The organism is Bartonella sp. TT119HLJHH (assembly GCF_042193385.1).
GTDB lineage: Bacteria > Pseudomonadota > Alphaproteobacteria > Rhizobiales > Rhizobiaceae > Bartonella.
The window spans coordinates 64099-109570 of sequence record NZ_JBHILS010000004.1; the positions used below are offsets into that span (position 1 = coordinate 64099).

A 45472-nucleotide genomic window follows, 5' to 3' on the forward strand; every position below is an offset into this window, starting at 1 on the left:
CGATGTGGAACAGGGAATGTATCGTGGACGTTCTGTTTTAGTGGTTAAAACTTTAGCGTTTTCTTTCTTTTCCAGAGATCAACTTCTTTTATTTCATTAGTGAATGCATTGGGTAAGATGCGTTTTTCACTTTTTCTTGAGAACATGTGTGGGATAAAGTTTTGCTGTAAAGAAATGATTCTATTGTGGGAGATGATTTTCTTGTTTTCTTGAGAGGCTATAAAGGGCTACTTGTATCAGTGTCTTTTATGATGACTTCGTTAAGAGCTTGGGTATTGATATAAGTTAGCTCAGTAATAGAATCATTTTGTATCGCACTTAATCTTTATTGATTATAGAGAGAATCCTATTAGACCGTAAAATATCGTCGTTTAAGGTGGTTGATCCATGTAAGGCTTTAAGCATACCGGTGTTTTTTATGAGAATATTTAAGGCAATGGTTTGTCTATAGGCTTATATTGTGACATGTGATTCTCCTTAAAAAAATAGAGATCGACATCACATTGATTTATAAAGATCATTTGTTGTTTTGCGCCTTGAATGGAAGGTCTATCGTAGGATTTTCTCATTTCAAATTTCTCTCATGTTGAATCAATGACAATCACTTGCTTTTCGGTCACACGTGGGGCTGGCATGTGGGTGAAAACTCTATAAAAAAGGAAAAATGTTTATAATGAATATTTTCAAATGTAAGAATTGTTGTAACATTGGGGTTAAATGTATGCTGATGCCAGCGCGCTTTCTTATGAGCAGAAAAGAGAAAACCGTTACAAGACAGAAGGTGTACACATTCAATGATCTTTAGTGCTTTTTATGATAAAGGTGCATGAGACTTTTCTATGAATATCACGCTGTCTTTTCATATTTTTGAACTAAGAATTGTCCATATATTTTTCTTATTTTTGTGAATATAAGGGATTTGTTGCGAACAGCTTGTAAAAATAAGTAAACTTAAAACCAAATGTGTTGTGTATGGGGATGAGCAAAGTATTTTATCAAAGTCGGTATGACTTTCCAGTTCATAGCTGGTTTATGAATGATTTTATGGTGGTGCTTATCTAAGTTTATGATTTTTTTTGTTATCTGCTCATCACTAGATAACATATTGATTTATACATATAATTTACTTTTTTCATATTGAATTAGAACCCCGAATAACGTAAGATTCACTCATTTCAAATCTCTCTATCTAAAATTAATCAACACCACTCGTTTGCACGTCACAAGCGGGATGAGTGTGTGGATAAAGTTTGTATAAGAAAGGACTAGAAATGGCTCTTATGAATTGTCTCAAGAGCCAAGGGCTGTCGCACAACACCCACGAGCTGACAAATATAACGATGGTGCCGGCTTGCTTCTTCATCAGCGTAAAAATGGGGGTGCTTAATGGACTTAACGTTATACCATTCCGGGGGCTGCGAAATGGGCTTGGGTGCCTTGAGAGATGTTTCTTTAAAACAAACTCCGTGAATTGGCAACTGGGTGGTGGGCTGTTTTACGTGAGGGGCGTGATCCCATTAAAGAACGTGAGAAACAAAAGCGTGAGGCAATGCGCAATCTCCATTATTTAAAAGATATTGCTTTAGATAGCGTAAAACTGAATTAAAAAGAGATGGTAAAACTTGTGATTGGTTTTCACCCTTACGCCTTTATATTCTCCCCAAATTAGGTTGTCTGCCCGTTTCAGAGATTACGCAAACAGAGATACGCAATACCCTTGCCTCTATTTGGCATGCAAAAGCTGCAACAGCAGATAAAGCACTGAAGCGTCTTAATCTTTGTCTCAAACATGCGGTTGCTTTGGGTTTGGATGTTGATTTACAAGCAACGATAAAAGCATGCGCGCTCTTAAGGCAAACAACGTCATAAAACCACTCATAGACCAGCCATGGATTGGAAAGATGTTCCTGCTTTTTATCAGTTACTCTGTAAAATACAAAACATAACACAACTGGCTTTGCGTTTGCTTATCCTGACAGGCGTTCGTACTAATCCTTTGCGTCATATTCGTGAAGATCAGATTGAAGATGATATATGGACAATTCCTGCTGAGAATATCCAATCTTTAGCGGTTTGTTTGAAACAGAGATTGAGACTTTTAAGAGTTCTATGAATCATTCTAGATTTTTTGTGTCCGATTAGAGTAAGAATATTGCGTATATCTCGTAATCTCTGAAATGAGAAACCTCATTTGGGAAAAATATGAAATTGAAAGGGGCAATGCTAACGTTCATTTTTATTGTTATTTTTTAAGTTAGCTTTACTGCTTTCAAAAGTATTTGGCATGCCTTTTACAGAATGGAGATGATGGTTTTAGTTCATGCTTTTTTTATCGCGTTCTTTAATGGGGGAATGCTTCTCATGCAAAATAGAGCGCCCACGACAAAATATGCTTATGTTGTACCGTCACGCGTTTTTTTAAAAGGAATATTTTTCAATATTTGTGGCATCCATTTTATGACGGTATTTTTGAATGTTACGATGGTTTTGTAGAAGGGTAAATGGTAAAGTCTCGGGTGTAGTGTATAAACGGCACTATGATCTTTACGCTTAATGAAAAAGCAAGCCAGCAGCCTTACACATTTTGCCAGATTCCAATGTTGGTATATCCTTTGGTGCTTGAGATGGTTCTACTAGCTCTTTTTGTACAGTTTTTACCCACAGATCAGCTCCGCTTGTGATTAACAAACAAGTAATTTGATTAATTTCAACATGAGAGCAATTTGAAATGAGAAATCTTACCATATTCAAGATTCTAATTTAATATGAATATGCTAGATTATGATGATTAATCAGTTTGTTATTTATGAAGAAAGAAAATGAGGAGGAGGAATTTGTCGAAAAGTTAGATTGTTTATAGATTGGCGTTGGTTAAGAAATTTTGTCCTTAAGGGCAGAGAGGATGTTAAAAAATAAAACCAGCAAAAAGCTGGTTTTACCGAAATATTATTATGATGATGAAAGAGTGTATTATGCAGCGTAGACAGCTTTGCTGTTTTCATCTGTTTCTTCTCTCTCAGTTTTAAACTCGCGTTCCGGCTTGTTGGAGAGATGCATCTCTATGAGATTGATAGCTTCTGTTTCAGAAAGACTATTAATAACTGCAATTTCGCGGGCCATTCTTTCAAGAGCAGCTGTATAAAGTTGGCGCTCAGAGTAAGATTGTTCAGGTTGTAGATTAGAGCGGAAAAGATCACGGACCACTTCGGCGATACAAATAAGATCTCCTGAGTTGATTTTAGCATCATATTCTTGTGCACGACGTGACCACATGGTCCGTTTAACGCGTGCTTTTCCGCGTAAAACTTTTAAGGCACGTTCGACAGAGTCACTAGCAGATAATTTACGCATTCCAACGGAAAGGGCTTTTGCAATGGGGACTTTGACATCCATCTTATCTTTTGCGAAATGAATGACAAAAAGTTTTAATTTATGTCCTGCAACCTCTTGATCTTCAATCGCTATAATTTGTCCTACTCCATGCGTAGGGTAGACGATATATTCAGAGGTTGCGAATTCTTTGGTCTTGGAAGACGTTCCATGTTGGGATGCCATATTTTAGTTTACTCCCTTATGATCAACAAATGTATCGGAAAACAGGTTATAAACCTGAGGGTTGAGTTTTCTTTAACCAAGTATATTGTACCAATTAAGTGAGCATAAAAGTCGAGTACTTTTAAATCCAAAAAAAAATACATCGCTTTACTATAACAAGCAAAGAAAAATACTTAGAAAGATGATCATGTTAAAATAACACTAACATCAAACTTCCAAAGAATCAATCATTTCGCTTAAGGATTTTTTATTTTTACAAGAGAAGTCTTTCAATCGTTGAAGGAGGAGGGTGGGCACTGTATCATTACTCTTCGCCACTTCCTGGATTTTCTGAAAAATACTTTTCTAATTTATTTGGAATGCCATCCATTTCTTCTGCTTGAGGAAGAGGATCTTTTCGAGTGGTTAGATTAGGCCATTTGTTTGCATAATGAAGATTAAGTTCTAACCACTTTTCTAATCCTGGTTCTGTATCAGGTAAAATCGCTTCTGCTGGGCATTCTGGCACACAAACACCACAATCGATGCATTCATCGGGGTGAATAACAAGCATATTTTCCCCTTCATAAAAACAATCAACTGGGCAGACTTCAACGCAATCCGTATATTTGCAGTGAATGCAGTTGTCGGTTACTACGTGGGTCAAGATCAAACTCCATTTGTTACTTTAATTCTCTTTAGAGGAAAGTGGGTGCGTGTTTTTATGATTGGTGAGTTGATCGCGTAGTACAGCTAGTTTCGCAAAAGGTGAATCAGGATTAAGGCGCTTTTCTTTTTGAAAAGGCTTATGATTTGCATGTTTTCCTTGGGATTTGTGGAACTTATGAGAGCGTTTTGCTTGTGATAGTGCTTCTTGAGGGGAATTTTCATTTGTGTGTTCCGCTTTTTTTACAGCGTTCTTCGATTTATTTTGCCACTTATTTCCTAATTTATCACGTTTTTTTTGTGCTTGGTGGTGAAATTGGTGCCTATAATGCCATAATAAAATAACTTTATCTTCTTCTGTAGAGCGAGGGGATTTGGCAAAATTCCCAACAGGTTCAGCTGCTGGTAAACGATTGGTTTTATGGAGATGTTTTTCAATACCAGAGGATAAAGTGTTTGGGTATGAGGTAGTTTTTTCTTCTCGTGTTGTTTCTAAATCGCTTATTGTTTGCCATTGACTTCCAACGCATTCTGCTGCAGGAACATCTTGCATTGCCCCATTGACAGGGGAAGAGGCTTGGTGTGCAAAGAGATTTTGTTCAAAAACACTATTGCTTATGCTGTACGATTGATAACCAAGTCCTTTGAGGATTTCTTCCATATCGTTTCCATTGGCCCCAAGAATGGACATCATGGCTGGTGTAACAAAAAAACTTTTGCCATCATAGGCTCCATCGGGCTTAGGATCACTTCCTTGTTTCCAATGAAGTGCGGGGCGGATGAGATTGGCAAGACGTTCTAAAATATCAATCCGTACAGCACGTTGTCCTAAGATTCGGTAGCCGGCTAATTGATAAAATTGGCGGTTATAGGTAGGGTCAACAATCAAAGAGGTTCGACCAGCAGATAATGCTGAAAAAATTTCACCAAAACCAGTTTGATCTTGTCCCGCATTTTGAAGAGTCCACAGGAGAGTAATGGCTTGAACTGGAGCTGGTTTAAGCATTCCGGCAACATAGATGTGAAAAGCGCCAAAACGCACACCTAGACGCCGAAGCACGGCACGCGATTCTTGCGCAAGACCTTTGACAATGTCTAAGACTTCGCGGCGGGGTAAAATCCCTAAAGAGTTAAAAAGTTGTAAAGCAAGACTGTTTGTTGAATCCGTTAAATTATCAGCATTGCGCAAATCAAACAGGGGTTTTAAAGTCGTTTCAAAATGAAAGGTGACAAAGCGTTCTAATCGCTTCACAACGTTATTGCGGGATTCTCCCGTGAGTTGTTCATCTGCTAAAACAATCAGTTTGGGTTTGAAAAAATCTTCTGTTGCTACAAGTTGTCCTACAGGTTGACCAATCCAGCGCACAAGTCCATCAGAACTGAGGGTAAAATCTCCATTTGCACAAGAACAAAAACGGGTCGCGCGTTTGGAAAAAGCAAGAATCAAATTCTCATTATCTGTTGAAATTTGCTTCTCAGCTATTTGATCGGTACTGTTTTTGTTGGCATAAAAACGAAAACCTTCAAATTTACCCCTTCCGTGTTTTTCAATGAGAATATCATCTTGAAGAATCTCATTCTGTTGAACAATCTTGCTATCCATGATCATTTTCTTTCTCAGTGTGACACTGGTCAAAAGCTTTTTGCGACAATTTCATAATGGTGCTCTTTCTTTAACACGTTTGTTACATTTGCTTCAATCACTCTTGTCATTTTTTGCTGTTTCTTTGCGCCTTAAAAACTTGAATGCTTCTTTTTTTATTCAGTTTTCATTCAGTTTGGATGCTTTATATTTGCAAGTTACACTTATTAGTTGTATTGTAAAGCTGAAAGCATAAATAAATTCTTCAATTTAAAAGGAAACGGAATTGGTTATCAAAAAACAGCATTTGTTTTGCGTGATCACTTTATTTTTTTTGCTGTTTTGTCATGAAAAGTGGAGAGAAAGTTTTTTCAAATATTTCATAGGCTAAAAGGCATATTGTAAAGGCATTTTGCAGGTGAAATTGTGTCTTATGACAAGAAGTTTTACCATGACAGTAAAAAAAACAATTGCGATTATAAAATTACACGTTAAAGTAGTGGGTACAGAAGTTAACAACTTTTGCGTTCTTTTTAAGCAAAGAACAATGATGTCGTTGCCAAATCAATTTTGATAATTTTAATCGCAAGGGGTTATTATGGGTAATCTTTCAAATGCTGTTTATAAAAGCAGCAAAAATTATAGCGATGCAGACAAAAGCTTAGGACGTAATATGATGCGTTCTGCTATGCAAGCACCTTATCTTGAACGACAAAAAGAGCATGATTTGGCTCTGCGGTGGAAAGACAAACGTGATGATGATGCCATGCATCAAATTGCAGCGGCTCATATGCGTTTAGTGATTGCTATTGCTAATCGCTTTAAACGTTTCAAAATGCCATTGGGGGATTTGGTACAAGAAGGGTATGTGGGACTATTGGAAGCTGCTGCACGTTTTGAACCTGATCGGGAAGTGCGTTTCTCAACGTATGCAACGTGGTGGATACGCGCTTCTATTCAAGATTATATTTTGCGAAATTGGTCAATTGTTCGAGGGGGAACCAGTTCTTCGCAAAAAGCACTTTTCTTTAATCTGCGGCGTTTGCGAGCAAAACTAGTGCAAGATGATAGTGCTTTGTCAAAACAGGATATTTTTCGCACAATTGCTGAAAAACTCGGTGTTTCTGTGCGTGATGTTGAAACAATGGATTTTCGTTTTTCCAGTTCTGATAATTCCTTGAGCGTTTCTGTTTCTGAAAACAGCGATAATCCCATTGCTAAAATGGATGTGTTGGTGGATGATAGTCCTCTTCCTGATGCTTTAATTGAGCAAGTGATTGATGGTCAACGGCGTACACAATGGCTTTACGATGCGTTGCAAATTCTCAACGAACGGGAATTGGAAATTATTCGCTTTCGTCGCTTAAATGAAGAGGGGGCGACTCTCGAAGTTTTAGGTGAAAAGTTAGGAATCTCGAAAGAGCGCGTGCGTCAAATTGAAGCTAGGGCTTTGCAAAAATTGCGTTCTGCTCTCCTTACGATTCATTCAGAAGATGCTTACGATATATAAGCAGTGAAAGGCTTTTTTGGGGGAAGAGAATATATTAAGTGGGGGCATATGAGAATATGATAAAGTCAGTTTTAGGGGATGTTCATATTTGTTTAGGAATATGCCTCCTTGGGAGCGCTACTGATAAACAGAGGAAGATAGGGGGCTGTTAGTTGGAGGAAATATATATATATCAAACGGAGGACTATAAAGGCATGATGAAGTTGGATTTTAAAGTGTTCCTCTTTATTTTCGAATATGCTTTAAGGGGGAGGGCGTGATACAGGCAGAAAAGAATCAAAACTGTAACGGATGAGAAGAAAGGCTTATTCTGTAATAATTTTCACTTTTGTACCTGCGGGTAAAGTTTGCGTTGGTGAGAGGGCGTTGAGGATGCGAAAGAGTTTTTCTTTATATGGTGTGTATTGCATTTTATCTGCAAGATTGGCAACGGTTTCTCCTTGTTTAACACGGACAACACGGATTTTTAAGGGCTGCAATTTTTTTAACTGTGAAGATGAAAGAGAATGAAAGCTTTGTAGCGTTTTTTGGGCAACCTCTGCAAAATTTCGAGAATTATATGGAGCGGCCGTCAAAAAACGAAAGATGTGGTTGTTGAATGGAATGACAACCACATCAAATTGCCATTGATCATTGGTAGCATAGGCCCGCGCTCCAAGTAAACTTTGGCTTTGGGATTCTTGGCGCATAAATTCTTGATTGGGGAGCCCTTGAATTGTGATGGGGCGGATAGATGATTGATCTAGACCGATAATCCAGCCGCTTTTCAAATAATCACTCGCAGATATTTCAGCAGGATGTGGAATAGCATCAAAACGAATCGCAATTTTATCTGGTCCACTGGCCCAAACAGTGTGTGCTGAATGTTCTATTGTAAAATTGTTTGGAACAGAAAAAGCTATGCGCAATTGTGGGTGAATAAATTGGTTGCCTCGTACAAAACCTGTATAAAAGCCTCCTCCAAAAATTATGCCATCAATGCTTTTGAGAAAAGAATCATGATCGGATATTTTACTATTCCCTTTACTGATTTTACGCGCTTTTTCTATCGCAAGCCGAATGCGTTGAGGGGTAGTTGGGTGGGAGGCTAAAAAATCTAGAGAGGCATTTTGGGTGCCAGAGATATTACGAAAAGCACTATAGGCTTCCATTGTTTGAAGAAAGCGTGGTGAAGCAAAAGGATCATATCCTGATTGTTGGAGCATTTCGAGCGCAAGGGAGTCAGCTTCCAGCTCTTGATTGCGGGAAAATTGCGCGAGTTGTTGCTTGTTTTGCATAGGGTTATGAAGTTTTTTGCCAATAGAAGAAAGAAGACGTGAAGACATGTGATTGGTCATCTTTAATTGGGCTTCTTTTTGCAGGCGTAAAATGCCATGATTGGCTCTGATATGTGCTATCTCATGGGCTAAAATGGCTGCAACTTCTGAAGAATCATTGGCTAATGCCAGCATACCACGAGTGATGTAGATCGAGCCGTTGGGGAGCGCAAAAGCATTGATAGTTTCTGAGTTTAAAATTGTTACAGAATAGCTTTGATGAGAACTATGGGATGCAACTGCTAGTTTACGGACAATCTTTGCTAAAAGGTGTTCAAGTTTTGCATCATGATAAGCGCCACCATACATTTGCAAAATACGTGGGTGTTGCAGAGCGCTTAATGTGACATAGATATTGTGGTTGTTGGTACGTTTGATCGTTTTAGAAGAAGTGGAAGAAAGCCTATCATTTTGAGAAAGTGGTGTATGACAAGCCGAAAGGAGAAACGTTAGACTTATGAAAGTTGCTTTATACAGGCAAGAGCGAAAAAGAAAATTGCGGTGAAAAATGGGGTGCGTTGGACCATGGTGCACATTATTTCTGCGGAGTAATTTGGCAAATTGCATTTGTATCTTTGTATCGTATGTTTCTTTAAGAAAGGCATTAGGGATAAGGATTCGTTTGGCTATATCATGCTTTTTGTTTATAAAAAATGACTCTCACTTATAAAAAGATGCACTGTAAAGAAAATTTTGTGAAAGGCAAAGTATGGCATGACAACATTTACGATATTATTAAATGGGGATGTTCATATCACTGATCGTTTGCTTAATCAAATTCAAAACAGTCGGGTGATTGCTGCGGATGGTGGTATGCGTCATGCGGCAACGCTTAATGTAACGCCTGAGTTGTGGTTAGGAGATTTTGATTCATCAGATGAGAATTTAATCCGCCAATATAATCATGTTCCGCGTGAAGTTTTTCCCTCTGATAAAGATATGACAGATAGTGCTCTGGCATGTGAAAGAGCGCTGCAAAAGGGTGCTAAAAAGCTTATTTTATGCGGTGCTTTGGGAGGGGAGCGAAGTGATCATAGCCTTTCTCATATGACGCAAGCGTTGATGATGGCTGAAAGGGGTATTTCAGTGTTGTTGACAAGCGGTTTGGAAGAAGGTTGGCCGGTTTTGCCAAAGCCTTGTTCATATGATTTGCCTAAAGGGTGTTTGTTTAGTCTTATCGGTTTTTCTGATTTAAAAGGTTTAACGCTTAAGGGAGTAAAATGGCCAATTTGTGACAAAAATGTGTCATTTGGCTCTTCTTTAACACTTTCTAACCGTATTTGTGGAACCTTTTCTTGCCATTTAGGTTCTGGAAAAGCTATATTGCTAGTGTCTGTACCTATTCCATAAAGCTCTTCCAATATATTTTGAATAAGGCAGGGGGGGGCCTAGTGATGAAGTGCCGACATAAACGATATATGTATTGATCTTGAGAAGGAAAGGTTTTGATATGTTAAAATCAATTTTTAAAGTGGCCGTTGTTTCAGCCATTGGTTTCAGTTCAGTCGCTTGTACTACAAACGATGAACGCGTTGCACGTTACGGCGTAGGAGGAGCAGCAATCGGTGCTTTGGCTGGAACTGCTATTGCTGGAAGTACGCCTGGAGCAGCACTTACCGGTGCAGCATTTGGTGCTTTGGCTGGAACAGTAACAGGTGCAGCTGCAAATCAAAGAAAACAACAAAGACAGGCATCACAATTGTGCACGTATCGTGGTCGTAGAGGGCATGTTTACCAAGCACCTTGTGGACAGAGAGTCCCTGTACGGCAATTGTGTGCTTACCGTGATGCAAGAGGGGTGATGTATAAAGCACCTTGTCCGCGCCGCGTTCGTTAATGGCGGTGCCGCTTTTGCGGCTTGACCGCATTTTCTTAAATTTTGGAAAAACGCCTTTGCTCAATCAAGCTTCTTTATCGGTTGAGCAGGGGGCGCGTATTGCGTTGGTTGGCCGTAATGGTTGTGGAAAGTCGACCTTATTAAAAATTGCCGCAGGAATATTAGAACCTCATGGTGGCGAAATTTTTCGCCACCCGCGAGTAACGCTCCGTTATGTCTCACAAAATCCGGATTGTTCAGGATTTGAAGATATTAATGCTTATATGGAAGCGGGGCTGGATGATATATCTGATGTTCAGTGGATTAATACGCTTCGCACAAATTTAGGGTTTTCTGGGACGGAAAAATTGGAAACGCTTTCGGGAGGCGAAAAGCGGCGTGTTTCATTGTTACGGGCCATTGCTGCAAAACCCGATATTTTGTTCTTAGATGAACCAACCAATCATCTTGATTTACCAACTATTGAATGGCTGGAAGCTGTTTTGGCTTCTTTGCGTTCAGCGATTGTGGTGATTTCCCATGATCGACGATTTTTAGAAAATGTTACACGGTCAACGGTATGGCTTGATCGTGGCACAACCAAAAGACTGGAAAAGCGTTTTTCTGAGTTTGAAAATTGGCGTGATAAAGCACTGGAAGAAGAAGCCATCGAACAGCATAAATTGGGGCGCCAAATTGCTCGTGAAGAGCAATGGTTGCGTTATGGCGTGAGCGCACGGCGTAAGCGTAATGTACGGCGCTTAGGCGAATTAAAAGACTTAAGACAGCGTCATCAAACCTATAAAGGGCAGCCAGGAAATGCACTTTTGACAGCAGCAAAAAGTCATGATTCTGGGCAATTGGTGCTTGAAGCAAAGAAAATTTCAAAATCCTATGGTGATCGCATTATCGTGAAAGATTTCTCTTTGCGCATTCAGCGGGGTGATCGAATCGGTTTGGTAGGACCCAATGGAATCGGAAAGACAACGCTCCTTTCTGCATTAATTGGGCAAGAAGCCGTGGATAGTGGAACGGTGAGGCATGGCTATAACCTCTCTATGGCATTGCTTGATCAGCAACGTATTTTAAATGAAGAAGAAACTTTAGCGCATTATTTAACGGGGGGAAGAGGTGATACTCTTGTGATCAATGGGCTGGAGCGGCATGTCGTTTCTTATATGAAAGACTTTTTATTTTCACCGGAACAAGCACGCACTCCCCTTAAAGAATTTTCTGGGGGAGAAAGAGCACGCCTCATGCTTGCACGACTTCTTTCTCGTCCTGCAAACTTTTTGATTCTTGATGAACCGACCAATGATTTGGATATGGAAACTTTGGATTTGTTGCAAGAATTTATTGCTGATTTTGCGGGGACAGTATTGTTGGTCAGCCATGACAGAGACTTTTTAGATCGTACTGTAACGCATATGTTGGCACCTCAAGGTGATGGTCATTGGGTTTTGTATGCGGGCGGCTATAGTGATATGATGGCGCAAAACCAGCATGCTCTTCGCTTACAACGCAAAAGAACAGAATTATCGCAACGTAAAGCACCTTCAAAATCTCATGCGGGAGAGCTTTCAAAGCAGGACACATCAACAGATGATCGCTTGATAGGGCGGGAGAAAAAAACACGAAGTAAATTGTCTTATAAGCAGGTTTATGCATTGGAAAAATTGCCTGAAGAAATTGCTGTTTTACAGGACGAAATCAAAAAAATTGAGCAAGAACTCTCTGATCCAGCCCTTTATCGCAGTGATAAAGAGCGTTTTGAGCGTTTATCAACAACGTTGGAAAAAAAGAAAAATACTTGCACACAAAAAGAAGAAGAATGGTTAGAACTTGAAATTTTACGCGAAGAAATGGAAGCGTGTTCACGGTAATGTTTCAGATATTAATATCTAAACATTTTAATTCGTATTGCATCATCGCTTTTCTTTAATTTGTTACAAGAGTTTGTGGCTGATTTAGCGGGAACAGTGTTGTTGACGAGTTATGGCAGAGACTTTTTAGATTGCACTGTAACATATAGCATCTCAAGGCGATGGTCATTGGGATTTGTATATGGGGGGACAGTGATATGATAGCGCAAAACAAACATGCTCTGAGCTTACAAGGCAAAGAAACAAAACTACCTTTGCCGTGAGTTTTTTCAAAATTTCGTATATGGAAATATGCCAGTTCCATTGCATATTTTGCTCGCTCTTAGTGTTGCTATAGCGCCCCTTGGAATTTGAGAGCATTCATAAGAAACATGCCCTTGTCTTTACCTTATGCTTTAAACATACCACCCCCGCTTATGATGGAAAAGCAAATGATCCTCATTAATTCTAACGTAAGAAGTGTTGTGATGAGGAAAGCTTACTGTATTTGATGTTATAATTTAAGTTTAAAAATGATGATTTTATAGGATAAATCAACGTGTTATTGTAACATTGTCTAGGAGGAGGAAATGATGGCAATTAAAACAAAGCGAACAATTTCCACATTGATCAGTTTAGAAGATGTAGCTGAACTGTCTTCTTATTTCCTCCGTAATGCGAATCATCTGCGTCCTTTTGAACCTGTTAGATCTGATGGTTACCACAGCCTAACAGCTTGGGAAACACGAGCCAATGCATTTGCTTATGAAAGCGCACAGGGACAAGCATACCGATATGCTGTACGATTAAAAAATGAAAACACAGTCATCGGTGTTGTGAATTTTACAAATGTGGTTCGGGGTGTTTTTCAAGCCTGTCATCTTGGTTTTTCTCTTGATGAAAAACAACAAGGCAAAGGTCTCATGTTTGAGAGTTTATCGGCTCTAATACGCCATATCTTTCATGTTTATCATCTGCATAGAGTGATGGCAAATTATAGACCTGAGAACATAAAAAGCGAACGTTTATTAAAACGCCTTCATTTTGAAAAAGAAGGCTATGCCAAAGACTATTTGATGATTTCTGGAAAATGGAGAGATCACATTCTAACCTCTCGAATCAATGATCTTTATGAGTCCGTTAATAGATTCGAATAAAGTTTTGTTAAGGGTCTTTTTATCAAATGTGTAAATATGCTGCACTTTTCCCTATCCTAAAAGACGAAGATCCTTAACCACCTCTTCTTTTGTAAACAGTTCAGACTCTCGTTTAGCGGATTTCAACGGCTGACTATTTTCATATGTTTCTTTTCGTAGATAAGAAATTGATTTATCATCATAACTCATTTTTTTAATTTTAAGAGAGTCCTCAATATCGGAAGACTTTCTCACTTCAAATTTATTGATGTTTAATCATAAAAACACCTCTCTTGCACATCACAAACTGAGTTGGCATAGATTGGCATACAAGTGAGGGTTTATGTGGATAAACAATGATTGAAGAATAAGAATAAAAATTCTCTGTATAAATCCTTTTAAATGTGAGGGCTGTTGCAATATTGTGTATTCTGTGACCGATAGTCTCGTTACAAGTTACACAAACTGCTTATTATTGGGTAAAATTTTATACATTCATTTGTTTTTTGCCATTTGTTTTTTGCATTTTCTTTTCTTAAAAAAATTTCCAACGTTATCAATGGTTTTAATTCATACCAAGCGCATTTTTATAAAGCTCAATGATTGCTTCTTCTTCCATTCGTTCATGTTCTTCTTTTTTACGCAGCCGTATAATGCTTCGAACAGCTTTACTATCGAAACCAGAGCCTTTAAGTTCAGTGTAAACGTCTTTAATATCATCAGAAATGGTTTTTTTCTCTTCTTCTAGCCGTTCAATACGTTCGATAAAAGAGCGTAATTGGTTTACGGATATAGCGTGTGTTTGATCGGTTACTGTATCGTTCATTGTATTTTTCTCCAGGTTATATATTTTAAGTTGTTTTTCGACGACGAATTTGTGTTAAAAAAGCTTGAAAATAAAAAGTAAATCAAGCTACACAGCTTTTTTACAAATTGACTTTAAATATTTTGTAAAATTTTTAAGATATATGCATTGATAAAAGGGCTATAAAAAGAAAAATATAAAAATATACGTTTTAGATTTGAAAAGCTTTAAAAAAAAGAAATGTGTAATTTGTTTTGAGAATTTGGCATTATAGAGGAAGTTTTGTGATTTTAAAAAAGCGATATTGGGTGTTTCAGAAAGGATTAAAAGTTTTTCTCTTGAGCATTTTGCTCTTGTTTCCCTTTGTTGTTTTTGCAAAAGCTGACTTTAGAGTTTGTAATACAACCCAGCAGTCTGTAGGGGTTGCTCTTGGATATCGTACATTTTCAGGATGGGTGAGCGAAGGCTGGTGGACGGTACCAGTGACGGAGTGTAAAACTTTAATTGAGGGGCCTCTTGCTTCACGGTTTTATTATTTTTATGCGGAAGGGGCACAAAAAAAAGGGAACTGGGCAGGCTCTGTGACCATGTGTGTGCAAGATAGCCAATTTACTATTCAAGGGGTTCATGATTGTTTCCCTCGAGGATATCAAAAGGCTGAATTTAAAGAGATCGATACCGGAAATCAAACCAGTTGGATGGTACAGTTGACGGATGAGTCTTTGTTAAACAATTCAGTTATACCTTCTCTTTCAGGAAATTCTCCACCGTGAAACGTGCACGTAAAGTAAAAATTATTGCGACTCTTGGTCCTTCTTCTTTTTCTCGTTTGATGATTGAGAAGCTTTTTAGGGCAGGAGCAGACGTTTTTCGTCTTAATATGAGCCATACTGATCGTGATATGCTGGGTGATTTGGTCGAGTCTATACGAGAAGTTGAAAAAACAGTTCGACGCCCCATTGGTATTTTGGTGGATCTTCAGGGGCCAAAACTGCGTGTGGGGCGTTTTGCTAAGGGGCAAGAAGATTTGCGTGTTGGGCAAAGCTTTACATTAGATAATCGCGATGTTCTTGGCGATGCGCAGCGTGTTTTTTTCCCTCATGAGGATGTATTTTCGGCTGTTAAACCAGGGGACCGGTTGTTGATTGATGATGGAAGGGTGGAACTGCGTGCGCAAGTTTGTGATGATCACTTTGTACAGTGTCGCGTGGTTGCTGGTAGCCGTATTTCTGATCGAAAGGGTGTCAGTTTTCCCGATACAATTTTGCCTTTTGATTCGATGACGTCAAAAGATAAGGAGGATCTTCAGGCTCTTTTACAGCAGCCTGTTGATTGGGTTGCGCTTTCTTTTATTCAATGTCCAGAAGATATTATAGCGGTGCGTCAGTTGACGAAAAACAAGGTGTCTTTGATGGCTAAAATCGAAAAGCCTCAAGCCTTGGAGCATATAGAGAAGATTATTGAAATTTCCGATGGGATTATGATTGCACGGGGTGATCTCGGTGTGGAAATGCCTCTGGAAAGGATTCCTGCACTTCAGATGGAGTTGATAAAAGCTTGTCGTTTAGCTGGAAAACCGGTTGTGGTGGCAACACAAATGCTCGAATCAATGATCACATCTCCTGTTCCCACACGCGCAGAAGTCTCAGATGTTGCTACAGCCGTTTATGCAGGAGCGGATTCGGTGATGTTGTCTGCTGAATCTGCTTCTGGTCGTTATCCTGAAGAAGCTGTGCTTATGATGGACCGAATCGCGCGGCAAATTGAGCAAGATCACACTTATGCCGCTCAGGTTGGGGCACAACATCCTGCACCAGAATCAACTGGAACGGATGCGATTTCTCTTGCTGCGCGTCAGATTGCTGAAACACTTGCGCTATCCGCTATCGTTGCTTATACGGCTTCAGGAACAACGGGGGTGCGCGCCTCTCGTGAACGCCCTAATAGACCAATTATTGCTTTATCGCCCATTGTGGAAACAGCACGGCGTTTGGCTTTAGTTTGGGGGCTTCATTGTGTGGTCACGCAAGATGCACGGAGTTTAGAGGATATGGTTGATCGAGCAGCAGCCATTGCATTTCAGGAAGGCTTTTGCCAAGGAGGGGATCGTTTCCTTGTGACAGCTGGTGTTCCCCTTGGAACGCCTGGTGCGACAAATCTCTTGCGTATTGCTTCTGTCTCCCAAGATGGAACGAAAGGGATTTGAGCCGTTTACGCATGGTGTTTTTTCATGCGCCTTTGAACAGGCTTTAAAAACAACGGGTGTGCGCCTCTTGTGAATGCCTCCATAGACCCATTATTCTTTTATCTCCTATCCTAAGATAGAAAGGTATTGCGTTAGGTCGTCCAGTTTGGGGATGGAAGCAGATGCGGTGATGTTGTCTGTTGATTTTGTTTTAGTTCTGAGGAAGCTGCTTTTACGGTAGGGCATTTAATGGGAGCCCCCCTTTTATTTCATTGAGACAGATTGGGGATGCTTTATTGATGTTTATACGAGCGAGATGTTTATTGATAATGAGAGTTCATTCTTTCGCTTTTTGGATAAGAGCCTTGAAATTTTTCCCATTTTAAACTTTTGCAAACAGAATTGAATAAAGTTAAAATTATGTGCCTAAAAAATCGTACTGGTATGTTATGAGAAAAAGTGATGGGTGAATGTGTTTTTAAAATATGCTTTGTCGAAGCATTTGCAACATATTGATTTATAATGATAATATAGCATTGTTCAATTTGAATTAGAACCCCAATATCGTAAGATTCTCTCATTTGAAACTTGTTCATGTTGAGTCAATGATAACTCTTCACTTGCACGTCATAAATGGGTGGGCAATAGCGGGTGTGCCTTGCGGGTAAAACTGTACCAATTATGAATCGTTTTAGTGCCAAGGACTGTCGCAACAATGAGGGCTGGTAAAGTGTATGATGGTGCTGGTTTCCACTTTCATAGGTGTGGAGGTTTTGAGGGGGAGGAGAGGGGTAGAGTGTTGTGTTATCAGGATAAAGATGGCGGTCGAGAATGTTTGCAAAAACTATTACTGTTGTTTGTGATGTTTGAAGTTGTATGAGATTAACATAATCTTTTGGTCTGGCTTTTTTTCTACTCTCAAGGATGAAAATTCTAAAACCCACGCTGATTTGTACACAATATGGTTCTTCTTGGGGGGCTCGTCTGTTGGATATTTCAGGGCAGAGACTGCATAGTACTTATTATAAAATAGCGGTGTTTTACAGTATAATAGATAAGGTTATATTTTAATATATATTGAATCTGCTTGATATTATCTAGGGGCAAGGATTTTGGGGTATGCATTCATAGGGAACATGAATATAGCTCTTTTTCTTTGAGGATGCTTTATTTGTTTGTTGCTGTTGTCATTTATATGATTTTTTTTACAATGATGTTGATTTTGTTATCTTATTGCGCGGTTAAAAGACATCTCATTTGAAATGTGGTGATATAAGGCAGTCTCCTTGATATAGGAAGCGTTTGTGCGGAGGTGAAATATTCAGGGTAGGGCTTTCTTGTTGAGGTTTAAGTTAATCCCATAAGTCGTGAGTAGCTGGAATCCTTCCTATAAAAAACCAGACTGTTTACACACTGGTGTGGGTTTAAGATTTTTATCCTGTGAGATGTGGCGGACAAGTCAAATCTCTGGTTTATTATGCGCTGATGTACTTTTTAGAAATCTTCCTGTTCCTGTTCTTGTTCTTGAAGGTTTGTGCAGTTTTGATCATCTTTGAGCAATTGGTTGGTGAGATTTTCAATGCGTTGTGTGGTGTCACGCATAATTTTCCCCATGGTGCGGTCTCTTTCGTTGTGGAGTCGTAAAAGAGCATTGTAGTCTTCTTGTAATTTTTTATTTTCTCGTTTTATCTCTTCCATTTCATCGATAATCATTATGCCGGCCATAACCGATAAACGATGGTCGCCAATTTCACCAAAATTGTTCTTTAAATGTGTGATATATTGATCCAATTGAGCAGCAAGCGCAATAAGACGACGTTCTTGTCCTTTGTCACAAGCCATGCGATAAACTTTACCATCAATGGTAACGGAAACAGTTTCCATACATTCAAACCTTTATCTATCAATGACAACACGAATTGTTTCCATTGCTTTAATAAGACGTTTGGAAACTTCTTTGTTTACGGACTCTAAGCGTTCAATTTGGGCTTCAGCTTTGTCAAGCGCTTGGGCAAGATGGCTGCGGTCAGCATTCATTCGTTGGATTTCTTCTTCCCATTCGTTATTTTTATCAATAACGGCATTGCGGTTTATTATGGTGATCTCTAAAGTTCTAAGTGCCTTTTCTAGGTGCTCTAAAGCATCTTGTAGAACTGTAGTCTCTTGGTTCATTGCTTTTATCCTTTGGGTAATTGTATCCTTTATCAATGTGTTATGCAAAAACGAATCACTTTCACTCTTGTGTTGTGTGCATTTTATTTTTAAGTATGTAGGATATTTTAGCAAGCAAAGCAGGGGATAGATATAAATTAAAAGCTGGATTTTTTGCGCGTATTGGCATAAATGACATGGATATACAGAACGCGTGAGGGGAATGTTATTAATATTATTGAAGTGGTGGCAAAAAGTCTCACGCTAATGGTTAGAAAATAGTATTTCTTGAGAATTTTAAGAGAATACGGAAAAAGCAACAGAATAACGTATTTAACGAAATGGTCGATTATTCATGACAAACACCCACCAACAGAATCAGATGGCCAATGCTATCCGTTTTCTTGCTATTGATGCGATTGAAAAAGCAAATTCTGGTCATCCGGGCTTGCCAATGGGAGCAGCCGATATTGCTACGGTTCTTTATACAAAATTCCTTGCTCATGACCCCACGAAACCTCGTTGGCCTAACCGTGATCGTTTTGTGTTATCAGCAGGACATGGGTCTATGTTGCTTTATGCTCTCTTGTATCTTTCTGGTTATGAAGATATTGGCATTGAAGATCTCAAAAATTTTCGCCAATTAGGAGCAAAGCTTGCTGGGCATCCAGAATATGGGCATGTGGCAGGAATCGAAACAACGACTGGTCCTCTCGGACAAGGGTTGGCGAATGCCGTGGGGATGGCTCTTGGAGAGCGTTTGCAAAATGCCCGTTTTGGTGATCTTATCAACCATTACACCTATGCGTTGGTGGGCGATGGATGCCTTATGGAAGGGATATCTCAAGAAGCACTTTCCCTTGCCGGTCATTTGAAACTCAATAAGCTTATTGTGTTGTGGGACGATAATAATATTTCTATCGATGGAGAGATTTCCCTTGCTGACAGTACAGATCAGATTGCGCGTTTTAAGGCATCTGGGTGGGAGACACATAAAGTCAATGGGCATGATCAAGCAGCAATTGCGCGGGCTATTGAGGCGGCACAAAATTCCGATAAACCAACTTTGATCGCTTGTAAAACAACAATTGGCTTTGGAGCACCAAATAAAGCGGGTACCAACAAAGTTCATGGAGCCCCTTTAGGAGCACGAGAAATTGCTGAAACCCGTATTGCTTTAGGGTGGGATGCTGAGCCTTTCGTTATTCCAGCCGATATTCTCGATAATTGGCGCTTGGCTAGTCTCAATGCTGCTAAAAAACGCCAAAAGTGGGAAGCAAAATTTGCTGATCTTCCTGTTTCAGAGCGTGTGGAATTTGAACGATTGATGCGGGGCGATCTCGTGGGCGGATTTGATAGCGCTGTCGATGCTTATAAACAGAAATTGGTTGAAGAGCGCCCCGTTGTTGCTACGCGTAAAGCTTCGGAAATGGCTCTTGAAGTGATCAATGAGGTCGTTGTTGAGACTATTGGTGGTTCGGCTGATTTAACCGGATCTAATAATACAAAAAGCAGCCAGATGAAAAGTATCTCTGCTGAAGATTTTTCAGGGCGCTATCTGCATTATGGAATTCGCGAACATGCAATGGGAGCTGTGATGAATGGTCTTGCCCTTTATGGCGGCTTTATTCCTTATGGGGGAACCTTTTTATGCTTTTCTGACTATATGCGTCCTGCTATGCGTTTGTCTTCTCTCATGGGGTTGCGGGTGATTTATGTCATGACTCATGATTCTATTGGTCTTGGTGAGGATGGTCCGACCCATCAACCCGTGGAGCATTTGGCTTGCCTGCGTGCAATGCCTAATCATTTTGTGTTTCGTCCTGCCGATGCTATGGAGACAGTTGAGTGTTGGCAATTGGCTTTGAAAGCACGCGGGATGCCTTCTACCTTGGCTTTGAGCCGACAAAATCTACCGCTTTTGCGTCAAGAGTATGAAGAAGAAAATCTCTGTATGCTTGGTGCTTATGAATTCCTAACAGCTAGCGATGATGCACAAGTGACGCTGTTTGCTTCTGGTTCAGAATTGCAAATTGCAGTGGAGGCACATGCGGTGTTAGAAGAAAAAGGCATCCCAACGCGTGTTGTGTCAGTGCCTTGTTTTGAACTTTTTTCTCAACAATCTCTCTCTTATCAGCGTGCTCTTATTGGAGAGGCGCCGATTAAAGTTGCCATTGAGGCCGCTGTTCGGCAAGGATGGGACCGTTTTATTGGCTGTGATGGTATCTTTATTGGCATGGATGGCTTTGGAGCAAGTGGAACGATTGATGCTCTTTATGCGCATTTTAATATTACTTGGGAAAATGTCGTTGCCACCGTTGAAAAAGAGCTGGAAAAGATCAAAGAGCAAAGTACAAAATGACAGCTTTATGTTGTCATGAGTGGGGTTGGTCGTAGGCATCTATTTTGTACAGTGTTGTGGATGATCTTGTGCATTACTGTGGATAAGTGAGTGAGTGATCAAGATATTGACGTTATAGGAATTAATGATTTTGGATTGGTGAAATACCCATTTATTGTGTTTTAAATGTTGTGCTTAAAAAATTGATGAGGAAACATGTGAAATGACAGTTCGTGTTGCAATTAATGGGTTTGGTCGTATTGGTCGCAATATTTTACGTGCACTTGTGGAAAGTGGACGACAAGATATTGAAGTGGTTGCAATTAATGATTTGGGATCGGTGGAAACAAATGCCCATTTATTACGCTATGATTCAGTTCATGGGCGTTTCCCTGGGATCGTTAAGGTGGTAGGGGATGCTATTGATGTAGGGGGTGGTTTAATAAAGGTATGCGCAGAGCGTGATCCTGCTCAATTGCCTTGGAAAGATTTGGATATCGATATTGCTTTGGAATGTACGGGTATTTTTACGGCACGTGATAAAGCAAGTGCTCATTTAGATGCGGGGGCAAAGCGTGTTCTTATTTCTGCGCCTTCTGAAGGAGCAGATCTTACGGTTGTCTATGGGGTTAATCATCAATCTTTAAGCAGCGAGCATCGCGTTGTTTCAAATGCTTCTTGTACAACCAATTGTTTGGCGCCTGTTGCACAAGTTTTGCATAACACAGTGGGTATTGAAAAGGGCTTTATGACAACAATCCATTCTTATACGGGGGATCAACCTGTATTGGATACAATGCATCGGGATCTTTATCGTGCACGTGCGGCAGCTCTTTCTATGATTCCTACTTCAACAGGAGCGGCAAAAGCTGTGGGATTGGTCTTGCCAGAATTAAAGGGATTGCTTGATGGTGTATCGATTCGTGTTCCGACCCCTAATGTTTCTGTCGTTGATTTGACATTTATCGCTAAGCGTTCCACAACAATCGAAGAAATTAATACAGCTATTGCTACTGCTGCACAAGGGCATCTGAAGGGCGTTTTGGACACGACAGAAGAAAAGCTCGTGAGTTGTGATTTTAATCATAATCCTCATTCAGCTATTTTCCACAATGATCAAACCAAAGTGATTGATGGTAAGTTCTGTCGCGTTCTGGTTTGGTATGATAATGAGTGGGGCTTTTCTAATCGTATGAGTGATACTGCTGTAGCTTTTGCTCAGACAATATAAGAGGACCTCAGGGTCCTCTTTTTATAGGGAAAAGTCTCATTTTTGTGCAATTTTGAGAAAAACAGTTAGAGGCTGTTGTTCTCATGCGCTAGAGAGAAGAGGCTATTGAAACATTGATGATGTGTTTTGTTTTAATACTGTGTCAATACGTGCTTTTAAAAGCTGTATGAAAGAGTAAACTTTTAAAAAGTAAGATCTGAACGAGATACCTTTTGAGAAAACGTTAGAAAACAGGAGATGTAAACTCTTTTTCCTAGAAGTAAAAGGAAGCTTTAATAGAGATCAAGTTGAGCCAATGCATTTGTTTGCCACAATGGAATATGAAGATTAAGAGTGATGGTGGGCTTTTGTACATTTGACGATAAAAGCTTTGGATTTTTATTAAGCAAAGGGTGAGAGATAGGCTGTCGTGGATCTCTTGTAAAAGCAAAGAGGGAGATAAGTGGAAAGAAAAGTAGGCAGGGTTATTGGATGCGTTTTTATTTGAAACAATGGAAAGTGAAGAGGAAGCAGTGATGGGGTTTCGTACACTTGATGATGTTGATGTTTTGGGTAAACGTGTTCTGGTGCGCGTAGATTTTAATGTTCCTATGGCGCAAGGTAAGGTATGCGATGAGACGCGTCTTGTGCGACATAAAGAGACACTCGTTGAGCTACAAAAGTGTGGTGCTAAACTTATTCTGCTTTCTCATTGTGGTCGCCCCAAAGGAAAGGTAGAGCAAGAGTTTTCACTCCGTCCTGTTGTGCAAGTGCTGGAAAAGATCATTAATCAGCCGGTTGCTTTTGCTCCGGACTGTATCGGTTCGGCGGTGCAGGTTGCAGTTGAGTCATTACAAAATGGTGGTGTTTTACTGCTTGAAAATGTTCGTTTTCATGCTGGTGAAGAAAAGAATGATTGTTCTTTTGCTGAGGCTTTAGCCCATCATGGCGATCTTTATGTTAATGATGCTTTTTCAGTTTCTCATCGTGCTCATGCTTCGGTAGAGGGAATAACGCATTTGTTGCCTTCTTATGCAGGACGCTCTTTGCAATATGAGTTGCAGGCATTAGAAAAAGGACTTGGCAATCCAGCACGTCCTGTGGTTGCCCTTGTGGGAGGAGCAAAGGTTTCTAGTAAGCTTTTTGTGCTCAATCATTTGGTGGAAAAAGTTGACTCTTTGATTATTGGTGGGGGGATGGCTAACAGTTTTTTAGCTGCGCAAGGTGTCCATGTAGGAAAGTCTCTGTGTGAACATGCATTGATGGAAACAATAAAAAAAATTATTAAAAAAGCACAAGAGTGTCACTGTACGCTTCTGCTCCCTCAGGATGCTGTCGTGGGATTTCGTTTTGAAAAAGATGCACCGCATCGTCTTTATGACATTGAAGATATTCCACAAGATGGCATGATATTGGATATTGGGACGCGCTCTATTGCGCATATCAATGCTGCGATAGAGGAAGCTGCTACTCTTGTGTGGAATGGACCCCTTGGTGTTTTTGAGATGCCTCCTTTTGATAAGGGAACCATTGCCGTTGCACGCCATGCAGCAGAACGTAGTTTGACGGGAAAGTTGGTTTCAATTGCGGGTGGAGGCGATACGGTTTTTGCTCTTAATCATGCCGGTGTTGCCAATGATTTTACTTATCTCTCAACTGCTGGAGGAGCTTTTTTGGAATGGATGGAAGGAAAGACCCTTCCTGGTATTCTTGCCCTCATGCAGGCTTAAAGGGCTTCTTTGAAGGGGAAGGTTAAAGAAAAACTATACGGTCGTGTAGAGTGTTTTGATAGTGTTGCGCATTTTTAGAAATTAAGACAAAGTAAAGAGGAATTTTTTATGAATGAACGGCTTGAAGATATTGCACTTGCTTTGGTGCATGCGGGTAAAGGTATTTTGGCGGCAGATGAAAGTACGGCGACCATTGGAAAGCGTTTTGAAAGCATTGGTGTTGAATCCAATGAAGATAAGCGCCGTGCTTATCGTGAAATGCTTTTTAGTACAAAAGAAGCGATGGAAAACGCCATCTCTGGGGTTATTTTATTTGATGAAACCATTCGGCAAAAAGCATCAACTGGGAAAATGTTGACGGATCTTATTCGGGATTCAGGCGCTTTGCCAGGGATTAAAGTTGATACCGGTGCAAAAGCCTTGGCTGCTTTTCCCCAAGAAACAATTACCGAAGGGTTGGATGGTCTTCGTGAGCGGCTAAAAGACTATTATGCTTTGGGAGCACGTTTTGCTAAATGGCGTGCGGTAATTGCTATTGATGAACACACTTTGCCAACAAGAGGCGCCATAAGACAAAATGCACAAGCTCTTGCACGCTATGCTGCCTTATGTCAGGAGTTCGATATTGTGCCCATTGTTGAACCGGAAGTGTTGATGGATGGACCATCGTGTGGGCATTCAATTACACGCTGCTTTGAGGTGACACGCACTGTTTTGCAGGCTGTCTTTAAAGAATTGTTTGAAGCTCGTGTTCTTTTGGAGGGGATGATTTTAAAACCCAATATGGTGATTGATGGAAAGGATGCTCGCAAGGCTTCTGTTGAAGAAGTTGCTGAAAAGACTGTCCAAGTGCTTAAACAGACTGTTCCTGCTGCTGTTCCTGGAATTGCTTTTCTTTCTGGAGGACAGTCTGATCAGGAAGCAACGGCGCATTTATCTGCTATGAATTCTTTGGGCGCATTGCCTTGGAAATTGACCTTTTCCTATGGACGCGCATTGCAAGCAGCTGCCTTAAAAGCATGGGCTGGAAAAGATGAGAATATTGCTGTTGCACAGAAGGCATTTCGTCATCGGGCTCGGATGAATCATCTTGCGGCTTTGGGACAATGGACAAAAGAACAAGAAAAAGCGTGCGATTGAAGCACAAGCCCTGTTTTTAAATGCGGAGAGATTTTTCATATTTCTGCGTGATTTTTTGTGCCCTCATCATGATAAAAATGGCGGGGGCATTTTAGGCTTGAAAGCTTTCTCAGAGAGTTTTTTCCTTGGACCTTTTAAAAGTCTTTAATGGGTGCTATCGAGAGATAAAATTGCGGGAGAGGTGCAATTTCGAGAAGGGGAGATAATGCTAGGAAATTTGTGAATGCACAGCACTTTAGTATGGTGTCGTTCATGAGGTGGTACTTACTTTTTGCGTGAAAATCATAAAGCTCATACTGTATTGAAGAGTTTGATATTGTGATATTTTTTCTTTTTCATGTTATCATTGCTTGTCATCGGCAGAATTCATTTGATTGCAGTTTCAAAGGTGGATTAAGCGGGTAGATTAGAGAGTTGCGATTTCTGAGCGGATTGGAATACAGCTTATGAAGCTTTTCTGCGTCAAGATAGCTTCCTCTTCAATGGGGGTAGTTTTTCTATTGACGAACGAATTGAATAACTCTTGCGAAAGAAAATAGATTTGCACCTCAATAAAACACCTATTTTTTCGTTAAAATGGATAAATTTTTCTTGTATTTTTTGATGATATAATTAAAGATAACTAACTTCATAGCATCTTGGCTTAAAACGGGGGGAGTTGTGGACGGTATATCTTCTAAAAATAACAGTATATCTTCTAAGAATACAAGCATCAAAAGAAAAAATCGATACGCAGAACAGAGCTTTTCTGCAATTATGATGCGAAAATTGTGCAATATGGTGCGTGGGGTATTCGAAGGGATCTTTACAGTATTTACTTTCATAATTTTTATTATCTTGCTCAACATACGTGGACCGGTTCATACCGCATTAAAAGTCTTTGGGTCGGTGAGTGGAATAGGGTGCTTTTTCTTTTTTGTCGGATACTACTTACAACGCCGTGACGCAACAGCAGATGAAGCCGGTATATCGTTCGCATTACTCATGGCAATTGCTGAAGGCGTTTCTTCTATTTGCTGCCTGTCTGCTGCGTGGGGTTACGATGCTCTCTTATTCCGTTTAGCACCTCCTGGGTATGTTCTTATTCTCCCTGAATAAATAGGGTGCAATTCGTTTGCATACAAATCAAAATGAGAGGCTGTCTGCCTCTCAAATTCTTAATAATTGCTTTCCAAAATAATGACATCAGACCCGCTTTTAATGAAGGGACTAACAAGCTTTGGGTCCTTAAGCCTCAAGGCAACCCTTTACAAGTTGCGCCTATCGGCATCCTTGACCTTAAGACAGAAAAACGGCTTATGAACAAACTCTCTTATTAAGCCACATCATCTTTTATTCTTCTCATGTGGTTCTGAAATCATGATATAAGGGGCAAGCTTCTCATCGTGCCTAAATTGTACTTTATCGTGTGTTAAATGGAAAAATGAGAAAAAGCATCTTTATGCAATATAATCCAATTATAATTTTTTGATTTGAAGGTAAAGGGTTTAAAGTTCTACAAGACTGATACGATAAAGGGGGGAAGTTGCCTATCTTAGAAACTAAGGCGTATTTTAGGTGCTCTTGATATAGTTACCAAATGGTTTTGAAGACTTATCCTTTTAGCTCTATTCACTAAAAGGTCATTTTGAGGGGGCTTGGCTAATGAATGTAAAGGAAAATTAGCACGTAATATTTCGCTTTGCTGGTATAGATGCTGAATGAGTTAATTATCGAGAGGATCACTGAAGAGGGAGCGCTAAAAAATGGTGAAAATCCTCCGTACTTCGGTGAATTCGTGGTTGAAGATATAATCGTAGAACTTGGCTTATCTGTTCCTGAAACAGCTGAATGGTTTGAAATGGTTAGGGTGTCAGTTCTGCATATGCTTGACTCGCTATACAAAAAAATTACGATTTCGTGCAAGCTTTAAAACATAAATACCCTAAAGATATATCCTCTTTGTACATGTTCTTATCATCGTTAAAATGCCTTCTTAAAGCACGACAGGGGATGCTATAAAATTGAGAGCTGTAAAATATATGGGGCTTGGAGGGGGTGAGAAGATGGTGTTCAATCGAAGTACTCTATCCTTATTTTTATGGGCTATGCCTGAAAGAGAGAGCTGGAGAGACAATTTATGAGCAAAGAGAAAGTGTTTTGAGGTTGCGTGTCTGCAAGAGCAGAACAGTAGTCGTGGTGATATTTAAAAACAATAAATTTGATAAAATTTTACAATTTTGCCAAAAGCCAGTTTATTATAAAAGCTGTTGCTTATACGCGCTCATACAAAAGTTATAAGAAGCCCAAAAGTGCTAAAAAAGTCTTTGCTCTTTTTCAATAAGACGGATCTGCAAACAATATTCAAAAAGTGTTCGTGTTTTTGAAAGAGCATAAAAGGATACTCTTGCAATAGAGAGAAGCGTATTTGTGAGTTACAATTTGTCATGATTTTCGGTAAACACTATTGTTTAGAGCGGTGAGAGAGGGCATGAAAAAATTTTAATATTCAGTTTTTTAAAGAGTGTGGTCAGTCTTTAGGATAGAGCTTGTGTCCCTAGAGCCTATCAAGTGAGCCCGCATAAAGGCTTCAAGAAAGCGAGCACCATTATACTTTTTGCCAGCGTATACTCTTTTGTCAGCGCCCCAATGTTTTGACAGCCCTTAGAACGTAAAGGGGCAAGGGAGGTATTTCATTCCTTTTTTGTACCGTTTTACTCCACACGCCAACTCTGCTTGTGATGTGCAAGCCAAGAGATTTTGTTTGACTCACTATGAGGGTTTGACATGAGAAAATCCTATGGTATTCATGATCTTTCATGAAAAACAATGAATTATCCTTATAAATCAACGTGACAGTGCTGTTATGAAGAGAACTCCTTGCACATCTTAATAGCCCATAGAGATTTAACTGGGTATTATTTTATATTCTGTACACAGAAGTGTCTTTATAAAAATGCTCCATCTTGCGCAGAAAAAAGAACAACCCGTTAAGACTTTAAAAGAAAAAAACTCAATTTTTTTCCCTCTTTTTTCCATGAGCCCTTAAATTAATAATTCTCTACCTGTAAAGCGCGGTATTCACGCCCAAGTACTGCTCTTGTATCAAGATCACTCACTCAGGTGAAAATTGCAATTTTGCGAGGTAAGCATAAACGCCATTTTTTGCCACAAGTTCGGCATGGGTTCCTTCTTCCACAAGGGCGCCTTTATCCATAACAAGAATGCGATCTGCTTTTAAAATTGTTGCCAAACGATGTGCAATGACCAAGGTTGTGCGGTTTTGCATCAACCCTTCTAAGGCGTCTTGCACCAACTTTTCACTGTTTGCATCTAAAGCAGATGTTGCTTCATCAAGCAGCAACAGGGGTGCATTTCTTAAAATTGCCCGCGCAATACCAATGCGTTGTTTTTGTCCCCCAGAAAGCATGGTACCGCGTTCTCCTACTTGCGTATCCAAGCCATCTGGTAAAGCTTGAATAAATTCAAATGCATTAGCCGCTTTAGCGGCAGCAAGGATTTCCTCTTCATGGGTATTTTCAGTTCCAAAAATAATATTATCACGCAATGTTCCATCAAAAATGGCGACATCTTGTGGAACATAGGAAATTGCGCTGCGTAAATCTTGTAAAGAAAGGCGATTAATTTCCATGCCATCCAACCGAATTGTTCCATTTGTCGGATCATAAAAACGAAGGATCAAAGAAAAAATGCTGCTTTTTCCTGCTCCAGAAGCCCCAACAAAAGCAACCGTTTCGCCTGCTTTTACAGAAAATGAAAGCGAGCGTAAAACCTTCTCTTGTGGTCTAGAAGGGTAGGTAAAATCAACCTGATCAAAAACAAGTTCACCTCGAACAGGTTGCTCTAATGATAAAGGATTTTTAGGAGCTACAATAGTAGGTTGTTCTTGTAATAATTCGGCAAGCCGTTCAGCAGCGCCTGCTGCTTGGATTAATTCTGCCCCAAGTTCCGATAATTGCGCAAAAGTAGAAGCTCCAAAAACCGCATAAAGGACAAATTGCCCTAATGTCCCTCCTGTCATCGTTCCATTCAAAACATCGCGCGATCCAATCCATAAAACAGCAACCACACTGCTAAAAACCAAAAAAATTGCAAACCCCGTAAAAAAGGAGCGCAAGATTACAGAAGCACGTGCTGTTTGAAAAGCACGTTCTATCAATTGTGAAAAACGTATTGTAACGAGTTTTTCAGCGGTAAAAGCTTGCACAGTGCGAATAGCGCTTACCTGCTCTGTAGCAACAGCATTGGCATCTGCGAGACGATCTTGCGCCGCGCGGGTACGAGAGCGAACTTTACGTCCAAAGACTACCAAGGGAATGGCCACAACAGGAATAGCTGCTAAAACCAACAAAGACAATTTAGCATTGGTGATCACCATCATCACGACGGCTCCGATCACGATAATCAGCTGACGCAAAGCGGTAGAGGCGGTAGAGCCCACAGCTAATTTTATTTGTGTGGTATCTGTTAGAAGCCTTGAAACAATCTCTCCTGAATGTGACCGATCAAAAAAAGCAGGAGAAAGTTTCATAATATGGACAAACACATCACGCCGTAAATCGGCAACAATCCGTTCTCCCAAGGTGATAACACAGTAATAACGGGCTGCTGAAGCAAATGCGAGAAACAAGGCTAAGATAAACAAAATTCCAAAGTAAAAATTGATATGTCCATGGCTTGAAGTAGAAAACCCATGATCAAACATTTGGCGGATAGCCACAGGCAAAGCTAATGTGACAAGAGCAGCAACAGATAACGCTAGAAAAGCAAAGATAAACAACCAACGATAGCGCAAAAGATAAGGAACAAAAATTGCAAGCGAAGAGAATGAAGATTTCTTAGGGGAAGACTTTGTCGATTTTTCTGAACGAGAACGTAATGTCATAAAATTTTGCTCACTGTATTGGATTTGTAACACTTGATACAATGATGTATCTTGAACACTTGTTTTTTGATGCGTGCTCAGTTATAGGAATAAATACTTTAATCAATGTATCAAAAAGACAAAGGAAGTGCACTTAAAAAAACAAGCAAGTGCTATTTCATTCTATAAACGCAAAAGGTTTGACGCATGAAAGCGAATATTCACCCCAACTATCACAAAATTACCGTTGTTATGACGGATGGAACCCAATATACGACGCGCTCTACTTGGGGAAAAGAAGGCGATACTCTTAATCTAGATATTGATCCAAGAACGCATCCGGCATGGACAGGTGGCTCCCAAACGCTCGTAGATCGTGGTGGTCGTCTTTCTAAATTCAAAAATCGTTTTGGTAATATTGGCATGTAAAAGCCTCCTCTTTATGGGGTACAAGGGTTTTAAACAAAACGATTGCAAACGATGAGTTTTTGATCCTATCAAAGAGTGCACTTTAAATATTAATTCAAAAACGCATCCGACATAAACAGATGGGTCTATAAATCATTGTGGTTGCGTTTTTTAAATTCAAAAATCATTTTGAAATATACGCATAAATCCTTTCTTCCCTAGAGTATAAAGACTTGAAATAAAATAATTGCAAACTTTTCTTCTTTTTTTTGGAACTGAACATATCCATGGAGAGGAAGTATTTTCCGCTTCTAAAGCTGCCAATGTATTTGAATTTATTCAAGCTTTACCAAACGTCTTTGATACGCAAGTAGAAGAACGTGGTACTATGCTTTCTGGGGGCAAAAACAACGCATTGATATTGCACGGGCGATTTTAAGAAATGCACCCCTCTTGTTGCAAGCCGGCACCATCATTATATCTGCCAACTCGTGGATGTTGCTACAGCCCTTGGCATTTGAGATGATTTATTATAGGCATTTTAAGTCCTTTCTTAATAGTTTTTTTATTCACGCGGGCTCTCTCCGCTTGGTACGTGCAAAAGACATGGTTTTGATTGGTTCACCATGGAACAGGTTTGAAATGAGAGAATCTTACGGTATTCGGGATTCTCATTCAACATACAAAACAATGAATTATTATTATAAATCAAACTTTTACTGCTTGATGAAGCAACATTTTCTTTAGATGCAAACAGTGAAAAGTTGGTGCAAAATGCCTTAGAAGGATTGATGCAAATCATACAACCTTGGTCATTGCCCATCGTTTGGCAACAATTTTAAAAGCAGATCGTATTCTCGTGATGGATAAAGGCGCTCTCGTGGAAGAAGGAACACACAACTCATTATAAAAAATAATGTTTATGCGCATTTGGCTAAACTGCAATTCTCATCTGAGTAAGTGATCTTGATACAAGAGCAGTATTTTTAAGGGCATAAACAGTACTCTTTTCAGACAGGCTTATCAATTTGAAACTCTCATGGAAAAAAGAAAGGCAAGCATTGAGATGTTTTTCTTTTTTAATAGGCTGTTCTTTTTTTTTGCCTGAGATGAAGTATTTTTATAAAGACACTTCTGTGTATAGAATATAAAACGATATCCAGTTAAATCGCTATGGACTATTAAGATGAGCGAGGAGTTCTCTTCATAACAGCACTGTCACGTTGATTTATAATGATAACTCATTGTTTTTCATGAAAGATCTTACATGGAATTTCTCGTTTCAAATTTGGTTATGTTGCATTAGTCAAAACCATGTCTCTTGCATGCTGCAAGCAGAGAGAGCTCGCGTGAAGTAAAAATACTTAAAGAAAGAATAAGTCCTCTTCATGAAGCGTCCCAAGTTTTAGGGGCTGTAGTAATATTGAGGGGATTAGGAAAGTGTATGATGATGTCGCTTTACTAAAAAAGAGCCGATAAATGAGTAGAAAGACGCTTTTTATCAATTTTATAAAACAAGGTGAGCACGCAGCCATGTTTTGCTGTGTTAGGCTTTTGAGTACTTTGAACCAATATTGTGGGAGTGCATTTTAAGAATTATAAAGCTCTTCTTAAAAGTGCATAAATCATTAGAGCAGTACAATTAAATACAAATTGTTTTATTTTACCAGAAAAAATATCTATATTTTGTGTATTGTTTTTATTAAAATATAATATGTAGTGATTTTCAAATCAGATGTACACACAATGATACAATATCGAGGGATCGATAAAAGAGCTGCGTTAAATATTGGTGGGAATAAAAGAGAGCAAGAATGGAAGAAGACATAAAATTGGCAATAGCTTTCATAATAGCTATAATTAAGGTCATTTGGAAATGGGGGAAAAAATGTGGGAGTGTAAGATGCGGCGTTATGATTTTCTGCATCATATGGATGGGGAAGTCGTGGTATTCGGGATACTCAGTGGATTTTTTGTTCGGTTTGGCAATGATAGTGTGTTGTGGGGGAAGCTTAATGCTTGCATTGGCAATTTATCAGAACAAGCATTTAACTGAACAACTTGAGCAAAAAAAGCAAGAGTGCGCTGAACATAAAGATATTATTGCACAAGGGGAACAGAAGTGTCTTCAATTGACTGATCAACTTGAGCAAAAAAAGCAAGAGTGCGCTGAACATAAAGATATTATTGCACAAGGGGAACAGAAGTGTCTTCAATTGACTGAACGACTTGAGCAAAAAGAGCAAGAGTGCGCTGGACATCAAGATATTATTGCACAAGGGGAACAGAAGTGTCTTCACTTGACTGACCAACTTGAGAAAAAAAAGCAAGAGTGCGCTGGATATCAAGATATTATTGCACAATGGGAACAGAAGTGTCTTCAATTGACTGACCAACTTGAGCAAAAAGAGCAAGATTGCGCTGGACATCAAGATATTATTGCACAAGGGGAACAGAAGTGTCTTCACTTGACTGACCAACTTGAGAAAAAAAAGCAAGAGTGCGCTGAACATAAAGATATTATTGCACAAGGGGAACAGAAGTGTCTTCAATTGACTGACCAACTTGAGCAAAAAGAGCAAGATTGCGCTGGACATAAAGATATTATTGCACAAGGGGAACAGAAGTGTCTTCAATTGACTGACCAACTTGAGCGAAAAGAGCAAGAATGCGTTGGATATCAAGATATTATTGCACAAGGGGAACAGAAGTGTCTTCAATTGACTGACCAACTTGAGCGAAAAGAGCAAGAGTGCGCTGGATATCAAGATATTATTGCACAAGGGGAACAAAGGCTTGTTAAAAAAACTCAAAAAGTATCGCAGGAATGGTTGAAACAATGGGATGAGGGAGTAAGGCTATGGGAAAGAGACGTACTGGGGATAAAAAATCCTAGGGAAGATATGAAAGTCGGTGGAGATCGGCTTCCATTTGTAAAGGATATTTGTGTTCGAGGGGAGCACGAAGTGCGTTTATTGTACAAGCAAGCACTTGGAAAAAAACTTACTTATGAACATTACAAAAAAATATGTAGTCTCTTGGATACCTCGTATTTTAGGAAATTTTTTATAAAAGCAGTGCGATTAATGAGAAAGAATGGAATAACTCTGCAAAAGTTTGTAGATCCTCTTACGAAAAAAAAACGGAGTCAACCTACGATGTTATTACTTCATTGGTGGTTATATGTTCTTGATGATATGATTACAGCTGAATGCAAACAGCACCAAAAGGAAAACTTTACAGGGGAGGATAAAAAGAAAAAATTTACAGATACTTTGTGGGACAACATATCTATAAGTATAGAACACAAAGAGATAGAGAAAATGCTAAAGCTTTCGGAATCTTGGTCTGGTGAGTGTACTTTATTATTATATTGTAAAAAGAATGTGTTGTTGTTGTTGTGTGATATTTCCAGTGATTATAAGGCGGCAAGAGAAACTTTCTTTTACTATAAGAAGCTTATTAAAACAGTGAAAAAAGGCTATGTTGCCTTTGATAATGGTTGCCATTCTGTCACAGTTAGAGATGTAATCAATACTTGTAAAGAGAATGACACAAATAGAGCAAAAGATCTTTCCATAGCTGAGGGGAATCCAACATTTGAAAAAGTTTACAAATTAGGAGCCAGAGAATGGATAAAAGCAGCAAATGAGACATGTGATAACCGATTGATCTTTTGGGAGAAGCTTGTTGAGGAAAAAAAATTAAAAGAAAAATTAAAAATTATCTTCGGTAATGAGAAGATAAAGGCGCTGAAAGAGGCTATTGAAAAAGATAAAGAGCAGCTTGCAAGTGAAATGCAGAAAGCAATTTTGGAAAACAAAGATTTTTGTTACTATAAATCTCGAGAGTATTTCATAGACTATCTGAGATAATGGTTAAATGAAGGGGGGGAATGGCTGTATAAATCAATGGATTTGCTAAAATTTCTGTTGTCATGTAGAGGTGAAAACTATGAGAGGCATATGTGATAGCCCTTAGCAGAGAGGGGATATTTTAAATTATAGTCAATCTTTTTTGCTGTGTAGGCGGTGATTTCTTAAGAGAAGTAGGGGAGGATGTTGGCTTCTGATGTCGTTGTTGCTTCTTGGGGCGTTTTGTTGTGATGATATTTTTTTTTTGCGAAATATATCGCTGCTGCCTTCTTTATCAGTGACAAAAACACCGGCTTCGCGAAGCATCAGTATGCTGGTAGTTTTATCAAAAATGTGCAGGTTATCTCCCCAAAAACCATCGGTTTTTTCTGCGGCGACATAAGATAAACTCAAGAGCAGCGCTAAGACAGTGCAGTCCAGTAACTTCCATCATTATATTGCGTAATTCAATAAGATAGGCTCCATGATTTGGGCGACCAAAATGAGGCATTCCTGTGGCAATGACACAATCTTCTAGTCTATGCTGTGCAGAAACGCGACAGCGTCGGTCATTGAAAAAAGCACCACACCCGCGTTGTGCGGTAAAGAGTTCATCATTCACGGGATTGTAAATGACACCACCAACAACTTTCCCTTGGCTTTCTAAGGCAATGGAAACAGCAAAAAAGGAATGCCATGGAGAAAATTTGTGGTGCCATCTCAAAGGGTCAATAATAAAACGGTGTTGTGAATCTTCTCCAATGATTTCTTCAGACTCTTCCATCAGAAAACCAAAACTTGGGGCGCGCTTTGCTTAATTCATTGAAAATAATTTTTTCCGCTTTGCGATCTGCTTGGCTGAGGTCATCTGCTGGATTTTTTTAGGCTTAAATGCCTTTTTTGAGAACTCTTTCTAATTTTAGGCGAATGTGTTCATTGCCGGCGATAATATTTTTTTTGCGGAATATATCACCACCACCTTCTTTATCGGTGACAAAACCTCCGGCTTCACGAACCATCAGTATTCCAGCAGCCATATCCCAAATTTGTAGATTGTCTTCCCAAAAGCCATCGGTTCGGCCAGAAGCAACATAAGCTAAATCAAGAGAAGCAGCACCAAAACGGCGCAGTCCAGCAACTTCCATCATCACATTACGCAATTCAATAAGATAGGCTCCATGATTTGGGCGACCAAAATGAGGCATGCCTGTGGCAATGACACAATCTTCTAGTCTGCGCCGTGCAGAAACGCGACAGCGGCGGTCATTGAAAAAAGCACCACACCCACGTTCTGCGGTGAAGAGTTCATCACTCACGGGATTGTAAATGACACCAGCAACGATTGTCCCTTGGCTTTCTAAGGCAATGGAAACAGCAAAAAAAGGAATGCCATGGAGAAAATTTGTAGTACCATCTAAAGGATCAACAATAAAACGGTGTTGTGAATCTTCTCCAATGATTTCTTCAGACTCTTCCATCAGAAAACCAAATTTGGGGCGCGCTTTGCTTAATTCATTGAAAATAATTTTTTCCGCTTTGCGATCTGCTTGGCTGACATAATCTGCTGGTCCTTTTAAAGACACTTGCAAATTTTGCACTTCACCGTAATCACGCACCAACGAGCGTCCTGCTTTCATTGCAGCTTGCACCATGACATTCATGACTGCAGAATGGGCCATTTTTTATTCCTTTATTTATCTTTTTCATTTGCACGACGCAAATAAATCAATTCATTGGTGTCTACAATGATACGTTCACCAGCATTCATAAAAGGGGGAACAAGAATACGAATTCCGTTTTCAAGAATGGCGGGTTTATAAGAGGAGGTAACCGTTTGTCCTTTGATGGCAGGATCGGCTTCCGCAATCGTGACAGCAACTTGATCAGGAAGTGAGATGCCAATAGGCTTTTCTTGATAAAGTTCAACTGTGACAGTCATCCCATCTTGGAGAAACGCAGCACGTTCACCAACAAAATCCTTTTGGAGTTCAAGTTGTTCATAAGATTCTGAATCCATAAAGACCAAAGCATCCCCTTGTTGATAAAGAAATGTGAAATCCTTTTGTTCAAGGCGCACGCGTTCAACGGTCTCAGCAGCACGAAAGCGTTCATTAAGTTTTGTACCATCAATCAAATTTTTCATTTCAACTTGGTTAAATGCACCACCTTTTCCTGGTTTTACAGCGTTGCATTTAACTGCAACCCATAAACTTCCTTGATGTTCGATCACATTACCAGGGCGAATTTCATTGCCATTAATTTTCATCGTTTCTATCCAATTCTATTCTTGCAAAAAGAACTCTCTTGTTGTCTTTATGGCGCTTTTCTTTGCTGCCTTTAACAGTCAAGCTCTTTTGTTATTTTCGGGCTAAAATCCCTTTGATTAACCTTGCTGCTCTCTCATGGTCCTGTGTGCTCTTTATGGGCTTTCTCCTGCTTTTTGCAAAGAGAAAAGCTTAAGTAAAAAAGGACCTTTATGTATTTTTGCTTTTCAGTTCTTTGCAAGACCATAAAAAGCGCTCAGACGCAAGCTTTTTAAAAATTTGCACAAAAATTTTTTAGAATTTTTGGGGAAATTTATCCCGTTGTGTCGTAAAATATCATCATTGATGGCAATGATATAATTGATGGTAATGATATAAGTTCCCTAAACCCATGAGGTGTTTTTAATTAAGAATATGTGATGAATATGTGAATACGGAGTTTATTATAGTGTCTCATGTGATAGAGCGTGGTGTGTTGTCACAGGGTGTTCGTTTGTATTCTCATCAGAGATCAGCTGTAAAAAGGCTTTTTTATCGAGGTTAGAACTCTAAATCTTTTGAGCAGCAGGTATTTTTCTGTACTTGATGCGATTTCATCATGAGAGTACGGGGGCAGTTGTTTTGTTAAGATATCAGCATAGAAAAAGGAAAGTAGAACATTTGAGATATCGGCCATTTCTTTTAAACGCCCTACGCTGAAACAATTTAAGCCGTTTTCATATTTCTGGATTTGTTGGAAAGTAACACCTAAATGTTGACCTAATGTTTTTTGAGACATCTTCAACATTTTTCGTCTCAAACGAATTTTTTGCCAATGAATTTGCCACTGAAAATGTCGTTATAAGGATTTTACCAAGACCCTAGAAAATGCTACACGGGATATAGAAAACTCTTCAGCTGCTTCAATCACAGATAGTCCAAGTTTTGCATTTACATCTTCGCGTAACAATTCACTAGGGTGTGGGGCATTTTCATTATTTTTAGTATTCTTCTTTTCTTAAATCTTAAAGCTATAATTTACACTATTTTGTATTGTCACAATCTATAATAAAATTTATCCACTCTGGCTAAAAATGAGGTTTTTTATTGAGGTGCAAATCTCTTTGCCTTTCGCAAGAGCTTTTAAGTCTTTACGTGTAAAATATAGAGAATGTTTACATTAAATAGCGGGTTCATTTGGGCTGAGTACTTATATGAGCACGTGGTTCTCCGTTCACATTATACTGAAGAAGAGACACTATAGTGCTACTATTTAATTGTATTCTATAACTCAAATTCACACCCATGTTTTGCTGCTTTTGAGGTTGATCTGTATAGATCACATTATATCCATTCCGTCGCAACAGATTGATAAATAAAGGAGTAAAGCTGTCTGCTGTATTATTTTTCTTTATAAGAAGTGTGGTTGTAGCTGGTGGTAGAGATCTCTTGATATCGCTAATAAATTTGTTAGCGACTAATTGTGCCTGACGCTTTGTAAGACTTTGATCAACATAATTTGATGAATAATTGCCTACAGATGCGCAACCAGCCACCAACACAACCGGTGACAGCAATAAATATTTTAACATCTTTAATTCCCCTTACTTATTGTTGCTCTTTATTTGCGAAGCTCCTCTTCCAGAAATAAGAGCAACTTTACTTATAGCCATTAACAACATATCGGTATCTAATCAATAGGTTAATTAATCAATGAATAATGGTTTCAGCTGTAAAGGCTGCTTGAAGTGCTTCTGGTGGCGTATATTTTAATAAACTGCTGCTTTTAGTGATATGATAAAAAAGCAATTTTTTGCGTTTGCATGTTAAGAGCATGTCCTCTATCACTATTATAAAATGATGTGTTAAGTGTTATTCCAGATTGATCAAAAAAATTTTCAAGCATTGCTTTTTGAGGGCTATCTTTTTTAAAATACGTATGAATGCTTATTCTGTTTTTTTAAATACTGTCGTTTGAGGTGTGGTGCTATAAGACATAAAACTTTGCACATGTGATGTTTTTATGAGAGTGTGTGGTGAATATTTGAGGGGGAGCTTGTCCGGATAATTTTGTGAAATGAACCACATAAAATGGGAAGCTAAAAGAGTTCTGTTCTGAGAAGACGGATTGTTTCCCAACCGGATAGGGAAGGGGCTTCTGTCCTTTGAGGGGTGGGAGGCAAGTTAAGAACAGAGAGTGTAGTGCTCTATGTCATGATGTTAAAAGCTTTCATTTTGATCAGAGAGTAATTGTAAAATGGCTCTTTGTTTTATCGAGGTTAGAACTCTAAATCTTTTGAGCAGCAGGTATTCTTCTGTACTTGATGCGATTTCATCATGAGGGTATGGGGGCTGTTGTTTTGCTGAGGTGTCCGCATAGAAAAAGACAAGTGGAACATTTAAGATATCGGCAATTTCTTTTAAACGCCCTGCGCTGACACGATTTAAGCCGTTTTCATATTTCTGGATTTGTTGGAAAGTAACACCTAAATGTTGACCTAATGTTTTTTGAGACATTTTTAGCATTTTTCGTCTCAAACGAATTTTTTTGCCAATGAAAATGTCATTATCAAGATTTTTGGCTCGCATTTTAAAGCCCCCGCCGGTTGCGAGCGCCCTCGCGTTGGTATTCCGGGAGTCTAAAAACACTGACCTCAAATCAGCATTTTGCTTTTAGTGCTTAAAGCACCTGGACAGAGCACAATCTCGCGGAATTTCTATAAATTTTATCTTTTTGATGCAGAGAGGAGTATTTTAAAAAACAGGAAGGAGCTTTATTGCTTCTTTGTGCGCTTTTTCTAGTTGTGCCTTATCCATGCCTTGGAGCATTATTTCAAGATCAGGAGCTTGCATTTTTGCCTCCTTTGCGAGCATATACCATGCCGCTGCCATTATTATATCGCCTTTTGTTCCTGTGCCATCTCGATAAAGCCTTGCAAGGGAAATCTGTGCTGGTGCTACCATGTTGATCGCATTTCTTTGAAGTAAATGAAAAGCACGCTGAAAATCTGTTTCTCCTCCACGCCCCTGTACAAGCCATTGTGCTAAATGAAGTTGAGCTTTTAAGTGGTTGTTTTGAGCCGCTACCTCCATGAGCTTGCGGGCATTGCGATCATCTTTTGGTCGCTTTAACGTGCCTAAGGAAAGAATTTTTGCAGCAGAAAAAGCAGCTTCAGCATCGCCAAGAGCAGCACCTTTTAAGTACCATTTTAAGGCTTGCTCTATTGCTTCATTTTCACGACTTTGGGAAGAAACACCAGGGAGAGCTTGTTTTTCCTGTGAGGCTTTATAAAGAAGCAGTTGTCCATAATAAAAATAGGCTTCCTTGACGCCTGCTTTGACAGCTTTTCGAATGAATTGCGCACCAAGTTCTTGATTTTGTTTTATAAAGTTACCATCAAACAACATAAGTCCATAGCGTAGTTGTGCTTGGGGTTCTCCCTGTTTTGCAGCGCGTTCAAACCATAAAGCAGCACGCGCACCGTCAATAGGAACAGCACATCCTTCCATATAAATTCGGGCAAGAAGAGTTTGTGCAAAAGGATCATTTTTTTCAGCACGTCGGAGTGCTTCACGAAAAGCTTTTAAATAATAACCTTGGATGTAATAGTCATAGGCTTGATCATAGTCTCCAGCTTTTAAGGGCTGAAAGGGTTCTTGAGTGTTTGAAGCTTCTTGAATCGTATTGAAAGAGCTTTCAGAATTTGAGATTTCTTCAGTGTTTCCCGCTGAACTTACAGCAGAACTTGCAAGCCCAATCACGCCTAAGATAAGCAGCTTCACGCTTCTCTTGATCATGGTGTTTTCTCCTCATTACCGATCAGAATTTTCACATTTTTTTTTCATCATTACAAGCCGTATAAGAATTTCATTTCTATATTACTTTTTATCTCTCAGTTTTTCGTCTTGGTTCAAGGTAGGGTTGGGTAAGTTAAAAAAGTAGCATAAATGTCGACGAGAGACAGACTGTTTAAAACAGTTCTGTTAAAAATAATACAGTCCTGTTAAAAATAATAATGATGAGAGGTTATCGTATGTAAAGATGCTTATCTTCTATTATATCAATGGCTTCTCCCCCTAAAATGAAAACATGCTTACAATGGAGGTTGCTTTTTAAAATACGTATGAATGCTTATGAATAGCGCACGCTATCCGTGTGAGGTTAGCTTGCATTCTCATCAGAGATCAGCTGTAAAAAGGCTTTCTTTTTTACCGTTGTTAGAACTCTAAATCTTTTGAGCAGCAGGTATTCCTCTGTGTTTGATGCGATTTCATCATGGTGGTATGGGGGCTGTTGTTTTGTAATGATATCCGCGTAAAAAAAGGCAATGGGAACATTCAAGATATCGGAAATTTTCTTTAATCGCCCTGCGCTGACACGATTTAAGCCTTTTTCATATTTCTGGATTTGTTGGAAACTTACGCCTAAAGCGTGTCCTAAAGTTGTTTGAGACATTTTTAGCATTTTTCGTCTCAAACGAATTTTTTTGCCAATAAAAAGATCAATATTAAGATTTTGAGATTGCATTTTTCCCCGCCGGTTGCGAGCGCCCTCGCATGAGTATTCCGGGAGCTTGAAAATACTGAGTTCTAGTCAGCCTTTTTGCTTTTAGTGCTTAAAGCACCTGGACATAGCAAAAACTCCCGGAATTCCGGGATACCCACAAAGTGGGTTCATCTTTACGCTAGAACTTAGGGTTTTCAAGGCCCCTTTTGGTCGTTGCGTATGCGACCAAAACATCTTTTAATTCATAAAGTAATTTCAGGAAATTTACAATAAAAATAGTTTTTTACTTACAAAATTTGTTTTTTTATGAGAGGCTATCCGCTTCTTAAATCTCTCTGGAATGATTGTCAAAATCATGACATCAGCCCCGCGTTTATTAAAGAGACTAAAATGATCTTCTACGGTAGTGAATTTACACGCGGTATCTTCATTAAAATTTGCACAATCGCTTGCTGTTTGAGGAAGGGTGGGGGATGATCGTTTCTCTGTGCTATAGGATGTGTGTGTCTGTGGAATGTGGTGGGGTGGCATGTGGTTTTGGGTGTGCGCTTTAAAAAATAAACATAAGCATTATTCAAATTTAACGTGATGCATGAATTGTATCTGTATTAAAAGAGAAATCAGCTTCTTGTAAGCGCATAATAAGTTTGGAAAATGTTTCGTTTACGTGTTCTTTAAAAGAAAGGTAGTAAACTCCACCAACATCTGAAAGCATTTCAATGCCTTCTTTTTGTAGAATAGCAATCCTCTCAAGAGGAAGTGTGGCAGCTAACATGCCCATTTCGAAAATAACGTTTTGTCGTGCACGGGGTTGAATTTTTTCTGCACCTTGAGATATAGCATAACCCATGTCATCATGCGTGAGGAGTACAATACCAAAACTTATAGAACTGTCACAAATTTCTTTTTTCAAAGTTTGAATGATGGGTAAACCATTGCCACTCGTATTTTGTAAGATGTATGGTTTGAGACCAAGCTTGAGAAGAACATTTTCAAGCTCCGTTAAGGCATAACAATCATGACCATGAACGATAAAAATTTTTTTATTTGAAGGATTGGAGGCAGTTTTTGAGGAAGGAATCGTTGATGTTTCTTCTATATGCTTTGCTAAATCTTCTATTAACTTTTGTTTTATGTTTTCTTTGCCTTGAACGTTGATTGTTCCTGTGCTTTCATACCAATTAATAACGCCTCCTTCGGAGGTTTTGATCTGATATCCTTTAGAAGAATTAAGTGATAGAAACTTAGTTTCTATGATTTTATATCCAGCTGTTTTAACTATATCTTTAAGGTCTTCGAAGGTGCCGCTATATTTCACTGTTTATATTCTTTCAATATCGCTGGTTATTAATATAAAATGTTGATTTATTTTTATAACTATTTGAATTTAAATAGCTTTATGATTTCATTTTCTTATACAATGCACAAAAAGAGACGGTCACCTTCCATTCAATTGATTGAAACGTGGGAAAACTTGACTAAATGATGGGAAATTTTACTGCGTGATGAAGCGATCTGATTGAATTGTGAATGAACGAAACGAATTTTTCTCCTATTTATATATTCCATTATGTTCTCTATATAAGAAACACGAAAGTTAACGCTTTATTTATAAATTCTCCTCCTATATTACAAGGGGGTGTTTTCACATTTTTCTTGCATTGTTTTAAGCAGTATTAAGGGGTTGTCGTTCCCCAAAATGACTTCTTCTACAGCAATGAATTCACATCCAGTCTTTAAGACTTCATCAAAGGTTGAAAAATCGCTTCCTGCTTGGATAATGGCGGGGGTTTGCATAATTTCTGCCCACCATGTTGCTAACTGGAGATTGCGGGGGTGCGCTTGGGGTTTTTTATCAGCACCGAGTTTTCCAAAGAACAGGTAATCAACACCTGTTTCCGCTGCAAGCATAGCACTATGGCGATTGCGTAAATTGCCAAAGCCTATAATTTTTTGTTCCTTTTGCTGATTTTTGAAGCTTTCAAGAGCGTTAAGATCATCTTCTATGTGCAATCCATCAGCCTTTATGCGCCCAGCAATGCGGCTGTCATCAGCGATGAGAAGGGCTGCGTCATGATGTTGAATATCTTCTGCGTAAGTTTGCGCTTGTTGTTGTAAAAAAGAGCCATCATCTTTCAACCTTTCAGAATCATAGAGGATGACGCATGCAAAAGACTTTGTTTGCAAAATTTGCTGCAAAAATGTGTGTGGGGTGTTGCGCCGAACATCAAGTGTTAAAATCAACTGAGGGAAAAGAGGTGGATCAATTGGTTTATTTTTTTGTTGTGTCATGTCAAATCCCTGTTTCTTAGAAAAAATAACGCTTAAAAATTAAAGTTTCATTCTATTATGCTTATTTGCGATGAAACTGACCACCATTTTCACCTAATTTAAAGGATTTGTGGGTGTGTGGAAGCCTGTTTATGAGAAATGAGAGTGTTTTTAAGCATAATATGTCGCCTTTTTGTTGTGATACACGTATGGACGCTTTTCGTTCTTTTGCCTTTAAAAAACTTTTGCTTTTAAAAAAATAAACGCTTAAAATGAAACTTGACTCTTAAAAATTAAAATTTCATCCTGTTCATGCTTGTTGGCAATAAGGGTAAGCACCATTTTTATGGGACTTCAAGGGGTTTGTGACGTGTGGGAGTCCACTGATGAAATACCAAGGTATTCTTGAGCATAATACTCAACCTTCTCATCGTGATACACGCATTGATGTTTTTCGTTCTTTGGCCTTATTGACGATTTTCATCAACCATATTCCCAGAACGATCTATGAGTCTTTTACTCATAGAAATTTCGGTTTTTCTGATTGTGCAGAAGTGTTTGTTTTGCTTTCAGGGATTGCTCTTGGGTTAAGCTTTCATGGACGGTTACAGCAAAAATCCTTTGCTTTTATTATCCGAAAACTTTGGTACAGAGCTCTGCAGCTCTATGGTGCATATCTTTTTACTACTTTTGTCACGTTAAGTCTTTTTTTTGCTGCCTTTTTATTATGGCGAACAGAAAAACTTTTATCGATGAACAATGTGGGACTCTTTTTTAAAGAGCCTGGTATCGCATTTTTGAGTACCTTAAGCTTTGGGCATCAATTGGGATATAATAATATTCTTCCTCTTTATATCGTTTTGATGTTTTTTGCGCCTTTTATCCTTTATTTGAGTTGTAAGCAGACAAAATGGCTGCTTTTGGGCTCCTTTACATTGTATCTTATCTGCGGATTTTACAAAATTGCTCCTCCTTCTTATCCTTTAAAGGGAAAGTGGTTTTTAAATCCTTTGTCTTGGCAATTCTTATTTGTCATAGGATTGACCAGTACTTTAGCGCTTAAACAAGGAAAAAAAATCGCTTTTCAGTCTTTTTGGATTGTTTGTGCGGCAGCGTATCTCTTGTTGGCGCTGTTATGGGTTCGCTTAAATTGGTGGGGCATTTTGGGGTGGCTTGGCTGGTCTTCCCCATTGTTGAACTTTAATAAAACCTTTTTAAGCTTGCCACGTTTACTCCATGTTCTTGCATTAGCCTTTCTCATTCTTTCTTTGCCGCGCATCAATAAATGGTTTTATGTCTCTCAGAAACATCCTTTAGCAATTTTAGGAAAACATAGTTTACTGGTCTTTGTAACGGGAACCATTTTTGCGATGTTTGGACAAATTATAAAAACAGTGATGACAGAAACGGTTTTTTCCGATACCCTCTTAATAATAACGGGTATTGCTTTGCAATTTGGAGTCGCTTATTATTGTGAAAAACGGCAATCTTGGCAGTGGTCATTTTCAAGGAAAATGATCCGTTTATAAAAAACATTCCTATAGTGTTTATTGGGCACGTTAACCTTAGTATAAAAAGTGCGTTGCGCAAAAAAATTAAAAGAGGTAGCAGTTTTAAAAAAAAGCGTTCTACACAGCAACAAAAGAAACTTTTTAATACTCTGTTCGTTGAAGAGTGTGATTTTGTGCTGATACTTGGAGTATAAAAGCGTGAGTGTACATAAACGTCCATATGATGAACCTATTATCATGATTGAGCATAATGCTTTTGAAAATGCTTTCAATCGTCTCTATGAAGAAACAATGGCGCTGATTGAAAAAACCGCAGCGTATATTGACTCAGAAGGGAAATTAGTGGCACGTTCCCTTTCGACAGAGGTTTCTGCAATCTATGCAAAAGAGGCTATGTATTTAAGTACACGACTTATGCAAATTGCCTCTCAACTCCTTCTTCTTCGAGCAGAGCGCGAAGGGGAAATGTCGTCAGAACAAATAAAAAAAGAAATTGTAAAAGTGTCACTTCATACACCGACATTGGAACTTGAAACCCCTCATTGGCATGAATTGCCAGAAGTTTTTCGCCAATTTGTTTCTCATTCATTGCGTTTAGAAGCACGCATAACCTATATGCGTGCTGGGTGGGAAACTGCGGCCTCCTGTGATTTAGAAGATGATAATCCAGTGGGAAAACAAATCGAATTGCTCAAAACAGCCTTTGGGCGTTCTTAGAGGTACTCCCTTGCTTTGTGCGAAGGGGAAATGTCATCAGAACAAATAAAAAAAGAAATTGTAAAAGTGTCACTTCATACACCGACATTGGAACTTGAAACCCCTCATTGGCA

36 protein-coding genes and 4 pseudogenes are annotated in these 45472 nt (G+C 39.1%); 21 read left to right on the plus strand and 19 right to left on the minus strand.

Annotated elements, in window-relative coordinates:
- Positions 1-1271: 1271 nt before the first annotated feature.
- Positions 1272-2062, plus strand: a pseudogene (locus ACFIJL_RS03405) (tyrosine-type recombinase/integrase); the annotation flags it as partial.
- A 908-nt stretch (positions 2063-2970) separates the two neighbouring features.
- Here the strand turns inward: ACFIJL_RS03405 and ACFIJL_RS03410 are convergent.
- The 3 genes from ACFIJL_RS03410 to ACFIJL_RS03420 form a co-directional block, all read right to left on the minus strand.
- Complete coding sequence (locus tag ACFIJL_RS03410; RefSeq protein WP_273790499.1) at positions 2971-3555, minus strand: CarD family transcriptional regulator; 585 nt, start codon at positions 3553-3555, stop codon at positions 2971-2973.
- A gap of 304 nt (positions 3556-3859) precedes the next feature.
- Positions 3860-4201, minus strand: coding sequence for a ferredoxin FdxA (gene fdxA / locus ACFIJL_RS03415; RefSeq protein ID WP_375622556.1), 342 nt, complete (start codon positions 4199-4201; stop codon positions 3860-3862).
- Between the two features lie 21 nt (positions 4202-4222).
- Positions 4223-5803, minus strand: a complete 1581-nt coding sequence (locus ACFIJL_RS03420) for a hypothetical protein (protein WP_375622558.1) — start codon at positions 5801-5803, stop codon at positions 4223-4225.
- A 577-nt stretch (positions 5804-6380) separates the two neighbouring features.
- Between ACFIJL_RS03420 and ACFIJL_RS03425 the strand changes: the two genes are divergently transcribed.
- Entirely contained in the window at positions 6381-7292 is a 912-nt protein-coding gene (locus tag ACFIJL_RS03425) for an RNA polymerase factor sigma-32 (protein ID WP_375622560.1), read from the plus strand.
- A gap of 305 nt (positions 7293-7597) precedes the next feature.
- Here ACFIJL_RS03425 and ACFIJL_RS03430 read toward each other — a convergent pair whose 3' ends face one another.
- Positions 7598-9175: a M48 family metalloprotease gene (locus ACFIJL_RS03430; RefSeq protein WP_375613184.1), complete on the minus strand. Its 1578-nt coding sequence runs from the start codon at positions 9173-9175 to the stop codon at positions 7598-7600.
- 147 nt (positions 9176-9322) lie between these two features.
- Here ACFIJL_RS03430 and ACFIJL_RS03435 point away from each other — a divergent pair, with 147 nt between their 5' ends.
- The 4 genes from ACFIJL_RS03435 to rimJ all read left to right on the plus strand — a co-directional run bounded on the left by ACFIJL_RS03435 (position 9323) and on the right by rimJ (position 13443).
- Positions 9323-9958, plus strand: coding sequence for a thiamine diphosphokinase (locus ACFIJL_RS03435; protein WP_375613185.1), 636 nt, complete (start codon positions 9323-9325; stop codon positions 9956-9958).
- Positions 9959-10058: 100 nt separating this feature from the next.
- On the plus strand, positions 10059-10445 hold the full coding sequence (locus ACFIJL_RS03440) for a hypothetical protein (protein WP_375613186.1): 387 nt from the start codon (positions 10059-10061) through the stop codon (positions 10443-10445).
- Entirely contained in the window at positions 10445-12307 is a 1863-nt protein-coding gene (locus tag ACFIJL_RS03445) for an ABC-F family ATP-binding cassette domain-containing protein (protein ID WP_375613265.1), read from the plus strand. The genes ACFIJL_RS03440 and ACFIJL_RS03445 overlap by 1 nt, the downstream gene beginning before the upstream one ends.
- A gap of 572 nt (positions 12308-12879) precedes the next feature.
- Entirely contained in the window at positions 12880-13443 is a 564-nt protein-coding gene (rimJ, locus tag ACFIJL_RS03450) for a ribosomal protein S5-alanine N-acetyltransferase (protein ID WP_375613266.1), read from the plus strand.
- A 544-nt stretch (positions 13444-13987) separates the two neighbouring features.
- On the opposite strand, the gene ACFIJL_RS03455 is transcribed toward rimJ, so the two are convergent.
- Entirely contained in the window at positions 13988-14248 is a 261-nt protein-coding gene (locus tag ACFIJL_RS03455) for a DUF2312 domain-containing protein (RefSeq protein WP_005774567.1), read from the minus strand.
- Between the two features lie 263 nt (positions 14249-14511).
- On the opposite strand from ACFIJL_RS03455, the gene ACFIJL_RS03460 reads away from it, so the two are divergent.
- The 3 genes from ACFIJL_RS03460 to ACFIJL_RS03470 all read left to right on the plus strand — a co-directional run bounded on the left by ACFIJL_RS03460 (position 14512) and on the right by ACFIJL_RS03470 (position 17292).
- Positions 14512-15000 (plus strand): DUF1036 domain-containing protein, encoded by a 489-nt coding sequence (locus tag ACFIJL_RS03460; protein WP_375622563.1) that lies wholly within the window; start codon positions 14512-14514, stop codon positions 14998-15000.
- Positions 14997-16433 carry a pyruvate kinase gene (pyk, locus tag ACFIJL_RS03465; RefSeq protein ID WP_375622565.1) on the plus strand — a complete coding sequence of 479 codons (1437 nt, stop codon included), beginning with the start codon at positions 14997-14999 and terminating at the stop codon, positions 16431-16433. The genes ACFIJL_RS03460 and pyk overlap by 4 nt, the downstream gene beginning before the upstream one ends.
- A 694-nt stretch (positions 16434-17127) precedes the next feature.
- The gene (locus tag ACFIJL_RS03470) at positions 17128-17292 is read left to right on the plus strand and encodes a hypothetical protein (RefSeq protein WP_375622567.1); all 165 of its coding nucleotides are present in this window, start codon (positions 17128-17130) and stop codon (positions 17290-17292) included.
- 614 nt (positions 17293-17906) lie between these two features.
- Here the strand turns inward: ACFIJL_RS03470 and ACFIJL_RS03475 are convergent.
- Positions 17907-18296, minus strand: a complete 390-nt coding sequence (locus tag ACFIJL_RS03475; protein WP_375622569.1) for a cell division protein ZapA — start codon at positions 18294-18296, stop codon at positions 17907-17909.
- A gap of 12 nt (positions 18297-18308) precedes the next feature.
- Positions 18309-18584 (minus strand): DUF4164 domain-containing protein, encoded by a 276-nt coding sequence (locus ACFIJL_RS03480; protein ID WP_005774573.1) that lies wholly within the window; start codon positions 18582-18584, stop codon positions 18309-18311.
- A 334-nt stretch (positions 18585-18918) separates the two neighbouring features.
- On the opposite strand from ACFIJL_RS03480, the gene tkt reads away from it, so the two are divergent.
- From tkt to ACFIJL_RS03505, 5 genes are all read left to right on the plus strand, one after another.
- A complete protein-coding gene (gene tkt, locus ACFIJL_RS03485) occupies positions 18919-20925 on the plus strand; it encodes a transketolase (RefSeq protein WP_375622572.1) in 2007 nt (668 codons plus the stop codon).
- A 202-nt stretch (positions 20926-21127) separates the two neighbouring features.
- On the plus strand, positions 21128-22135 hold the full coding sequence (gene gap, locus ACFIJL_RS03490; protein WP_375622574.1) for a type I glyceraldehyde-3-phosphate dehydrogenase: 1008 nt from the start codon (positions 21128-21130) through the stop codon (positions 22133-22135).
- Positions 22136-22650: 515 nt separating this feature from the next.
- Positions 22651-23844, plus strand: a complete 1194-nt coding sequence (locus ACFIJL_RS03495; RefSeq protein WP_375622683.1) for a phosphoglycerate kinase — start codon at positions 22651-22653, stop codon at positions 23842-23844.
- Positions 23845-23952: 108 nt separating this feature from the next.
- Positions 23953-24984: a class I fructose-bisphosphate aldolase gene (locus ACFIJL_RS03500; RefSeq protein ID WP_375622576.1), complete on the plus strand. Its 1032-nt coding sequence runs from the start codon at positions 23953-23955 to the stop codon at positions 24982-24984.
- A gap of 756 nt (positions 24985-25740) precedes the next feature.
- Positions 25741-26082, plus strand: a complete 342-nt coding sequence (locus tag ACFIJL_RS03505) for a hypothetical protein (protein ID WP_375622578.1) — start codon at positions 25741-25743, stop codon at positions 26080-26082.
- Between the two features lie 1996 nt (positions 26083-28078).
- On the opposite strand, the gene ACFIJL_RS03510 is transcribed toward ACFIJL_RS03505, so the two are convergent.
- Positions 28079-29869 carry an ABC transporter transmembrane domain-containing protein gene (locus ACFIJL_RS03510; RefSeq protein ID WP_375622580.1) on the minus strand — a complete coding sequence of 597 codons (1791 nt, stop codon included), beginning with the start codon at positions 29867-29869 and terminating at the stop codon, positions 28079-28081.
- Between the two features lie 186 nt (positions 29870-30055).
- Here ACFIJL_RS03510 and rpmE point away from each other — a divergent pair, with 186 nt between their 5' ends.
- The 5 genes and pseudogenes from rpmE to ACFIJL_RS03535 all read left to right on the plus strand — a co-directional run bounded on the left by rpmE (position 30056) and on the right by ACFIJL_RS03535 (position 34131).
- Complete coding sequence (rpmE, locus tag ACFIJL_RS03515; protein WP_005774581.1) at positions 30056-30277, plus strand: 50S ribosomal protein L31; 222 nt, start codon at positions 30056-30058, stop codon at positions 30275-30277.
- A gap of 247 nt (positions 30278-30524) precedes the next feature.
- A pseudogene (locus ACFIJL_RS03520) lies at positions 30525-30706 on the plus strand (ATP-binding cassette domain-containing protein); the annotation flags it as partial.
- Between the two features lie 263 nt (positions 30707-30969).
- Positions 30970-31216 (plus strand): annotated as a pseudogene (locus ACFIJL_RS03525) (ABC transporter); the annotation flags it as partial.
- Between the two features lie 928 nt (positions 31217-32144).
- Positions 32145-32312, plus strand: a complete 168-nt coding sequence (locus tag ACFIJL_RS03530; protein ID WP_273790483.1) for a hypothetical protein — start codon at positions 32145-32147, stop codon at positions 32310-32312.
- Entirely contained in the window at positions 32272-34131 is a 1860-nt protein-coding gene (locus ACFIJL_RS03535) for a hypothetical protein (RefSeq protein ID WP_375622583.1), read from the plus strand. Before ACFIJL_RS03530 ends, ACFIJL_RS03535 begins: the two co-directional genes overlap by 41 nt.
- Before the next feature lie 340 nt (positions 34132-34471).
- Here ACFIJL_RS03535 and ACFIJL_RS03540 read toward each other — a convergent pair whose 3' ends face one another.
- From ACFIJL_RS03540 to ACFIJL_RS03590, 11 genes and pseudogenes are all read right to left on the minus strand, one after another.
- A complete protein-coding gene (locus ACFIJL_RS03540; RefSeq protein WP_375622585.1) occupies positions 34472-34894 on the minus strand; it encodes an inositol monophosphatase family protein in 423 nt (140 codons plus the stop codon).
- A 103-nt stretch (positions 34895-34997) separates the two neighbouring features.
- Positions 34998-35789, minus strand: coding sequence for an inositol monophosphatase family protein (locus ACFIJL_RS03545; RefSeq protein ID WP_375622587.1), 792 nt, complete (start codon positions 35787-35789; stop codon positions 34998-35000).
- An 11-nt stretch (positions 35790-35800) separates the two neighbouring features.
- Positions 35801-36376 carry an elongation factor P gene (efp, locus tag ACFIJL_RS03550; protein ID WP_015856958.1) on the minus strand — a complete coding sequence of 192 codons (576 nt, stop codon included), beginning with the start codon at positions 36374-36376 and terminating at the stop codon, positions 35801-35803.
- Between the two features lie 441 nt (positions 36377-36817).
- Positions 36818-37194 (minus strand): annotated as a pseudogene (locus tag ACFIJL_RS03555) (helix-turn-helix domain-containing protein).
- Between the two features lie 352 nt (positions 37195-37546).
- Positions 37547-37945: a hypothetical protein gene (locus ACFIJL_RS03560; protein WP_375622589.1), complete on the minus strand. Its 399-nt coding sequence runs from the start codon at positions 37943-37945 to the stop codon at positions 37547-37549.
- A gap of 118 nt (positions 37946-38063) precedes the next feature.
- Positions 38064-38189: a hypothetical protein gene (locus tag ACFIJL_RS03565; protein ID WP_375622591.1), complete on the minus strand. Its 126-nt coding sequence runs from the start codon at positions 38187-38189 to the stop codon at positions 38064-38066.
- Between the two features lie 384 nt (positions 38190-38573).
- Positions 38574-38942 carry a helix-turn-helix domain-containing protein gene (locus ACFIJL_RS03570; protein ID WP_273790479.1) on the minus strand — a complete coding sequence of 123 codons (369 nt, stop codon included), beginning with the start codon at positions 38940-38942 and terminating at the stop codon, positions 38574-38576.
- A 165-nt stretch (positions 38943-39107) separates the two neighbouring features.
- Complete coding sequence (locus ACFIJL_RS03575) at positions 39108-40151, minus strand: tetratricopeptide repeat protein (protein WP_375613198.1); 1044 nt, start codon at positions 40149-40151, stop codon at positions 39108-39110.
- Between the two features lie 364 nt (positions 40152-40515).
- Entirely contained in the window at positions 40516-40881 is a 366-nt protein-coding gene (locus tag ACFIJL_RS03580; protein ID WP_375622594.1) for a helix-turn-helix domain-containing protein, read from the minus strand.
- Between the two features lie 559 nt (positions 40882-41440).
- The gene (locus ACFIJL_RS03585; RefSeq protein ID WP_375622596.1) at positions 41441-42178 is read right to left on the minus strand and encodes a TIR domain-containing protein; all 738 of its coding nucleotides are present in this window, start codon (positions 42176-42178) and stop codon (positions 41441-41443) included.
- Positions 42179-42489: 311 nt separating this feature from the next.
- Positions 42490-43152 (minus strand): thiamine phosphate synthase, encoded by a 663-nt coding sequence (locus tag ACFIJL_RS03590; RefSeq protein ID WP_375622598.1) that lies wholly within the window; start codon positions 43150-43152, stop codon positions 42490-42492.
- Positions 43153-43517: 365 nt separating this feature from the next.
- Here ACFIJL_RS03590 and ACFIJL_RS03595 point away from each other — a divergent pair, with 365 nt between their 5' ends.
- Together ACFIJL_RS03595 and ACFIJL_RS03600 are read left to right on the plus strand one after the other, a co-directional pair.
- Positions 43518-44660 (plus strand): OpgC family protein, encoded by a 1143-nt coding sequence (locus tag ACFIJL_RS03595; RefSeq protein ID WP_375622600.1) that lies wholly within the window; start codon positions 43518-43520, stop codon positions 44658-44660.
- A gap of 180 nt (positions 44661-44840) precedes the next feature.
- Positions 44841-45359, plus strand: coding sequence for a DUF1465 family protein (locus tag ACFIJL_RS03600; RefSeq protein WP_375622602.1), 519 nt, complete (start codon positions 44841-44843; stop codon positions 45357-45359).
- The last annotated feature ends 113 nt before the right edge of the window (positions 45360-45472 follow it).

Bases quoted from the DNA above. Each gene is read 5' to 3' on its own strand.
- ACFIJL_RS03545 (WP_375622587.1), bottom strand. From the start codon at position 35,789: ATGGCCCATTCTGCAGTCATGAATGTCATGGTGCAAGCTGCAATGAAA.
- ACFIJL_RS03560 (WP_375622589.1), bottom strand. From the start codon at position 37,945: ATGTTAAAATATTTATTGCTGTCACCGGTTGTGTTGGTGGCTGGTTGC.
- ACFIJL_RS03445 (WP_375613265.1), top strand. From the start codon at position 10,445: ATGGCGGTGCCGCTTTTGCGGCTTGACCGCATTTTCTTAAATTTTGGA.
- ACFIJL_RS03470 (WP_375622567.1), top strand. From the start codon at position 17,128: ATGAGGGCTGGTAAAGTGTATGATGGTGCTGGTTTCCACTTTCATAGG.
- ACFIJL_RS03480 (WP_005774573.1), bottom strand. From the start codon at position 18,584: ATGAACCAAGAGACTACAGTTCTACAAGATGCTTTAGAGCACCTAGAA.
- ACFIJL_RS03540 (WP_375622585.1), bottom strand. From the start codon at position 34,894: ATGGAAGAGTCTGAAGAAATCATTGGAGAAGATTCACAACACCGTTTT.
- ACFIJL_RS03570 (WP_273790479.1), bottom strand. From the start codon at position 38,942: ATGCGAGCCAAAAATCTTGATAATGACATTTTCATTGGCAAAAAAATT.
- ACFIJL_RS03530 (WP_273790483.1), top strand. From the start codon at position 32,145: ATGTGGGAGTGTAAGATGCGGCGTTATGATTTTCTGCATCATATGGAT.
- ACFIJL_RS03440 (WP_375613186.1), top strand. From the start codon at position 10,059: ATGTTAAAATCAATTTTTAAAGTGGCCGTTGTTTCAGCCATTGGTTTC.
- ACFIJL_RS03500 (WP_375622576.1), top strand. From the start codon at position 23,953: ATGAATGAACGGCTTGAAGATATTGCACTTGCTTTGGTGCATGCGGGT.
- ACFIJL_RS03595 (WP_375622600.1), top strand. From the start codon at position 43,518: ATGAAATACCAAGGTATTCTTGAGCATAATACTCAACCTTCTCATCGT.
- tkt (WP_375622572.1), top strand. From the start codon at position 18,919: ATGACAAACACCCACCAACAGAATCAGATGGCCAATGCTATCCGTTTT.
- ACFIJL_RS03475 (WP_375622569.1), bottom strand. From the start codon at position 18,296: ATGGAAACTGTTTCCGTTACCATTGATGGTAAAGTTTATCGCATGGCT.
- ACFIJL_RS03455 (WP_005774567.1), bottom strand. From the start codon at position 14,248: ATGAACGATACAGTAACCGATCAAACACACGCTATATCCGTAAACCAA.
- ACFIJL_RS03420 (WP_375622558.1), bottom strand. From the start codon at position 5,803: ATGGATAGCAAGATTGTTCAACAGAATGAGATTCTTCAAGATGATATT.
- gap (WP_375622574.1), top strand. From the start codon at position 21,128: ATGACAGTTCGTGTTGCAATTAATGGGTTTGGTCGTATTGGTCGCAAT.
- ACFIJL_RS03430 (WP_375613184.1), bottom strand. From the start codon at position 9,175: ATGCAATTTGCCAAATTACTCCGCAGAAATAATGTGCACCATGGTCCA.
- ACFIJL_RS03495 (WP_375622683.1), top strand. From the start codon at position 22,651: ATGGGGTTTCGTACACTTGATGATGTTGATGTTTTGGGTAAACGTGTT.
- ACFIJL_RS03505 (WP_375622578.1), top strand. From the start codon at position 25,741: ATGATGCGAAAATTGTGCAATATGGTGCGTGGGGTATTCGAAGGGATC.
- ACFIJL_RS03565 (WP_375622591.1), bottom strand. From the start codon at position 38,189: ATGCTCTTAACATGCAAACGCAAAAAATTGCTTTTTTATCATATCACT.
- ACFIJL_RS03425 (WP_375622560.1), top strand. From the start codon at position 6,381: ATGGGTAATCTTTCAAATGCTGTTTATAAAAGCAGCAAAAATTATAGC.
- ACFIJL_RS03590 (WP_375622598.1), bottom strand. From the start codon at position 43,152: ATGACACAACAAAAAAATAAACCAATTGATCCACCTCTTTTCCCTCAG.
- ACFIJL_RS03435 (WP_375613185.1), top strand. From the start codon at position 9,323: ATGACAACATTTACGATATTATTAAATGGGGATGTTCATATCACTGAT.
- ACFIJL_RS03575 (WP_375613198.1), bottom strand. From the start codon at position 40,151: ATGATCAAGAGAAGCGTGAAGCTGCTTATCTTAGGCGTGATTGGGCTT.
- ACFIJL_RS03510 (WP_375622580.1), bottom strand. From the start codon at position 29,869: ATGACATTACGTTCTCGTTCAGAAAAATCGACAAAGTCTTCCCCTAAG.
- rimJ (WP_375613266.1), top strand. From the start codon at position 12,880: ATGGCAATTAAAACAAAGCGAACAATTTCCACATTGATCAGTTTAGAA.
- efp (WP_015856958.1), bottom strand. From the start codon at position 36,376: ATGAAAATTAATGGCAATGAAATTCGCCCTGGTAATGTGATCGAACAT.
- ACFIJL_RS03535 (WP_375622583.1), top strand. From the start codon at position 32,272: ATGCTTGCATTGGCAATTTATCAGAACAAGCATTTAACTGAACAACTT.
- rpmE (WP_005774581.1), top strand. From the start codon at position 30,056: ATGAAAGCGAATATTCACCCCAACTATCACAAAATTACCGTTGTTATG.
- ACFIJL_RS03580 (WP_375622594.1), bottom strand. From the start codon at position 40,881: ATGCAATCTCAAAATCTTAATATTGATCTTTTTATTGGCAAAAAAATT.
- ACFIJL_RS03410 (WP_273790499.1), bottom strand. From the start codon at position 3,555: ATGGCATCCCAACATGGAACGTCTTCCAAGACCAAAGAATTCGCAACC.